The organism is Psychrobacter sp. A3 (assembly GCF_028823565.1).
Lineage (GTDB): Bacteria > Pseudomonadota > Gammaproteobacteria > Pseudomonadales > Moraxellaceae > Psychrobacter > Psychrobacter celer.
Genome location: NZ_JAPEHS010000007.1, coordinates 1 through 57,671, shown reverse-complemented (window position 1 = coordinate 57,671; position 57,671 = coordinate 1). Strand labels below are relative to the sequence as shown.

General features: G+C 47.3%; 52 protein-coding genes, 1 tRNA gene and 1 pseudogene (1 of these 54 running past the window's edge). 30 read left to right on the top strand and 24 right to left on the bottom strand.

What is annotated here, in order from left to right; all coding sequences use genetic code 11:
* From NK638_RS02470 to NK638_RS02450, 5 genes are all read left to right on the top strand, one after another.
* Positions 1 to 1,284, top strand: the 3' portion of a protein-coding gene (locus tag NK638_RS02470; RefSeq protein WP_274631801.1) for a TolC family protein. Its footprint begins 360 nt before the window's first position; only the last 1,284 of its 1,644 coding nucleotides appear in the window; its start codon lies off the left edge, out of view; the stop codon is at positions 1,282 to 1,284.
* A 109-nt stretch (positions 1,285 to 1,393) separates the two neighbouring features.
* A complete protein-coding gene (locus tag NK638_RS02465; protein WP_105246227.1) occupies positions 1,394 to 2,260 on the top strand; it encodes a YihY/virulence factor BrkB family protein in 867 nt (288 codons plus the stop codon).
* A 45-nt stretch (positions 2,261 to 2,305) separates the two neighbouring features.
* Entirely contained in the window at positions 2,306 to 3,499 is a 1,194-nt protein-coding gene (locus tag NK638_RS02460; RefSeq protein ID WP_274631800.1) for an HlyD family secretion protein, read from the top strand.
* A gap of 3 nt (positions 3,500 to 3,502) precedes the next feature.
* The gene (locus NK638_RS02455) at positions 3,503 to 4,879 is read left to right on the top strand and encodes an ABC transporter permease (RefSeq protein WP_274631799.1); all 1,377 of its coding nucleotides are present in this window, start codon (positions 3,503 to 3,505) and stop codon (positions 4,877 to 4,879) included.
* The gene (locus NK638_RS02450; protein WP_274631798.1) at positions 4,879 to 6,069 is read left to right on the top strand and encodes an ABC transporter permease; all 1,191 of its coding nucleotides are present in this window, start codon (positions 4,879 to 4,881) and stop codon (positions 6,067 to 6,069) included. Before NK638_RS02455 ends, NK638_RS02450 begins: the two co-directional genes overlap by 1 nt.
* A 142-nt stretch (positions 6,070 to 6,211) precedes the next feature.
* Here NK638_RS02450 and sthA read toward each other — a convergent pair whose 3' ends face one another.
* The 3 genes from sthA to ppsR form a co-directional block, all read right to left on the bottom strand.
* The gene (gene sthA, locus NK638_RS02445) at positions 6,212 to 7,861 is read right to left on the bottom strand and encodes a Si-specific NAD(P)(+) transhydrogenase (protein ID WP_274631797.1); all 1,650 of its coding nucleotides are present in this window, start codon (positions 7,859 to 7,861) and stop codon (positions 6,212 to 6,214) included.
* A gap of 89 nt (positions 7,862 to 7,950) precedes the next feature.
* Positions 7,951 to 8,355, bottom strand: coding sequence for a DUF4377 domain-containing protein (locus tag NK638_RS02440; protein ID WP_100749539.1), 405 nt, complete (start codon positions 8,353 to 8,355; stop codon positions 7,951 to 7,953).
* Between the two features lie 79 nt (positions 8,356 to 8,434).
* Entirely contained in the window at positions 8,435 to 9,331 is an 897-nt protein-coding gene (gene ppsR / locus NK638_RS02435; RefSeq protein WP_274631796.1) for a posphoenolpyruvate synthetase regulatory kinase/phosphorylase PpsR, read from the bottom strand.
* A 625-nt stretch (positions 9,332 to 9,956) separates the two neighbouring features.
* Here ppsR and ppsA point away from each other — a divergent pair.
* From ppsA to NK638_RS02405, 6 genes are all read left to right on the top strand, one after another.
* The gene (gene ppsA / locus NK638_RS02430) at positions 9,957 to 12,341 is read left to right on the top strand and encodes a phosphoenolpyruvate synthase (RefSeq protein ID WP_274631795.1); all 2,385 of its coding nucleotides are present in this window, start codon (positions 9,957 to 9,959) and stop codon (positions 12,339 to 12,341) included.
* A gap of 154 nt (positions 12,342 to 12,495) precedes the next feature.
* Positions 12,496 to 13,476 (top strand): RDD family protein, encoded by a 981-nt coding sequence (locus tag NK638_RS02425; RefSeq protein WP_274631794.1) that lies wholly within the window; start codon positions 12,496 to 12,498, stop codon positions 13,474 to 13,476.
* Positions 13,477 to 13,775: 299 nt separating this feature from the next.
* Complete coding sequence (rpsF, locus tag NK638_RS02420; RefSeq protein WP_075102154.1) at positions 13,776 to 14,174, top strand: 30S ribosomal protein S6; 399 nt, start codon at positions 13,776 to 13,778, stop codon at positions 14,172 to 14,174.
* Between the two features lie 16 nt (positions 14,175 to 14,190).
* Positions 14,191 to 14,418 carry a 30S ribosomal protein S18 gene (rpsR, locus tag NK638_RS02415; RefSeq protein WP_058368567.1) on the top strand — a complete coding sequence of 76 codons (228 nt, stop codon included), beginning with the start codon at positions 14,191 to 14,193 and terminating at the stop codon, positions 14,416 to 14,418.
* Between the two features lie 25 nt (positions 14,419 to 14,443).
* A complete protein-coding gene (gene rplI, locus NK638_RS02410; protein WP_075102155.1) occupies positions 14,444 to 14,953 on the top strand; it encodes a 50S ribosomal protein L9 in 510 nt (169 codons plus the stop codon).
* A 245-nt stretch (positions 14,954 to 15,198) separates the two neighbouring features.
* Positions 15,199 to 15,468 (top strand): hypothetical protein, encoded by a 270-nt coding sequence (locus NK638_RS02405; protein WP_274631793.1) that lies wholly within the window; start codon positions 15,199 to 15,201, stop codon positions 15,466 to 15,468.
* A gap of 251 nt (positions 15,469 to 15,719) precedes the next feature.
* On the opposite strand, the gene NK638_RS02400 is transcribed toward NK638_RS02405, so the two are convergent.
* A complete protein-coding gene (locus NK638_RS02400; protein WP_274631792.1) occupies positions 15,720 to 15,986 on the bottom strand; it encodes an adenosylcobinamide-GDP ribazoletransferase in 267 nt (88 codons plus the stop codon).
* Here NK638_RS02400 and NK638_RS02395 point away from each other — a divergent pair.
* Both NK638_RS02395 and NK638_RS02390 read left to right on the top strand, forming a co-directional pair.
* Positions 15,971 to 16,072, top strand: a pseudogene (locus tag NK638_RS02395) (zinc ribbon domain-containing protein); the annotation flags it as partial. The gene NK638_RS02400 and the pseudogene NK638_RS02395 overlap by 16 nt on opposite strands.
* A 123-nt stretch (positions 16,073 to 16,195) precedes the next feature.
* Positions 16,196 to 17,014: an enoyl-CoA hydratase gene (locus NK638_RS02390; RefSeq protein ID WP_274631791.1), complete on the top strand. Its 819-nt coding sequence runs from the start codon at positions 16,196 to 16,198 to the stop codon at positions 17,012 to 17,014.
* A 62-nt stretch (positions 17,015 to 17,076) separates the two neighbouring features.
* On the opposite strand, the gene arfB is transcribed toward NK638_RS02390, so the two are convergent.
* From arfB to NK638_RS02375, 3 genes are all read right to left on the bottom strand, one after another.
* On the bottom strand, positions 17,077 to 17,490 hold the full coding sequence (gene arfB / locus NK638_RS02385; RefSeq protein WP_274631790.1) for an alternative ribosome rescue aminoacyl-tRNA hydrolase ArfB: 414 nt from the start codon (positions 17,488 to 17,490) through the stop codon (positions 17,077 to 17,079).
* A gap of 218 nt (positions 17,491 to 17,708) precedes the next feature.
* Complete coding sequence (locus tag NK638_RS02380) at positions 17,709 to 18,047, bottom strand: RidA family protein (RefSeq protein WP_075101582.1); 339 nt, start codon at positions 18,045 to 18,047, stop codon at positions 17,709 to 17,711.
* Between the two features lie 64 nt (positions 18,048 to 18,111).
* Positions 18,112 to 19,359, bottom strand: coding sequence for an NAD(P)/FAD-dependent oxidoreductase (locus tag NK638_RS02375; protein ID WP_201585508.1), 1,248 nt, complete (start codon positions 19,357 to 19,359; stop codon positions 18,112 to 18,114).
* Positions 19,360 to 19,811: 452 nt separating this feature from the next.
* Between NK638_RS02375 and ychF the strand changes: the two genes are divergently transcribed.
* The 4 genes from ychF (at position 19,812) to NK638_RS02355 (ending at position 24,164) form a co-directional block, all read left to right on the top strand.
* A complete protein-coding gene (gene ychF, locus NK638_RS02370; RefSeq protein WP_105246264.1) occupies positions 19,812 to 20,903 on the top strand; it encodes a redox-regulated ATPase YchF in 1,092 nt (363 codons plus the stop codon).
* A 314-nt stretch (positions 20,904 to 21,217) separates the two neighbouring features.
* Positions 21,218 to 21,769, top strand: coding sequence for a hypothetical protein (locus NK638_RS02365; protein ID WP_274631789.1), 552 nt, complete (start codon positions 21,218 to 21,220; stop codon positions 21,767 to 21,769).
* Positions 21,770 to 21,889: 120 nt separating this feature from the next.
* Positions 21,890 to 23,338 (top strand): deoxyguanosinetriphosphate triphosphohydrolase, encoded by a 1,449-nt coding sequence (locus tag NK638_RS02360; RefSeq protein WP_274631788.1) that lies wholly within the window; start codon positions 21,890 to 21,892, stop codon positions 23,336 to 23,338.
* A gap of 145 nt (positions 23,339 to 23,483) precedes the next feature.
* Complete coding sequence (locus NK638_RS02355) at positions 23,484 to 24,164, top strand: TetR family transcriptional regulator (protein WP_198336324.1); 681 nt, start codon at positions 23,484 to 23,486, stop codon at positions 24,162 to 24,164.
* Between the two features lie 12 nt (positions 24,165 to 24,176).
* On the opposite strand, the gene gspK is transcribed toward NK638_RS02355, so the two are convergent.
* From gspK to NK638_RS02325, 6 genes are all read right to left on the bottom strand, one after another.
* Positions 24,177 to 25,205 (bottom strand): type II secretion system minor pseudopilin GspK, encoded by a 1,029-nt coding sequence (gene gspK, locus NK638_RS02350; protein ID WP_274631787.1) that lies wholly within the window; start codon positions 25,203 to 25,205, stop codon positions 24,177 to 24,179.
* Positions 25,206 to 25,243: 38 nt separating this feature from the next.
* Positions 25,244 to 26,065, bottom strand: coding sequence for a type II secretion system minor pseudopilin GspJ (gspJ, locus tag NK638_RS02345; RefSeq protein WP_274631786.1), 822 nt, complete (start codon positions 26,063 to 26,065; stop codon positions 25,244 to 25,246).
* Positions 26,062 to 26,535 (bottom strand): type II secretion system minor pseudopilin GspI, encoded by a 474-nt coding sequence (gene gspI / locus NK638_RS02340; protein WP_274631785.1) that lies wholly within the window; start codon positions 26,533 to 26,535, stop codon positions 26,062 to 26,064. The genes gspJ and gspI overlap by 4 nt, the downstream gene beginning before the upstream one ends.
* Before the next feature lie 3 nt (positions 26,536 to 26,538).
* A complete protein-coding gene (locus tag NK638_RS02335; RefSeq protein ID WP_274631784.1) occupies positions 26,539 to 27,198 on the bottom strand; it encodes a prepilin-type N-terminal cleavage/methylation domain-containing protein in 660 nt (219 codons plus the stop codon).
* A 361-nt stretch (positions 27,199 to 27,559) separates the two neighbouring features.
* Positions 27,560 to 28,243: a TetR/AcrR family transcriptional regulator gene (locus NK638_RS02330; RefSeq protein ID WP_075101590.1), complete on the bottom strand. Its 684-nt coding sequence runs from the start codon at positions 28,241 to 28,243 to the stop codon at positions 27,560 to 27,562.
* 233 nt (positions 28,244 to 28,476) lie between these two features.
* Positions 28,477 to 29,265 carry a TatD family hydrolase gene (locus NK638_RS02325; protein WP_274631783.1) on the bottom strand — a complete coding sequence of 263 codons (789 nt, stop codon included), beginning with the start codon at positions 29,263 to 29,265 and terminating at the stop codon, positions 28,477 to 28,479.
* A gap of 225 nt (positions 29,266 to 29,490) precedes the next feature.
* On the opposite strand from NK638_RS02325, the gene NK638_RS02320 reads away from it, so the two are divergent.
* The gene (locus tag NK638_RS02320; protein ID WP_274631782.1) at positions 29,491 to 30,156 is read left to right on the top strand and encodes an acyltransferase; all 666 of its coding nucleotides are present in this window, start codon (positions 29,491 to 29,493) and stop codon (positions 30,154 to 30,156) included.
* A 46-nt stretch (positions 30,157 to 30,202) separates the two neighbouring features.
* Here NK638_RS02320 and NK638_RS02315 read toward each other — a convergent pair whose 3' ends face one another.
* On the bottom strand, positions 30,203 to 31,990 hold the full coding sequence (locus NK638_RS02315) for a GspE/PulE family protein (RefSeq protein ID WP_274631781.1): 1,788 nt from the start codon (positions 31,988 to 31,990) through the stop codon (positions 30,203 to 30,205).
* 117 nt (positions 31,991 to 32,107) lie between these two features.
* Positions 32,108 to 32,983, bottom strand: coding sequence for an SAM-dependent methyltransferase (locus NK638_RS02310; protein ID WP_274631780.1), 876 nt, complete (start codon positions 32,981 to 32,983; stop codon positions 32,108 to 32,110).
* Positions 32,984 to 33,514: 531 nt separating this feature from the next.
* Here NK638_RS02310 and NK638_RS02305 point away from each other — a divergent pair.
* Both NK638_RS02305 and NK638_RS02300 read left to right on the top strand, forming a co-directional pair.
* Positions 33,515 to 34,288, top strand: a complete 774-nt coding sequence (locus NK638_RS02305) for a ferredoxin--NADP reductase (protein WP_274631779.1) — start codon at positions 33,515 to 33,517, stop codon at positions 34,286 to 34,288.
* A gap of 153 nt (positions 34,289 to 34,441) precedes the next feature.
* Positions 34,442 to 34,528, top strand: a tRNA-Leu gene (locus NK638_RS02300).
* A gap of 51 nt (positions 34,529 to 34,579) precedes the next feature.
* On the opposite strand, the gene NK638_RS02295 is transcribed toward NK638_RS02300, so the two are convergent.
* Positions 34,580 to 34,846 (bottom strand): hypothetical protein, encoded by a 267-nt coding sequence (locus NK638_RS02295; RefSeq protein ID WP_274631778.1) that lies wholly within the window; start codon positions 34,844 to 34,846, stop codon positions 34,580 to 34,582.
* Positions 34,847 to 35,247: 401 nt separating this feature from the next.
* Between NK638_RS02295 and dinB the strand changes: the two genes are divergently transcribed.
* From dinB to infA, 8 genes are all read left to right on the top strand, one after another.
* Positions 35,248 to 36,333: a DNA polymerase IV gene (dinB, locus tag NK638_RS02290; RefSeq protein WP_274631777.1), complete on the top strand. Its 1,086-nt coding sequence runs from the start codon at positions 35,248 to 35,250 to the stop codon at positions 36,331 to 36,333.
* 260 nt (positions 36,334 to 36,593) lie between these two features.
* Complete coding sequence (gene queA, locus NK638_RS02285) at positions 36,594 to 37,769, top strand: tRNA preQ1(34) S-adenosylmethionine ribosyltransferase-isomerase QueA (protein ID WP_446739798.1); 1,176 nt, start codon at positions 36,594 to 36,596, stop codon at positions 37,767 to 37,769.
* Between the two features lie 123 nt (positions 37,770 to 37,892).
* The gene (locus tag NK638_RS02280; protein ID WP_274631775.1) at positions 37,893 to 39,749 is read left to right on the top strand and encodes a type IV pilus assembly protein FimV; all 1,857 of its coding nucleotides are present in this window, start codon (positions 37,893 to 37,895) and stop codon (positions 39,747 to 39,749) included.
* A gap of 51 nt (positions 39,750 to 39,800) precedes the next feature.
* The gene (locus NK638_RS02275; RefSeq protein ID WP_274631774.1) at positions 39,801 to 41,462 is read left to right on the top strand and encodes a FimV/HubP family polar landmark protein; all 1,662 of its coding nucleotides are present in this window, start codon (positions 39,801 to 39,803) and stop codon (positions 41,460 to 41,462) included.
* Positions 41,463 to 41,661: 199 nt separating this feature from the next.
* Positions 41,662 to 41,973: a hypothetical protein gene (locus NK638_RS02270; RefSeq protein WP_274631773.1), complete on the top strand. Its 312-nt coding sequence runs from the start codon at positions 41,662 to 41,664 to the stop codon at positions 41,971 to 41,973.
* Complete coding sequence (locus tag NK638_RS02265; RefSeq protein ID WP_274631772.1) at positions 41,948 to 42,718, top strand: asparaginase domain-containing protein; 771 nt, start codon at positions 41,948 to 41,950, stop codon at positions 42,716 to 42,718. Before NK638_RS02270 ends, NK638_RS02265 begins: the two co-directional genes overlap by 26 nt.
* Before the next feature lie 64 nt (positions 42,719 to 42,782).
* Positions 42,783 to 43,622, top strand: coding sequence for a tRNA pseudouridine(38-40) synthase TruA (gene truA, locus NK638_RS02260; protein WP_274631771.1), 840 nt, complete (start codon positions 42,783 to 42,785; stop codon positions 43,620 to 43,622).
* 107 nt (positions 43,623 to 43,729) lie between these two features.
* Entirely contained in the window at positions 43,730 to 43,951 is a 222-nt protein-coding gene (gene infA / locus NK638_RS02255; RefSeq protein ID WP_021814850.1) for a translation initiation factor IF-1, read from the top strand.
* A gap of 482 nt (positions 43,952 to 44,433) precedes the next feature.
* Here the strand turns inward: infA and NK638_RS02250 are convergent, their stop codons facing one another.
* The 6 genes from NK638_RS02250 to leuC form a co-directional block, all read right to left on the bottom strand.
* A complete protein-coding gene (locus tag NK638_RS02250) occupies positions 44,434 to 45,363 on the bottom strand; it encodes a L,D-transpeptidase family protein (protein WP_274631770.1) in 930 nt (309 codons plus the stop codon).
* 20 nt (positions 45,364 to 45,383) lie between these two features.
* On the bottom strand, positions 45,384 to 45,548 hold the full coding sequence (locus NK638_RS02245) for a hypothetical protein (protein ID WP_274631769.1): 165 nt from the start codon (positions 45,546 to 45,548) through the stop codon (positions 45,384 to 45,386).
* A gap of 377 nt (positions 45,549 to 45,925) precedes the next feature.
* On the bottom strand, positions 45,926 to 47,029 hold the full coding sequence (gene leuB, locus NK638_RS02240; protein WP_105246303.1) for a 3-isopropylmalate dehydrogenase: 1,104 nt from the start codon (positions 47,027 to 47,029) through the stop codon (positions 45,926 to 45,928).
* A gap of 203 nt (positions 47,030 to 47,232) precedes the next feature.
* Positions 47,233 to 47,901, bottom strand: a complete 669-nt coding sequence (locus NK638_RS02235; RefSeq protein WP_274631768.1) for a hypothetical protein — start codon at positions 47,899 to 47,901, stop codon at positions 47,233 to 47,235.
* Between the two features lie 137 nt (positions 47,902 to 48,038).
* Entirely contained in the window at positions 48,039 to 48,689 is a 651-nt protein-coding gene (leuD, locus tag NK638_RS02230; protein WP_274631767.1) for a 3-isopropylmalate dehydratase small subunit, read from the bottom strand.
* A gap of 44 nt (positions 48,690 to 48,733) precedes the next feature.
* On the bottom strand, positions 48,734 to 50,152 hold the full coding sequence (gene leuC, locus NK638_RS02225; RefSeq protein WP_105246307.1) for a 3-isopropylmalate dehydratase large subunit: 1,419 nt from the start codon (positions 50,150 to 50,152) through the stop codon (positions 48,734 to 48,736).
* Between the two features lie 418 nt (positions 50,153 to 50,570).
* Between leuC and NK638_RS02220 the strand changes: the two genes are divergently transcribed.
* Together NK638_RS02220 and putP are read left to right on the top strand one after the other, a co-directional pair.
* Positions 50,571 to 51,443 carry a LysR family transcriptional regulator gene (locus NK638_RS02220; RefSeq protein ID WP_075101606.1) on the top strand — a complete coding sequence of 291 codons (873 nt, stop codon included), beginning with the start codon at positions 50,571 to 50,573 and terminating at the stop codon, positions 51,441 to 51,443.
* 575 nt (positions 51,444 to 52,018) lie between these two features.
* Positions 52,019 to 53,518: a sodium/proline symporter PutP gene (putP, locus tag NK638_RS02215; protein WP_274631766.1), complete on the top strand. Its 1,500-nt coding sequence runs from the start codon at positions 52,019 to 52,021 to the stop codon at positions 53,516 to 53,518.
* Positions 53,519 to 53,666: 148 nt separating this feature from the next.
* Here the strand turns inward: putP and NK638_RS02210 are convergent, their stop codons facing one another.
* A complete protein-coding gene (locus NK638_RS02210; protein WP_274631765.1) occupies positions 53,667 to 55,214 on the bottom strand; it encodes a surface lipoprotein assembly modifier in 1,548 nt (515 codons plus the stop codon).
* A 127-nt stretch (positions 55,215 to 55,341) separates the two neighbouring features.
* Positions 55,342 to 57,671: transferrin-binding protein-like solute binding protein (locus NK638_RS02205; RefSeq protein ID WP_274631764.1), on the bottom strand; the 2,330-nt coding region annotated here is incomplete at its 5' end.

The following is a 57,671-nucleotide window of genomic DNA, read 5'->3' as shown; positions in this document are numbered from 1 at the left end:
GCCAGTGAATACCAAACCGACGCTCTCAAAACCTTAGACAACCCACTGGTGTTTGCGCGTGTTTCAGCCAGTGCCTACCACGTCGATGAGGATATCGATTTGTCTTCACTCAGAAGCGGCATTGTCAATGAGATTAATAACAGCGTCGATGGCATTGTCCCGCCGCCTGTCCCAGATTTGCCAAACTTCGGTGAGCTCGTCGGCGAACGCCTGCCGGACTCTTATGATTTTAAGCGCTCAGGCGAGACGACCAGCGCTGGCCTAGGCGTGGCGTGGCCCATTTATACCGCCGGACGCACCGCAGCTCTAACGGGAGCCTCCCGCGCCCGTACCCAAGAAGCACTCGCAGACAGCATACTGGATAAAAACGCACTATATAACACATTAGTCGAGCGGTATTTTAAAGCGCAGCTTGCCATCATTGCCGCCTATTTGCGCGACGATGCTTATGATACGTTAAAACAGACCGACCATATGGCCGAGCGCTTGTATGAAGAAGGCTTTATCTCTCATGTCGATAGACTAGAGGCACAGTCGGCGCTGGCAGATGCCAAAAGCGAAGCTGTCAAAGCCAACAACGATGCTCGCCTTGCGATGATTGCACTACAAAGACTGCTACGCACTGACTACCGTATCAAGCCCACTACGCCATTGTTTGTCTCCAGCCGCCCGTTGCCTGATGTCAGCTACTTTCAGGACTTGGCGCTCAATAATCACCCAGGGCTACAAAAAGTTGCGGCCAAGCGCGCGCAGGCGCAGCAGCTACATGCCTTGTCCGATACAGGCTACAAGCCGACGGTCATGCTTTATGGCTACGGGCAAGTTGAAAAAGACCCAAGCTGGGTCGCTGGTATCTCTGCCAGCTGGAAACTGTGGGGCGGGCTCGACAAAACCGCATCACTGGCCTCTAGTAGCGCGCAGATTCGTCAAGCCGACTTGTCTGAGATCGAGGTCAGTGACAACTTACTCCTGCTGGTCGAAAAAAACTGGCATGATGTCAATAATGCCCAAGCACGCTATCAAGCCCTGCAGAGTAATGTAGATCTGGCCGCAGAGGTGCTGCGCTTACGCCGTTTGGGATTACAAGAAGGTGTCAATACCACGATAGATGTGGTACAAGCACAAACGCAAGCGCTCAAAGCTCGTACCGAGCAGGCACAAGCAGCACATGACTATGTACAAGCACTGGCCGCCTTGATGCAAAGCTGCGGCACACCGTTGGCATTCAATGCTTACCTCAATGCTGCTGACATTCAATTGCCGACTTTATATACTCAGCAATAAAAAAACACAGCGAAAAACAAATCACAACGACTTAAGTAAGCTACCGTCATTTACTTAACATGGCTGATATAGACACCTAACCTGAACCTTTAGTGTGAATGATTGTTTTATGAAAAATCTGACTGCTACCTCGACCCGCAATTGGCGACAGACGTTACTAGAGACGTGGCGTATTGCCAATACCTCAAACGTCTGGGCACACTGCGCAAGCGTCGGGTATTTTGGTTTTTTGTCGATTTTTCCAGTCATGGCTGTGTTTGTGCTGCTGTACGGCTTGGCGTTTTCGCCCGCCGAGATGCAAGAGCAGATATCACTGCTACGCCCCTTTATCCCTGATACGGTATATGACGTCTTAGATTCGCGCCTAAGCGATCTGGTCTCTAACACCGCCTCTACCCTCACTTTTGGCCTGACTGTCTCAGCCTTAGTTGCTTTATATGCAGGCTCCAAAGGGGTTAAGTCATTAATCGTTCTTATCAATCTGGCCTTTCATATCAGCCAAGAGCGCGGTTTTATTCAAGGCACTATACGCGCCCTTGGTTTGACCTTGGCGGCAGTGGTGGTTTTGATTATAGCCATATCCTCTATCGCGATTATTCCTGTTGCCGCCGCTTATCTGCCCTTCCCGCAAGTCGCCAAGACAGTGGCGCTTTGGAGCAGATGGCCGATACTGGCAGGCATTATATTTTTGTGCTTTTTGGGTTTATACCGATTAGCGCCCAATCGGGACGCAGTCGCGCTAAAAAAACTGGTACCAGGTGCGCTGGTAGCGACCGTCCTTTGGATTGTGCTGTCGATATTGTTTTCGCTGTATGTGCAAAACTTTAATAATTATAGCGCTGAATTTGGCGTGCTTTCGGCTGCTGTGGTCATTATGCTATGGCTGTATTATTCAGCGTTTATCGTCGCCTTTGGTGCTATTTTTAACGCTGAGACGATCGAAAACGCCAAGCCTTATGCGATTCGTGTGTATTAATATCCTCTTTGTTTTCAACTTTGTTGCTTTAGGACTCTCACTGTCATGACTGAATTTCCAAACGAATCAGACGACTCACGCAAACTCCCTGATTCTGATGAATCAGCGCGGCCTCATGATGCACAGACGCCAACGGAGTCTGTAAAAGAGACGCCTGATGACAGCCCAGCACCAGCCGCGGCCGATTATTATCGCGGTACGCCAAAGTCAGACAATGCCGCCATGCGAAAAAAAGCCGTATTGGCTGGCGTGGCACTCATCATCATTGCTGTCATTGCCTACGGCCTATACAAAAGCACCGCGCAAAGTGAGCCACCGCTTGTGACGCTGCAAGGACAGATGCAAATGCAGCAAACATCTATCGCCGCAAAGGTGCCAGGGCGCATCGCTCAAATCTTAGTTACCGAAGGTGATGAGGTCACACCCGGCCAGCAGCTGATTGAAATGGACTCGCCTGAGATCAATGCCAAGATCGCTCAAGCAAGGGCAGGCAAACAAATGGCCCAAAGCCAGTTGGATAAAGCCGAAAACGGCGCGCGCCCGCAAGAGATTGCGCAGGCAAAAGCGGCATGGCAGGCCAACAAAGCCGCCTCTGATTTGGCACAAAACACCTATCAGCGTGTCGACCGCCTTTATAAAGAAGGCTTGATGGCACGGCAAAAACGCGATGAAGCTTATGCGCAGTATCTGGCCACCCAAGACCAGACCGAAGCGGCGCGGCTGCAGTATGACTTGGCACTAGAAGGTGCGCGCAGTGAGGATAAATCAGCGGCCACCGCACAAGTGGCGCAGGTTGATGCCAAGCTTGACGAGGCTTTGGTCGCAAAAGAAGAAGCCAATCTTAAAAGTCCGATTGCTGGTATCGTTGATAATGTCATCGTAAGCGCAGGCGAAGTCGTCGGTCAAGGAGTGCCAATCTTGACGCTGGTCAACACCGACGATCAGTGGGTGGTGCTCAATGTCACCGAGTCGCATCTCAATCAATTTGCCATCGGTCAAGTGTTTACGGGCACCATCCCAGCGCTATCTTCTGCCGGCAAGCCCTACAACAAACAATTTACCGTTTATGCCACCTCGACCCTCTCCGACTTTGCCACGTGGCGACCGACCAATAACGGTGATGGTTTTGATGTGCGCACCTTTGAGGTCAAGGCTCGCCCGACTGTTCCCGATGCCCGTATCCGCTCCGGCATGAGTGTCATCGTACCTATCGACCCAACCACTATGAGCCAAGAGTAAGCCATGCGCCTAACTCAGCTAAGTGAGGCTTTTATACGTAGCGCCGCCTATGAGCGGCGGTTTTTGCACAAAAACCCATGGGACTTGACCATGGTGGTATGGATTCCCTTGCTCACCGTCTTGCTGATTTGGTGGATATTTTCACAGACTCAGATTACCAACCTGCCTATTGGGGTCATTGATCAAGACAATGGCCCAGTGGCCAATACCGCCGTGCGCTATCTTGATGCTAGCCCAACGCTGAGCGTCAAACAGATGTATTATTCAGCCGCAGAGGCAGAAGCGGCTATTTTGCAGCGTGATATCTACGCTGTTGTCATCATCCCTGAAGACTTCTCGCGCAATATCTTATCGAGCAAATCCGCACCGCTTATTTTACAAGTAAATGCTCAGTATGGCACGCACTCAGGTATTATTCAGACTGGTGTGCAGGCAGTCGCAGGTACTCTCTCGGCAGGCGTTGAGATTCAGCGCTTGATCAAACAAGGCATGGCACCATCACAAGCGGCAATCGCCTATTCGCCAATCAGCATACAACGCATCAGTCTGTTTAATGCCGCCACCGACTATCAGCAGTTTTTGGCCTCTACCGTGATACCGGCGCTATTACACATACTGGCCATGGTCATCGGTGCCACGACCATCGGCCGTGAGCTACGAGATAAGCAGCTTGGCCATTGGTATGGTTTTATCGCCTCTGCTCAGGCTTATGACAGTCTTAGTGGCAGCATTAGTGCCAATATTAGTGGCAATGTGAATAACAATGTAGCTGATAACACTGTGCAAAATATAACCGCGCTCAGTCAACCTGCAGCTAAACTGCCAAATAGTACCGCTAAGGACAACACCAATCAAAAACCTGTATCTACGCTGCCGAGCGTGCACATGGGTGTTTTGCTTTTTGGGTTGTTGGGTAAGTACTTTTGGCCGATGCTGGCTTATGGTCTCTGGTCTATCTTGGCGCTGTGGCTGGCCACGCCGCAAGAGTCCGTAGCGAGCAGCGCTGTTTTTGCCACTTATCTTGGCTTACTGCTTTTGATGATGCTATCGTTTTGGCTGGGCGCTATTTTTACTTTAGGCTCTTTTTCATTACGTATGGGTTTGTCTGCTACTGGTTTTATCTCCGCGCCTTCGTATGCCTTTGCTGGCGTGACCTTTCCTTATATTGCCATCACTGACAGTGCCAAGCATTGGTCAGACGCCTTGCCACTTACCCATTATCTTAAGCTACATATCGCGCAGATGCAGATGCAAGCGCCTGTCGCCATCTCCCTGCCGATACTCTACGGCCTTGCCATCGCCACTGTCGTCGCCATGATGCTGACTGCCCTACTCACCAGACGCGCACTGGCACATCCTGAACGCTGGGGAGCACGCTAATGCCGCCATTATCAACAGACCATAAAGCTAAAGGCACCCAGCCGCAGCCGCCAGTGCAAGGCTTTTTTGCAAGCTTTTTTCAGACCCTAAAAGACGTCTTTAAGGATAAAGGCATTGTATTGATGCTGATTATTGCCCCCATTATCTATGGCTTTTTTTATCCGTGGCCGTACTCATCGGAGGTCGTCAATCATGTGCCAGTCGGTATCGTTGATAAAGACAACAGCGATTTATCACGCACCATCGTTCGTTATGCTAGCGCCAGCCCGCAGCTCGACACCAGACGGTTTTTAGACGAACAAAGCGCTAAGGAAGCCATTTGGGCAGATGAGATTGCAGGCTATATGGTGATCCCAAGTGGGCTTGAGCAAAACGTGCTGTCTGGTAAAGCAGCTAGTGTCAGTGTTCTTGGTAATGGCGGTTATTTTTTGCTCAACAAAAACGTGCAGATGGGATTTTTAAAAGCGGTTAGCACGGTCTCCGCTGGAGTCAAAATTAAAAAGAGTGTCGCGCAAGGTGCCTATGCCCCGACAGCCGCACAAAACGCACAGGCCGTACCGCTACAGATTGTCCCGCTATACAACCAGACAGAAGGCTATGGCGCTTATGTGGTGCCCGCCGTTTCTATTATCATCTTGCAGCAAACACTACTTATGGCCACTGCCATGCTCATTGGTACTTGGTATGAGCAGCGGCGGCATCAGACCAGCATCAGCGGCTGGCTTGGGCGTATCACAGCGCTTAGTACACTGAGCTTTTTGATCGGCTGCTTTTATTATGGCTGGGCGTTTGAGCTACATCACTACCCACGCGGGCAAAATATGCTCGGCAGCCTGCTGTTTCTTTTACTGTTTTGTCCGGCGGTGGCGACACTTGGCTGCCTACTTGGGCTTTGGTTTCGCCAGCGTGAGCGCAGCATGCAGATTTTGATTTTTAGCTCATTGCCGATGTTTTTTGTCAGCGGCTACCCATGGCCTGCCGACCAGCTGCCTACTTTCTTACAAATAGTGCGCTGGTTTATTCCGACCACGCCCGCCATCAATACCTCAGTCCAGCTAAACCAAATGGGTGCAAGTATCTCTCAGGTCGCGACTGGGTTTTATGCACTAGCGGCCTTATGGGCGCTGTATTTTGCGCTACTTGTGTGGCTTCGCTGGTATAATTCGCCAAAGCGTAGGCAAGCCTCGTAGCGGCTTGGCTCGTTTAAAAGCTTTCTAGGGCGTGTCCTCAATTCAATCGATAGCCATCTAAATGGGCTAAAATGCCATAAAAAAAGCGCCTACTAATCATAAGCAGGCGCTTTTTTATTTGACTGAACGTCGCGCGTCATTGTTAAAAAACGCGGTTTAGTCCATTTAATGCAGCCACGCGATACGCTTCAGCCATCGTTGGATAGTTAAAGGTGGTATTTACAAAGTACTCAAGGGTGTTGTTGCTCTTGCACTTCATCACCGCTTGACCGATATGGATAATCTCTGAGGCGTGATTGCCGTAGCAATGAATACCCAAAATCTCCAGCGTGTCACGGTGGAATAATATCTTTAATACACCAGAGCGCTCGCCGATGATCTGTGCCCGCGCCAGATGTTTAAAGAATGCTTGACCTACTTCATAAGGGACTTTTTCGTCCGTCAGCTCTTGCTCTGTCTTACCGATACTAGAGATTTCAGGAATGGTATAGATACCAGTCGGTACACTTGATACAGGCTCTGCATCACTGTCACCGACCATAAAAGCCGCCGCACAGCGCCCTTGGTCATAAGCGGCCGACGCCAGAGACGGCCAGCCAATCACATCGCCGGCTGCATAGATATTGTCGATTTCGGTACAGTAAGTATCATCGACTTTTAGCTGGCCTCGGCTATTGGCTTCAAGACCGATGGCCTCTAGGTTTAGGCCTTCTGTGTTGCCTGAACGGCCATTGGACCACAAGATCACGTCTGACTTGATGCGTTTGCCACTCTTTAGGTGCAAGACCACATAATCGTCATGGGTTTCTAAATAATCAATCTCTTCATTACTACGGATCAGAACACCAAACTGCCTAAAGTCATGGGCAATCGCATCGCTAATTTCACTATCTAAATAGCTCAGTAGCTGGTTTTGGTTATTGATTAAGTCAACTTTATAGCCAAGGCCGGTAAAGATAGAAGCATACTCACAGCCGATAACCCCTGCGCCATAGATGATGATTTTTTTGACGACATAGTCCATCTGCAAGATTTTGTCAGAGTCAAATACCCGTGGATGGTTAAAGTCAAGAATATCTGGGCGATAAGGGCGGCTACCGACGGTGATGATGGCTTTGTTAAACGTGACAGTCTCAAAGATATTGTCATCAGTTTCGACGCGCAGAGTATGGGCATCGACGAAGCTTGCCCAGCCATTAATCACTTCGATACGATTTCGCTCATAAAAACGCGTGTGGGTGTTGACTTGCCGGCGAATCACTTGACGCGCTTTGGCCAGCACTTCATTGAGCGGGACTTGCTTGTATTCCATCGCTTTGGTAAACATGGGATCACGGCGAAAGTTGATCAAGTTAAACACCGATTGACGCAGCGCTTTACTCGGTATGGTGCCGACGTGCGTTGAATTACCACCGACCTGCTCACGCGGATCAATCACCGCCACCTTTTTGCCCGCTTTGGTCAGCTTCATGGCCGCCGCTTCACCAGCAGGACCCGCCCCTAAGACTACTACATCATACTCATACTGATGCTTATCGCCCTTTAGACGACGCGAGTCTTTGGTAAAGCCAGTTTTGATATCGATACGAGTATCATCGAGCGGATTGACCAAGTCAGGATGATGCATGATGTCTTCGGTGACTTGCTCGTGGGTTTGCTCGATTTTCTCTCTTCTACCTTTACCCTTGGTGTGCTCAGGGTTTGGTATAGGCGCGCTTTGTTTGTTAGATACTTCGGTATGGGTATCTTCACCAACATCGTTGGTCGCATCGCTTGGTTTTTTACTTCCCATTATGTCCTCTTTATATATCAATGTATGTATCGTATCGCCCATGAAACAGCGTCATAGATCTTCTCATTATCATAGCTTTAATCATAGCTCTAAGGGGTGCCTACCATACGTTGAGATAGGATATTTTGCAACGTCCAGTGACCTGTTAGACGTTGTTGCCCCTCGTCGATCTGTGGCCGTACACTAATGACGTATTCGGTGCCAAGGCTTGGCGCAAAGTCATCAATCCAGTCATAAGGTATCTGAAACACACTGCCATCTTTGCTAGATTTGGCCAGCAAGCATTGCATCGGTAGCGCTGAGGCGCAGGCGACACGATTGGGCATAATGGTGAGCGTTTGAGCGTCACCAAGCACAATACTCGGAATATAACGCGGCTCAGGCACAGGCTCACGAGCAAATGGCGACGTCTGGCAGGCACTCAATAGCGTCGCGGCGCTAATAACGCTTGCTAATAATAAAGGTGTTTTTTTGGCTTGATAAAGTGAACGCATAATCTTCTCTATATAAAATGACCGTTTGATAAAGATAGTGTGATAAATATGGAGGTATAAAATGTGAGCGCTCAGCATTCTAACCGATGCGGCGTTTTAGCCCCGTCATCTGCAAGATACGCGTGGCAATCTCTTCTACCGACATCTCAGAGACATCGAGGCTTGGGATGCCATGAGTGATATAAATACCTTGTATGGCGCGCTGCTCTTGCTGACACTGCTGATAGCTCGAATAACGGCTGCCCGCGCGGCGCTCTTGGCGAATCTTGACCAAGCGATCGGTATCAATCAGTAAACCAAACAGCTTGTCTTTGTGTTCGCGCAGGGGTTTTGGTAATTGATTGTCATACAGATCATCTTCGGTCAATGGATAATTGGCGGCGCGAATACCGAATTGTAACGCAAGATATAGTGACGTCGGTGTTTTGCCCGAACGTGATACCCCTACCAAGATAATATCGGCAGCATTATAATGGCGGGTGCGCGCCCCATCATCGTTATCTAAGGCAAAATGTACCGCGTCGATACGCTCTTTATACGTCTCGGAGTCGACATCATCATGAGCATGACCTGAATGGCCGTCTGGCTCTACCCCAGTCTCTTCTGCGACGCGGCCGATCAGCCCCTCATACATATCCAAGTTACAGCTTTGCGCTGAGTTGATTGTTTCGCGAATCTCGGGGCTCACGATGGTATCAAACACCAATGGCAGCAAACCATCACGCTGATAAGCCATATTGATTTGCTCAACCGCATCCTCAGCACGCTCTAGGCTATCGACATAAGGCAACACTCTGGTCTCAAAAGGAACCGAGGAAAACTGACTTAAGATCGCACGGCCCAGCGTCTCCGCCGTAATCGCCGTACCATCTGAGATAAAAAACGCGGTTCTGATGGCCTGAGAGCTGTCCAAGTTTAGCGCGTGGCGGTTTTGAATGGTGGGCTTGACTTGTTCAGCTGGATTGCTTGAGTACATGCGTGGATACCTCGGTTGAAAACTCATCGATTGAAAACTCAATAGGAGTCTTCATCTAGTTTTTGTCTATTATATGGCGTTATCTGATATGTTGTCTGATATATAGCATCTGGGTCTTTATTATACATATCGTGCACGGCTGAGCGCCCTGTTTTTCTGCTTTATATTATACGCATAATAGAAGTCTAATAGAAATCAATGTTACAGGCGTACACTTATCACCAACATCCATGCCGGCACAAAGGCTGTGCGCGGCAAAGGCGATCAAATAGCCGTACCATATCTCCTAAAAACCAGCCATGTTATGTGGTTTTTGAGGCGACGGGCTTTATAAAACATCCATCGATGGCTTTAGTGGTTATCACTGCTGGTAGTTTTGGTAAAATCAGTTGAAACGGTGGGCGCTTGGAGATATCAACAAACGGATTTTTTTCTTAACTTTTTTGGACACAGATAGCCCTTTATAATTGCTGTTTTTATAGCGTCATCATAAATTATGTAGCAAATCCGACAATTTGTATCTTTTTCACAAGTTTTTTGGGTCAACCCCTCGAAATTCTGCAAATATAGCGGTATAATTCACCGTTATAATCTTTACTAAATAACCTTATTTTCTGGAGTTATCATGGCAGCGCAATCTACAGCACTTGTAATCAATCTAGATCAGTTAGGAAAAGACGACATCGATATGGTCGGTGGTAAAAACGCCTCACTCGGCGAGATGATCAGCCACCTATCTGATTTAGGCGTTAGTGTTCCAGGCGGTTTTGCGACGACTTCCAATGCGTTCAATCGTTTTTTGACCGAAACAGGCTTGCTCGATAAGATCAACAACGAGCTAAAAGCCTTAGACGTCAACGATGTCAACAAACTTGCTGCCACTGGTAAAAAAATCCGTACTTGGATCATTGAGCAAGCGCTGCCAAGCGACCTTGAGCAAGAAGTACGTCAAGCGTTCGAAACCATGAGCGGCGGCGAAGACATCGCGGTTGCGGTACGCTCTTCTGCGACTGCCGAAGATTTGCCAGATGCGTCATTTGCTGGTCAACAAGAGACTTTCTTGAACATTCGCGGTATTGATAACGTCCTAATCGCTATTAAAGAAGTATTTGCCTCTTTGTATAACGACCGTGCTATCTCTTATCGCGTGCACAAAGGTTTTGAGCACGAAGGCGTGGCACTATCGGCTGCTGTACAGCGTATGGTACGCTCAGAAACAGGCGCCGCGGGCGTGATGTTTACCCTTGATACCGAAAGTGGCTTTGATCAAGTGGTCTTTATCACCTCAAGTTATGGCCTAGGTGAAATGGTCGTACAGGGCGCGGTGAACCCAGACGAATTCTATATCTCTAAAAAATTACTTGCCAATGGCAAGCCTGCCGTTATTCGCCGTAACCTCGGTAGCAAGCATAAGAAAATGGTGTATGGCGATGAAGGCAGCACGTCAAAATCAGTGAAAACCGTTGATGTTGAAAAACAAGATCGCATGCAGTTCTCACTTACCACAGAAGAGCTAACCTCACTTGCCAAGCAAGCGGTCACCATTGAGCAGCATTATGGCCAAGCGATGGATATCGAGTGGGCAAAAGACGGTGACAGCGGTGAAATCTTCATCGTACAGGCTCGCCCTGAGACCGTTAAAAGCCGCCAAGACAGCAATGTCATGGAGCGTTATGTCATCGATACCACTGATGCCAAAGTATTGTGCGAAGGTCGTTCAATCGGTCAGCGTATCGGCTCAGGTAAAGTACGTATCGTCACCAACCTAAACGAGATGGACAAAGTAGAAGAAGGCGACATATTAGTCTCTGATATGACGGATCCAGATTGGGAACCGGTCATGAAACGCGCCTCTGCGATCATCACCAACCGCGGTGGCCGTACCTGTCACGCGGCTATCATTGCTCGTGAGCTAGGTGTACCAGCGATTGTTGGTTGCGGTAACGCCACTGAGCTATTGGTCGACGGTCAAGACGTCACCGCCTCTTGTGCCGAAGGCGACACAGGCTTTATCTACGAAGGTCAGATCGACTTTGAAGTACAAACCAACTCTGTCGAGACCATGCCAGAGCTAGCATTTAAAGTAATGATGAACGTCGGCAACCCAGACCGCGCCTTCTCATTTACCCAAATGCCAAATGAAGGTATCGGCCTTGCCCGTCTTGAGTTTATCATCAACCGTATGATTGGTGTGCATCCAAAAGCGCTACTAAACATGAATAGCTTGCCACGCGAAATCTCACAAGCCATTCATGAGCGTATCGCAGGCTATGCTTCACCTGTCGATTTTTATGTTGATAAATTGGTCGAAGGCATCTCAACCCTAGCGGTTGCCTTTATGGACCAGCCTGTCATCGTTCGTATGTCTGACTTTAAATCAAACGAATATGCCAACCTATTGGGTGGTAAGCTATACGAGCCATCAGAAGAAAACCCAATGCTAGGCTTCCGCGGTGCCAGCCGTTATGTGTCTGACAACTTCCGCGACTGCTTTGAGCTTGAGTGTAAAGCACTAAAACGTGTCCGCGACGAGATGGGCTTGACCAACGTTGAGATCATGATTCCATTCGTTCGTACCACTGACGAAGCACGTCAAGTCATCGAACTGCTTGAGAAAAATGGCCTAAAACGCGGCGAGAATGGTCTACGCGTCATCATGATGTGTGAGCTACCGACCAACGCTCTATTGGCAGAAGAATTCCTTGAGCATTTCGATGGTTTCTCAATCGGCTCTAATGACTTGACTCAGCTAACGCTCGGTCTTGACCGTGACTCAGGTATCGTCTCTCATTTATTTGATGAGCGCGACTCTGCGGTTAAGAAATTGTTGACCATGGCTATCGAAGCTTGCCGTAAGCAAAACAAGTACGTCGGCATCTGTGGTCAAGGTCCATCTGACCATCCAGATCTAGCATTCTGGCTCATGGAACAAGGCATCAGCTCTGTGTCATTGAACCCTGACTCAGTGCTAGACACTTGGTTCTTCTTAGCTGGTGAAGACAAAAAATAAGCCGTTACATTAAGTCACGACGGTGATTGACACAGTCATTACAAGTACTACTTTTAGGGTCTATTTGATTTTTTCAAATAGACCCTAATATAATGTGAGATAAGTAGTGGCTTAAAAACAGTGACTTAATATTTGACTAACTATGCAGGCAATTATGCAAATTTTTCTTGCTCGAAATAACGTACAAGCTGGTCCATACAATTTGGAGCAGCTCAATATCATGTTGGCATCTGGCGAAGTGGTGCTAGATGACCTGATGTGGCATGAAGGCTTGGAACAATGGCAACGTGTCGGCACCTTAACCAATAACCAAACGGTCTATACACCCGCTCCGGTTAATGGCGCTGAGGTCAATGACTCTATCATTAACAACGTCACTATCTTTCCAGAAGACAATGCCTCAGGTAAGCAAACCGACAAGCCTGTGTCTTTAGATAGACTGTACGGCAAGCCTGAGCGTAAAGATACGGCGAATAATACCAAGGTCGACATGACGACCAATCGTCACTACACCCCGCATCATAACGTCTCATTAAACAAAACCCAGCTGAATAAAGCTGCCACCAACCAAGATAAAGTCGTTGGCGACGTCGTACTAGCGCCAATTATGTCACGGGTCTTAGCGACTGCCATCAATGGACTGCTATATCTGCTGGCGATATTTCCGCTGGTGATGGCACTGACCAAAATGGATGTCGACTATAGTAAGTTTCAAAACATCCAAGATATGGACGCCGCGTACCAGTACTCTATGACATTGATGGAGAGCCTACCTAGTAGCACATTGATGATGTCGCAAATCATGGTGTTTGGCCTATTTGCGCTGCAACTGGTATTTATCGCATTACGCGGGCAGTCACTGGGTAAGCTAATCACTGGTATTCGTGTGGTCGATCAAACCACTCATCGCCTGCCCTCATTTACCAAGCTCATCGGTATGCGTACATTACTGCTGTTTATTATTTATAATTTGCTATTTTCGTTTACCAGCTTTTTAGGATTTGTCGTTGTCGCTGTTCATTATTATATGGCCTCCAAAAGCCCTGAAAACATCGGTTGGCATGACAAACTGGCTAAGACGTTGGTGGTCAAAGCCGACAGCAGTCAGCTGACAAAAGAGCCAACTCTGAAATAATCAACAGATAAATAACAAGCTCGATCTCTAAATTTATCCTTAAATACCTCTTTAAATACTGAAAAGCAGCGTATGATCGTGGCTTTTTTAGTATTACCGGCAATGCGTGAGTGATTAACCTTTGTATTAGCCACTCACTACTGTTATAATACGGCGCTTTATAAACTAAGCTTATCTCCAAGATTTTATAAGAACTATTTTTATAAATAGGATTTTATAAAACTGGGCGTTGGGTTTACCTTATAAATCTCCTTGCTATTGACATAGGGTCAATAGCTACTAATCCGTAAGGAGTCATAATGCGACATTACGAACTGGTGTTACTTGTACACCCAGACCAAAGCGACCAAGTGGTCGGCATGGTTGAACGCTATATCAAGTTGGTTCAAGACAACGGTGGTGCTATCCATCGCCTTGAAGATTGGGGCCGCCGTCAATTGGCTTATCCAATCAACAAGATTCACAAAGCTCACTACGTTCTTTTCAACATCGAAACTGACGGTGATACTTTAGCTGAACTTGAAGAATTATTCCGCTATAACGACGCGATCATTCGTAGTCTAGTTATGCGCCGTGACGAAGCTGTCACTGAAGAGTCGCAGTTAGCCAAGAATGCCGATGAAAAACGCGCACGCAAAGCAACTACTCGTCGTCCAGACAATCGTGAAAACGACGACAACGACAACAGTGAAGACTAATTAAAGGAGAATACTCATGGCACGTTTCTATCGCCGTCGCAAATTCTGCCGTTTCACTGCTGAAGGCATCACTCACATCGACTATAAAGATGTTGAATTGCTAAAACAGTACATCAGTGATAATGGTAAAATCGTACCAAGCCGTATTACCGGTACGTCTACTAAGTATCAGCGTCAACTAGCCACTGCTATCAAGCAAGCTCGTTACCTTTCACTACTTCCGTATACTGACAACCATCAGTAATTTAACCGTTAACTAGGAATGACTCATGCAAATTATTTTGTTACAGCGTATCGTCAACCTTGGTAAACTCGGTGAAACTGTCGATGTAAAACCAGGTTACGGTCGTAACTTTCTTATCCCTCAGGGCAAAGCGCTACCTGCGACCAAAGCTAACATTGAAAAGTTCGAAGCACGTCGTGCTGAGCTTGAAGCTGAAGAAGCAAAAGAAATCGCTACTGCTCAAGAGCGTGCTGACGCATTAACTGACGTTAATGTCATCATGCGTGCTAAATCAGGTGACGAAGGCAAGCTATTTGGCTCTATCGGTACTCGCGATATCGCTGAAGCATTGACTAACTCAGGTCTAGAAGTAGACCGTGCTGAAATCAAGCTACCTGAAGGCACTCTACGTCAAGTGGGCGAATACAATGTTGATATTCAGCTACACCATGACGTGACTGCTAGCATCTTGGTTACTATCTTATCTGAAGATGGCGACAATGAAGACGCAGCTGACGATGTAGAAGACGACAACGAAGATTACTCAGAAGAGTAAGCCTTTGTAGCAGTATAAAAAAGCCAGTGACATCATGTCGCTGGCTTTTTTTATTCGTGATCGCTGCTAATCTCGCTTAACTTATTTGTTGCGACCAGATGATATACTCTAGCAACTATCTGCAATAAACCCTTAAATATCTTATACTTAATGATAAGATAACCTCTATAAAACCCTCTATATATTTAATTATCTGACTGTTATGCTATAACACTCTCATTTGTTAATAGGGTATGACGAATAGTATGCCAAATAACGATATGTTGAACGATAAAACATTAGACAGTCGCGTGATAAATACCAATGATAAATTGTTATGTATCCAAGGTAATAAGTTTTATGCAGAAGGTGAGATTTATACTGTCGGTAGAATTGTAAATAATAAGTATTTTCAACTGCTAACTGGCAGTAATGACGATCACTGGTATGCCACACTAGATGAAAAAGGTATTTATGTCAGCTTCGATTCTATGACGCCTGATAATAACAAAGCATGGTTTGATAAGATTGCTTAAATGATGCAAAAGCCCTTGTCCATCGCTGCAGAAGATAAAATAAACTGGTCATTACACATGGCCAGTTTTTTGCTATGAGCCTTTTTATTAGAGCATGTCATTAGGGTATATTTTCAATTGTATTATCATGGAAGCTGGCATTGAAAACACATTCAAAAAAGAATCTGCGTAGGCACAGCAAGCAAGGAAAATTTATACCAGTAGCGCGTCATAATACTTGTACTCTTTTCATTTAGGACTGACTATATACTTCAGACAAAAGGTATAGAAGCAGCCAGCCCCGCATATATGGCGATTTCACTTACCTGCTGAGTCGCCCCTAGCCCATCGCCCGTATAGCCATCTAAATGCCTACGTAATAAGCGGCGCATATAGTCTGTCGCCAGCAGCGCCAATATCAGCGCTACTATCCATTGGCTCAGACCAATCTGCTGCACAGTGCTCGGAAACAAGTAAACAACGAGCGCGCCTGCCACCAATAGCCAACCACTACTAAACAGCGCTTGGTATAAGAGCATGGTTTTGTCGTTCTTGTAAAACGACCCATAATAGAGATGTTAATGGAACAAAAAACATTCTCGCGGTCGGGCTTGGCCGTCTTTAGTAGCAACCCCCTCCATTTAGGGAGGAGAGGAAATCAAAATGGATATTCAACACAGGTCAGCTGTTATATCACTGATGAGCCATGCTATCATTTGGGTTTATGTCCCATTATCAAGGAAGATAAATGTACAACACCCATAAGCCTACGCCTGAGACCAATGAGCCGTTCGTTATCAGAGAAAACCATAAAGAGGCAAACGGCGTCGTCACGCTTACTCTCAATCGCCCCAAACAATTCAATGCGCTATCAAGCGATATGCTCACCGCCATGCAGACAGAGCTGGACAATATCGCCCAAGACAGCAATATCCGTGTGGTCGTCATCGCGGCGGCTGGCAAGGCATTTTGTGCAGGTCACAATCTAAAAGAGATGCGCGCCCACTCGGATGAAGCATTTCACAGCGCTTTATTTAAACAATGCAGCCAAATGATGCTGACCATCAACCAGATGCCGCAAGTCGTGATTGCCAAGGTACAGGGCATCGCCACTGCCGCAGGCTGTCAGCTGGTCGCCGCTTGCGATCTCGCCGTGGCGGCTGATGAAGCCAAGTTTGCCACCTCTGGCATCAACGTCGGGCTGTTTTGCTCGACGCCGGCTGTCGCTGTCAGTCGCAACCTCTCTCGCAAGCAAGCGTTTGAGATGCTCATCACCGGTGAATTTATCGATACCCGTACCGCCTTGCAGCAAGGGCTTATTAACCGTGTCGCGCCAGCAGATCAGTTGGCGGCCAGCCTACACTCTTTAATCGATAGCATCACTGCCAAATCCTCTGTCGCGCTCAAAACTGGCAAGGATATGTTTTATCAGCAGTTAGAGATGGACTTGGCAGACGCCTATGACTATGCAGGCAAAGTGATGAGCTGCAATATGATGGCAGATGACGTGCGTGAGGGCATTGATGCGTTTATCGAAAAGCGCGATGCTGTATGGACGGGACGATAAGACTCACGCGCCAGTGTGACTGGTCACCATAGTGTGATTAAAAATCATGACTAAACATGTGATTAAAAATCAACCTTGCCGCGTAACGCTTTTATTTTGCCGCGCTGCGTCTTTTGATCGATCCTTTTACGCTTAGCACTTTTACTGGGTTTGGTCGGTTTACGTGCCGGCAGCGTTTTCGTGGATTGCAAAATAAAGGCTTTGAGGCGCTCAAGCGCATCTATCTTATTACGCTCCTGCGTACGGTACTGCTGCGCTTTTAATACAAAGATACCATCTTTGGTGACACGACTGTCTTTACTATTTAATAAACGCTGTTTGTGCTCCTCGCTTAAGCTTGAGGCATTGATATCAAAGCGTAGGTGAATGGCCGAGGCGACTTTATTGACGTTTTGTCCGCCTGCCCCTTGCGCACGAATGGCATGCATCTCCACGTCGCTATCGCTCAGACGCATGGTATGGCTGATAAAAATCATAAGACTCTTTTTTGTTGTATATGGTTTTTATGATATGGGGCTTAAATTGGCATTTATAAACCGCAGTAGAGTAATGACAAAAAAGCTAACAGCAAGAAGCCAAAGGACAATACTAATAAAAAATACCAATGAAAAAGGACACGATATCGCTATCATGTCCTTTTTGTTTGGCTCTGAATGCATACTCATAGCAGCGCTGCGCTCGTAGTAACGCTAAGTTACTCTGCGGCAGTGGCAATCATCTCGACGAGTAGCTCAGGACGCGCCAGTGCAGACTCGCCGCAAGCACGCGCTGGTGGCTGTATGCCTTCAAACCACTTATCCCATACTTCATTCATCGCAGCAAAGTCTGCCATGTCTTTAATCCAAACGGTCACTGAGAGTAGCTTTGATTTATCGCTACCAACCTCTTCGAGCAATGCTTGGATTTTTTCTAGGCAAGTGAGGGTTTGGGCTTTGATGTCGTCTTCTGCGTTACCCACCTGACCGCACAGATAAACGGTCTGGTTGTGTACCACGATTTTACTCATACGCTGATTGCTGTGTAGCTTTTTCATCGTATTTTATCCTTAATATCTAACGAAAGTTAAGTTGCGTTTGTCCGGTAAGCAGCTCTAACGCCTAGCTAGAAAAACGCTGAGCGCTAAATGGGGTGATATCGACCAATAGCGGCTTATCATGAATCATCTCTTCTACGATGCGTCCTGTCATCGGCCCCAAAGTAAAGCCTTGATGGCTGTGACCAAAGGCAAACCAGAGCTTGTCATGCTTAGGTGCAGGACCAATGACCGGCTTCATATCTGGCATACAAGGGCGCGAGCCTGCCCACGCTTCGCTCTCGACAGCGTCATCTAGCGGTAGAATTTTGCGCGCGAATTTTAAGACGGTCTGTAATTGACCAAAGTTTTTTGGCGCGTTCATGGTGGTCATCTCAGCACCGGTGGTGATGCGAATACCTTGCTGCATCGGTCCCATGACAAAGCCTTTGTCCATATCAAACATACTGTGATGGATGGTGTTTTTGTCCGTCACTTTAAAGTGCTGATGGTAGCCGCGCATCGGGAACAACGGCAGGTTATAACCCAGTGGTTTGATCAAGTCGTTTGACCAAGGGCCGGCAGCGATGACCAGCTTATCACTATAGTAGGTCTCTTTATCCGTGATGATTTTCCAGCCTTCACCTTCTTTGACGATTTCTTTTACGTCACTTTCTTTGATCGTCCCTTGCATCTCTTCGAAGTTTTTGGCGTAAGCTTTGACCAAGGCGCTTGGGTTTGAAACTTGCCACGAGTTGAGCCAATGAATCGCGCCCACAAACCCATCAAAATTGGCACTCGGCTCCATCGCTTTCAACTCTGCAAGACTCAGTACGTTGTGCTCGACGCCCTGCTCACGAGCTGCAATAGCTGATTCAATCGCCTCTTTAAAGGTGTCTTCAGAGCGATGCAGCTGCAACCATCCATCACGCGTGATCAGTTCATCGGCACCAGATGCCGAAATCATGGTTTGATGCTCACTGGTACAATGCGCAATCAGCGTCTGCCACTCAGCTTCGATTTTTTTAACCGTGGCTGGCGCCGAGTACTTCCAGTATTGCAGCAAGGCTTGATGATAACGCAAGAGAGCCGGTATCCGATAACGGATATCGGTACCTTGGTTGGGCAGTACGCGAATCATCTCTGTCAGCTGACGCGGGAAAGGGTGAGTGTGGATTGCTTCACGCTGGATCAAGCCAGCATTTCCATAAGAGGTCTCTGACCCTGGGAGTTTTTTATCTAGTAACAGTACTTGCGAATTATTTTTTTGTAGATGCCACGCAATTGAGGTGCCAACCATGCCAGCACCGATAACAATAACCTCATAGCGCATAGAGTATCCTTTCCTAACAGGTAGTAGAGTCTTGCATATTAGGGGGTGATAATAACGCGAACCTGATAATTAATAAACCCATATTTAACGGATTTTTTCGTCGAAAAATACTTTTGGTTATACGTTTTTAATAAAGGTATTTTCTTCAGGAATAACAAGCCATTTTATTAAAAATAAAGCCCGCAAGTACCCCACTCGCCTGATATTGCGGCGCACCCACGCGAAAATCACACGTGGCGATAGCTCATAAGGGCGCCCATAACGAGGCCATCGTCATATGTGTATTTTGATGTGAGTACTGAGACCAGTTTTGCGACAGATATTTGAGTCCAAATACACCGCAACAACCTCACCCTTATCCTCGGAAAATTTGCTACAATATGCCCAATTTTGGCTGGCGCTTTCATCGAGCATCGGCCGACCTTATTTTATAATACTATCGAGAGAGCATTATGGGTTTTAATTGCGGCATCGTCGGCCTACCAAACGTGGGCAAATCCACCTTATTTAATGCGTTGACCAAAGCGGGCATCGCGGCTGAAAACTTTCCGTTTTGTACCAAAGACCCCAATACTGGCATCGTCCCTGTGCCAGATCCTCGTCTCAAAAAACTGGCCGATATCGTCAATCCTGAGCGCGTGCTACCCACGACCATGGAGTTTGTCGATATCGCAGGTTTGGTCGCAGGAGCCTCAAAAGGCGAAGGCATGGGCAACCAGTTTTTGGCCAATATCCGTGAGACCGACGCGATTGCACATGTGGTACGCTGTTTTGACGATGACAACGTCGTCCACGTCGACGGCCGCGTCAGCCCTATTGATGACATCGAAACCATCAATACAGAGCTGGCGCTCGCAGACTTAGAAGCAGTCGAGCGCGCTATTCAAAACCAAAGCAAAAAAGCCAAAGGCGGTGATAAAGACGCGCAGGCCATGCTTGAGGTGTTTAAGAAAATCGAACCTTTATTGGCTGAAGGCAAAGCAGCACGCGCAGCAGGTCTGGATAAAGATGAGCAAAAACTGATCCGCAGCTATGGTCTGATCACTTTGAAACCGACCATGTATATCGCCAACGTAAGCGAGGATGGTTTTGAAAACAACCCTTATCTTGATGCGGTGCGCAACTATGCCACAGGCGAAGACTCTATCGTTATCGCTTTGTGCAACCAAATCGAATCTGAAATCGCGCAGCTCGACGAAGACGACAAAAAAGACTTTTTAGAAGACATGGGCATGGAAGAAGCCGGTCTTGATCAAGTGATTCGTGCAGGTTACGACTTACTTGATATGCAGACCTACTTTACTGCTGGGGTCAAAGAAGTGCGCGCATGGACGGTCGCTGTCGGCGCTACTGCACCGCAAGCAGCTGGCGTTATTCATACCGATTTTGAGCGCGGCTTTATTCGTGCTGAGGTCATCGCTTATGACGACTTTATCGAGTATAACGGCGAAAAAGGCGCTGCAGCCGCTGGTAAATCTCGCCTAGAAGGCAAGACTTATATTGTCCAAGACGGCGATGTGATGCACTTTAGATTTAACGTGTAACTTTCAATAGTACATAGTTAGCTGAATGTAAAACTGTTATGGACTTGAACGCGCTACTGGTATAAATTTTACTTGCGTGCTGCGTTCCCAGAGGCTGCGCAAAATTCATCCCAGTAGCACTATGACATTTTTAAAGTGTATCGACTATAGCTTGTTTAAAATTAATTGGCCGATGTTGGATATTCTCCATCATCGGCTTTATTTTATCGCTATATTGTTATATTATAACATATCTTTATTTCGCTTATTTGAGGCCTCATACTGTGAATAATTATTGTTCTAGACTTGCAGGTATTACTATATTAGGAAGTGTGATGGCAGGCTCTTTATTGGGCTGTCAGCCAAACAACGATACCGATACAGCGGTATCTAAAGAAGCACCAGTAGATAATCACGCCGATCATGAACAAGGTCATGAAATTCATGACAATAAAGAGCATGAAAAGCACGGCTACGAAGAGCATAGTGATATGGAACATGGTCATGAAGGGCCTAATAACCATGAAGATCACAGTCATGAAGGTCATAGTCACGAGGAACATGCGCACGCAGGTCACGATCATGCAGCTCATACCAGCAACAGCACTACTTTCTCTTGTGAGCCTACTGCTACTATTGGCGTTTCTTATCATAGCGACAGTACACCGCAGACAGCGCATTTACTCATCGATGGTATCGAATACGACTTGGCCGCCAGCGCTGAGAGCAATGACCAACAAACCTATATGAGCGATATCGGTCTTGATGACCGCCACGGCATCATCTGGCAAGTCAGTGATGATGAGGCGATACTACTGAGCAAAACCTTAGATGATGAGGTCGCCATCAGCGATGAGCAGATACTTTTTAACTGCCATACAGCCTAATGATCATCACGCTGAGCGGTGGTACGAAAGCGGTACTAAGTAGCAGCTGTACCAAGGATGCTATTTTGCTATGCTAGAGGCTCCCTTGGTTTCGGATATTTTTATATGCTAGGCACCTCTATGTCTTTGTCGTCTGCCACCACCCAATGGTCTCATCTTCTAAACGCTCAGCGCCTCGGCGCTCATAAAAAACACAATGCCAATACCAGCACTCGCTCTCAGTTTCATAAAGACTATGACAGGCTGGTATTTTCGCACTCTTTTCGTCAGCTCAATCAAAAGACTCAAGTACATCCCTTGACCAATCAGCTGGGTATTCATACCCGTCTGACTCACTCTCTTGAAGTCTCTTGTATCGGGCGCTCTTTGGGTATGATGGCAGCAGAAAAGCTCCATGATAAGCTGTCTCACGGTCTGCCCGCTGGGGTCTCGCCTGCTGATGTCGGCGTCATCGTGCAAGCGGCATGTTTGGCCCACGATATCGGCAACCCGCCATTTGGGCACGCAGGTGAGTACGCCATTCGCGACTGGTTTGCCCATCCTGAGCGGCAGGCGGTTTTGCAGCATTTATCCTCCTCTGAGCAGTTGGATTTATTGGCCTACGAAGGTAACGCGCAAGGGTTTCGTTTGCTCGCACGTAATGAGCATCATCCTGATAAAGGCGGCATGCGTTTGACTTGCGCAACCTTGGGCGCTTTTATGAAATATCCTTGGCTGGCCACCCACAGCAATGACAGCTCGCAACTTACCTATCCGCAGCGCCCTGCTGCCACCTTACAAGCCTGTCCATCACAAGCCAAAAAAGTACAAAAATTTGGCTGCTTTTATAGTGAAGCGGCGCAGCTAGAAACCTTAGCATCGTGTTTAAACCTGCCGCGCTCCAAGCAGCATGACGGTTTTGCCCGTCATCCACTGGCGTATCTATTAGAGGCGGCGGATGATATTTGTTACGCATTGATTGATTTAGAAGACGGCATCAATCTAAATATGCTGACCTATCAAGATGTGGCGGTGATCTTTTATGAGCTGATCGGTGAGCGACCTTGTACCATCGAGTTACCTGCTCATATGTCTGTCAGGCAAAGTCTGGCATCACTGCGCGCGCGGGCGATGATGCGTTTGGTCAATACTGTGACGGATGCTTTTATTGCCAATGATGACGCGTTACTGGCCGGAACCCTTAGCGGTAGCCTGTTTGCCCACTGTGATACCAGCGTACAAAACGGCATCCATCAAGCCAAACAGCTGGCGCGTGAGCAGATATTTAACCATCCAAGTAAAGTACGTATGGAGCTGATGGCCAATCAATGCCTGCATCGTCTTTTAGATGCCTTTATGCCGCTGGCGTGGACGGGGAGTACGATCATAAGCGCCGCGCAGCCTATGTCTTTTGAGCAGGAGCGTTTGCTAAAGCTGCTACAGCCGCACTTAGATGAGCAGCGCCGTACGTTATCAGACAATGTCTATCATAATATTTTAAGCATTCTAGATTTTATTACGGGTATGAATGATCATGAAGCCTATCGACTGGCGCAAGAGTTGCAGGGGCATTGGGGGACGGTGGTATAAGACGCGTCCATTTGAAAAACCGCGATAAACAAAATGAGTGGGTGCGATATGGCGACTATTGAGTTAACAGTCGTTGCGTATTTTGGTCGTATTTGTGCGCTAAAATGCGTATGATAACCCTTTATTGGATAACTTTTGAAATACTATGAGTAGTCGCGAACAAAAAAAACTTCAAACTCGGCACGCTTTTTTTAATGCGGTGCTCGATTTATGTATGACTGGGCAAGCCTTTAGCTCTATTAGCCTTCGGCAGGTCACCCGCGAGGTGGGCGTGGTGCCGACGGCATTTTATCGGCATTTTGACGATATGGAATCGCTTGGTCGAGCCTTAGTGATTGAGGAGCTAGGCAGTACACTCGCTATACTGAGTGATAGCCTGCAGATTGGCCGTAAGCGCAGTTTTGATCGGCAAATCGCCAAAAGTATCCAGCTGTTTTTGTATATGGTCAGCGATCAGCCGTACTATTGGCAGTTTTTGGTCAGTGAGCGCTATGGCGGCTCTGATGCGGTGCGCAAAGCCATCAGTGATCTGGTCAAAAACCACACGCAAAACTTAGCCGATGACTTAGCGTTGCAGCCAGCCTTTACTCACATCAATGCTTATGATCGACGGCTACTGGCTGAAGCTGGCATCAATATGTTTTTTTCTTGGATCATCGATTGGTTGGAGCTGACTTACACCGAAGATCATGATGACGAGATCGATCTAAACGAAGTCGAAAAAAACAAACAACTGATGCTACATAACTGTACTCGGCAAGCACAGATGCTGTTTTATGGTGCGTACAACTGGAAATCAAGCGAAGAGACTCGTTTAAAAGATTAGCGGCTCTACAGCTTAAAAGCTGGGTCTGAAGGCCCACAAGCGCTGTGCCACCACCTGAATATGCTTAGCGATTTTATCGGTATCACTCGCAACGCTCTCGTTGTTGCCGCCGCTACTGTTTGCGGCATTGGCAGGCGTTTTGCTGATCAGTATGGTGGCAAAGCGTTGTTTTGCGGCACCAGTATCAGCGGCCGTGATCAGCGCCACAAATGCTTGGCTTTCAGTAGCAAGCAGCGGAGTCAACGCTTGGCGCTCGTCAGCGCTCACCGTAGCAAGCGCTGGTAGTTGCCACAGCGCATCAATCGCCGCTAATGCTTGCTGGCCGCGCATATCGACCAGCGCCTGCATCTGCTGACGATCAGCCGTCTCTGTCAGGGCAGCGAGCAAAACTGGACTGGCAGTATTGATATTGATAGGCAAATAATAAGGCACTGCAGTGATATAAGGACGTAGTGCTGCTAAATCCTCAGCACTGACCTTTTCGATATCTTGTAGCTGCTCCACACTGACAAATGGCTGATTGGGCAGTGTGCTGGCCGCGCCCCTCGATTGCTGTTCATAGACCACACCTTCATCACCGCCATCTTGATAAACCGTGCTGTCACTATCTTGGTAGTCAAGCACAGCTATAGCAATCTCTGGTGCCAAATTTAACTGTACCAGCAACCTCTGAAATACTGCCAATGCGGTACCATCCACTGCGCCGTCATGATATAAGTTATTGATATTAAATCGACTGGCTTCATCACGCACCTCGATGCTAATACTGTGCCCATCCAAGTTATACGGCGGGATCGGCTGCGCCCAAATATCTTGCTCACTATCCGTCTCATTTAGCGTATTATCAGCGCGAATCAGCGTCACGGCCAGCTGTTGACCCGCATGGATGTCTTGTAAAAGCTGGTTTTGCTCAAACAATAACCCACTGCGTCTAATGGCAATCTTTTGACTGGCCAGCATGGCACCTGCCACGACAGTGATGCTAACCACCAGTAGCAATATCGTCAATAAGGCAACCCCGCGCTGTGAGTTCGCTGTCATCGACATAACTGCCCTCTAGTATCGAATAAAGGATGCATTTAGACACCGCCCCCTGCGTCATCGTTTTGGGCACCGCCATTATCATCATTGTTACTGTTGTTGCTGTTGTTATTGCTGTTACCATCATTAACTGTATTTGCTGTTTTAAAGCTATCAACAGCTAGCGACTTAGGAGCGAGCGCCCATTGCCACGTGATTGGCATGTCTTGATAAGTAAAGCTCACCGCCACACCTTTTGGCAAAAGAGTGATTTTGGCCTGAGTATTGGCTGTATTGGCTACGCGGCTCGTTTGATTTGCCGATGTGCCCAAGCGCCCACCCTCTGTATTAGGGAACTGATCGCTTGGCTCTGGCATTAATGCCTGCCAGCGTCCTGCACTCACGCCTTTTAATAGCACACTATCTAAGCTTGTACTCTCGCCATTCATACTATGGATACTATGATATTGACGGCGAATTAGCTGATCGTTAGCAAACACATAGGCGATTCGCTGCACACTAGCGCTGCTCTGATAGCGTGGATCAGGATCGGCAAATCGTACAAAACTGACAGACTCGCCATCCAAGCTCATAAACGGCTGAGGCGGCGGAAGTGTTGCTTGCGGATCTGTGCTGCTGTTATTGGTTAAGTCGTCAGTCGTTGACGCTTCATTGGCCTGATAAGCAATGACTTGCCCCATATCTTGTTGCAACTGCAAATACGCGTATTGTAATACTGCCAAATCATCTGCATGACGCTGGGCGCGCTCACGCGACTTGCTGACACTGTCAAACACTTGCCACCCTGCGACTGCGAGCATGGCAAATATCGCCATTGCTAGCAGTAGCTCTAGTAAAGTAAAGCCCCGCTGCTGCCTCATGGCGCACCGCCAGATGCGGCCAAACCTGCTAAATCTAGGCTGCCAATGTCTTGCTCACTATTGCTTAGCATCACACTGATATCGGTCACAGCCGTACGTGCTTGGCCATCTACTATCGGCGCAACTGAGATATTTACTTCTTTTAGCGCAGGCGTAATGGCCTCATTGACCGTCATTACCACCTGCCAATCTCGACCTTGGGCATTGATCGTTTGGGTGCGATTGGCCGTCAGCCACGTCTCTTGAATACATAAATCCGCCGCCGCGTTTTGTGCCACAAAATGCGCCAGTGTACGGGTACGCAGTATGTCGACTGAGCTTAAATAAGCACTACTGGCGCGGCTGGCTGCAACAGCAACCACGGCCAAAATTGCTAGCGCCACCATCACCTCTATCAACGTAAAGCCGCGCTGGCTCTGCTCTAAATGTGATGAGGCAGCTTTATCATAAGCGTTGGTGTGTTGGCTCATCACTTACTGTCCTTGTCCAATCATCATACTACCGTCGGGCATAATCGTGATCACATCACCTACCAGCCGCGCCTCATGCAGCACCTCGATGGTCACCGGTGTGGCCTGCCCTGTACCAAACCAAACCACCTGCGGCACCATCTGACCGACAAACCAAGGCTGCAATGTCTGAGCTTGCTGAGCGCTTGACACCTCTACAGCCGCCAAGCTCTGCACCCTGATATGAACACCAGATGGCAGCTCAGGCAGCGTCACCTCTGTCTCAGTCTCCCAGCTTGGCGTTGGCAAGGCTTCATCAGAACCACCGCTCATGGTAGACAACTCTGCTGACAGCTCCATGGCATTTTTGGGCATGCTATCATTGCTATCTGCTGAGACGCTCGCTGCCTGATACGCGGCATAGGGATTGGACAAGGTCACGATCACAGGCGTCACCTGACCACGCTTATCGGCCTGCAGACTAAGACCCATCGGCTGCATACGCTCAGCGGACAATAACCGTACATAGCTGAGTGAGTCGGTCAAATGCTCATAAAACGCGCGGTTTTTACGCGCTTCACTACTGCCCACAGATAGGCTCATCATACCAGCGAATATTGACAAGATGACCACCACTACCACGATTTCGACCAATGTAAAGCCTGTTTGAGATTTAGAAGACATGAAGTGCGAGTGTGTCAAAGCAGCAATATGAACACCAGAAGTACGGGTGTTTTTTATGAAAGAAAGTGTATGGGCATCAGCATCAGGCATAAGCGTCTTATCATACAGCCTATACTGACTAAATTCTGATTGAATCAACCTTAGAGAGCTGGTCGCTGAGCGAGTCTGAGTCTTGACAGTGACCGGCATATTGCACCTATAAGCTCATGATTGTATTAAGGTAAGTACAAAAATTGCTGTGCTGCCTGCCAAAAGGCCACAGCACAGAGCAATGTGACTGCCTACATTGGGCACTGTTTTTATCTGTTGGAATATGTGCTCTTAACTCATGTAAGTCATCATTTTTAACACGAGAAACGCGCTAATAATTGGTGTTACGGTGTTCTTCTGATTCTGTATCGATTTGCTCTACCAACTCTTGCATATCCTCATCCATCACGTCGTCGTCAGCAGCTGGGTAGTGACTTGGCAACTCCAGCATTTGCTGCACAAAAGCATAACGCAAGGTGTCGCGGCGACCCAAATAACGCTGATAAAAACTTGAGTTTAATAACCCCGCCCCGCCTTGACCCATCGCCCAAATCGATGACAAATAGTCACGAGTGCTCAAACTACTGTGCTCGTCTTTTAGATACGCGCTAATGATGTCGATCAAACGCTTCATACGCTGACGGCGAATGTCGTACAGCTCGCCAAACAAGCGGTTAAGACCTGTCACCGAGGCCGCCAGACGCTCTTCTATCTGGTTGAGCAACATGGCTTTTTGGGGATTAAACAGTTGCTGCAAAATCATACGAGCCACCCCCGCTGATGGGCAGTCATCAATACGGTTGATCTCAAACAACTGCTCTTCATAACGAATAATAATACGCAGATACAGCTCATCTTTACTGGAGAAATGCTTATATAACGTGCCTTTGGCCAAATCCAGCTGATCTGCCAAACTGTCCAAAGTGATATCACCATCGCCGGACTCAAGTAACAGTTGCTCTGCCATCGCTAAGATATTCTCTTCTCGTGCTTTGAACTGATGCTGACGACTCATAATCTCTCCTAAAACTTGACAAGATTAAGCATATAACCATCGTTTATACGGATGTATCGGCAACAAGCGGATGCAACTATATGAAGACTGCTCGACAACTGCCAAAGGGAATATGCTCGTGTTTGCTAAATAGTCATGGATAACTGCCTGATTACGCTCGATATTGGAAATACAAAAGAGACAAAACCCTCACATTACCCGATAAATGACTGAGTGGTCATAGCATAACCATTTTAGCAGTACTGTGCCAGCAAATTTTCAAAGTTTTTTGCTGTCAGCGCTCCAACCTCCTCACTGTCACACTCATACATCTGAGCCAGATAACGGGCGACATACGGCACATAGGCAGGCTCATTGGGTTTGCCGCGCTTGGGGACAGGAGCCAGATAAGGACTGTCGGTTTCGATGAGAATTCTATCTTTGGGCATCTTGCGCGCCGCATCTTGAATCATCTGTGCGCTCTTAAAACTGACGATGCCTGAAAACGAAATATAAAGCCCTAGATCCAGCGCTCGTTTGGCCGTCTCCCAATCTTCAGTAAAACAATGAATGATGCCATGCTCGGCGCCTTCTGCTTTTAGGATATCAAGGGTATCTTCTTTGGCATCGCGCATGTGCACCACCAAAGGTTTTTTGAGCTGCTGGCTGGCATAGATATGACGAGCAAGACTGGCTTGCTGCTCTTTTTTATTTTCTGTTGACCAGTAGTAATCCAGTCCCGTCTCCCCGATGGCCCAGACATGCTCAGCATCAGCGGTTTGTATCAGCCGATCGGTTGTCGCGGATTGCAGCACTGTGATATCTTCACAAGGATGAATGCCGACACTCATGCCCAGCGCTAACACCTCATCGCTATGAGTGCTGACAATATGAGCGATGTCATCATATTCAGCAAAATCACACATAATCGCCATCGCGCGCGTGACATTGGCCGCTTTCATCGCGTCAATTGCGCCGGACAGTTGACCATCATATTTGGTTAAATCCAGGCGGTTTAGATGGCAATGCGTATCAGTAAACATAAACACTCTCGTTAATTAAATACATAAGTGGTAAATTTTAAAATAAGACATGACACTTGAGAAATGACAGTTAAAAAATGACCTTAACAGTATAAAATGCCTCGTCTTTGTGCTATTTATTGCTCTGACTTGCACTGTTTTCAAGGCATAATCCATAAAGACCCATAGCGCGCTGCGACCAGCGGCCTATCACGCCTAACATTCATCCACATAAGCCCTGCTATTATGACGCCAAAAAAGACAGTGACCCTGCCCCCTATCCTCAAAACGCTGCTACCCAAACAACTCTACAGACAGCGGTTTTTATTGACAGATAACGGACAGGACAATCATATCGATATCGCCCATGATGCGCGTATCATCGGCGGCTCAGCCATTACCATACGTAAAGGTCATGACAATCAAATCAGTATCGGCAAGCACGGGAAGTTTAACAAGCTCAATATCGATATCAATGGCAGTCATAATCATATTACCATCGGTAAGCACGTCAAATTTTCAGGCCATCTGCTGATTGTGGGCGATCATTTGCACATTGATATCGGCGATCGGACCACAGCGATTGACTGCTATGTGTTGGCACGTGACAAAAGCGTGCGCATCGGCAAAGCATGCATGATATCGCGCGGGATAGAAATCCGTGCAACCGATGTCCACAAAGTCTACGATACCGAGTCCAACGAGCGCCTAAACCAGGCCCGCGCTGATGTGGTATTGGAAGATCATATCTGGATCGCAGCCAACGTCACTATCTCCAAAAATGTCACCATCGCTAGCGGCTGTATCATTGCCGCAGGGTCTTTTGTCAACAAACCCATTACCACCCCAAACTGCATGGTCGCAGGCACGCCCGCGAAAATCATGCGCCAAAACGTACGCTGGGAGCGCTAAGACGGTATGCAAACATGAAGGACAGCGGTCTATTTGCCGCATACGCTTAATGCAGCGGTACCACGCGCATCACCTCTTCTATGGTCGTCACCCCTTCACTGATACGCTTGGCACCCGATAATCGCAGCGGCTGCACCCCTTCGCGGTAGGCTTGTTTTTTTAGTGCCTCTACATTGGCATCGGTTGCGACCAACTTTTTTAACTCATTGGATAGCGGCATGATTTCATACAGGCCCACACGGCCTTGATAACCCGTTTGGCGGCAATGCTCACAGCCTGTTGCGCGGTAGATTTGCGCAGGCAAGGGCGCGCGCCAAGGCTGCACCAACTCCTGCCATTGAATGGCAACCTCACTCTCGGGGCGCACCTCTAACGCTTGCTTGCAGTGTGGACATAAGGTACGCAATAAACGCTGTGCCATGACTCCGAGTATGGTCGCTGAGGTCAAAAACGGCTGCACCCCCAAATCATGCAGACGTGTCAGTGAGCTTGGTGCATCATTGGTATGCAGTGTTGAGAGTACCAAGTGACCAGTCAGCGACGCTTGTACCGCCATATTGGCCGTCTCAGTATCGCGAATCTCCCCAACCATGATGATATCTGGATCCTGACGCATCAATGAGCGGATACCATCAGCGAAATGCAAATCCACTCCCGCATTGACCTGCATCTGATTAAAGCTCGGCTCAATCATCTCGATAGGGTCTTCGATGGTACACACGTTGACCTGCTCGGTCGCCAACTGTTTGAGCGTGCTATATAGGGTGGTGGTCTTACCAGATCCTGTCGGGCCGGTGACCAAAATAATACCGTTTGGATGGGCGGTCAGCTCATGCCATGTCTCGAGCTGCTTACCCGACAAACCAAGCTGAGCAAACGAGCGTACCAGCACTTCAGGATCAAAGACGCGCATCACCAGCTTTTCGCCAAAGGCGGTCGGCATGGTAGAGAGTCGCAGCTCGGTTTCTAGCCCCTTTGGCGTACGAGTCTTTAGACGGCCATCTTGCGGCTTGCGCTTTTCGGCGACATTTAGCCGCCCCAAGATTTTGATACGCGCAGTCACTGCAACGATGATGGCCAGCGGCATCTCATATACTGTGTGCAGCACCCCATCGATACGAAAGCGCACCCTTCCCATCTCACGCCGCGGCTCTAAATGAATATCGCTGGCACGCTGCTCAAAGGCATACTGCAGCAGCCAGTCGACAACTTTGACAATATGTTGATCATTGGCATCGGGGTTGGTGTTGTCCCCAAGCTGCAATAACGCCTCAACATTGGTCACATCAGCGGCAGCACGCTTATGTAAAGAGTTGGCACCCGCAATCGCTTGTGTCACTTGATAAAACTCTTGACGATAACGCTTGAGCTGATCGGGACTGATATAGACGGTGCGATAGGTTTTGGATTTGATCAGCTTTTCGATATTGGCGTGCCAATCGGTAAAAAACGGCTGGTCTGTACCAATGACGACCTCATCTAATGTGGCCTCAATCGGCAAAATATGCTGCGAGCGAGCATATTCAAAAGACATCAGCTGCGTGACTGCTGGCACATCAACCTTTAGCGGATCAATACGCACCATCGCCATACCCGCTTTGGCTGCCAGCCATTGGTTGAGCCATGACAGCGTTAGTTTGGCTTCAGAGGTGCTGTCTAGCGCATGAGCATTGGGCAAACCAAACTCGCTAATGGTCAGTAGTGGGTGCTGCTCCTTGGCTCGGCGGCTGGTGATGACCAAATTATAGCTGCGTTGATCAATGACTCTATCCGCCAGTAACCCATCTAGGCACCACCGTAAATCTATGACTATCGAATACTTCTGCTCAGACATATTTTTCTTCTTTTTTGGTCAGTACATGTGAGGCCATCGTCTAGATTGGCCAAGCTCAGCTGCAGCATTATATAAGGTCTTTAGCGTGATACTATGTTAGCGTTATACTATACAACATTATGCTATGCTGGTAATCGCTGTGATCTGTAGCGCCCCTGATGCAAGCCGCCAAAACGCTACATCGACAGACTTGTAGCGCATCGTAAAGGTTTTGTGCACTTCCTTGCGGCGATAGGCAGGTCGCGGATCTTGAGCGATGAGTGCTTGAATGATGGCCATATCCGTATCGACAAGTTGCCAGCGCGCCTGATCAATTAACACTTGCCTGCCAGCACCTTGCGCAGTTTCTCTAGTAAGCACATCAGACATTAGCTGCAAAAACTGCTGATAAGCGGCGTCAGTGACTGTGACCTCTAGCAGCTCAGGTGCCGTAGGAGCAAAGCCACTACGAGCATCGATCAGCGCATCGCTATACGCCACATAGGGCTTGATATCGATGATGGGCGTACCATCTATCATATCAGCGCCACTGATGATAAGAAACGCGCGACCTTGTACTACCTCGACGCGCTCAAGCTTGACCACAGACAGCCCCAGCGCTGATGGGCGATACATACTACGACTGGCAAACACGCCTATTTTTTGATTGCCGCCCAATCTTGGTGGCCGCACTTGCGGACGAAAATGCCCTTTTGCTGTCGTGCGCGCCGCTGTCGCATCCTCTTCGCCGGCAGGTGCGGCTACACTCACTCTGCCAGCTTTGGCCGTATCATTATGATGAAACTGCCAGCTCAGCCAGATATGACTAAACGCCTCTAAACCAACAAAAGCGGCGGGCGTATCATAAGGCGCAACCATCTCAACTACACTCATCAGCGCCACCAAGTTTGGTTGCCTTGGCGCCCCAAACTTTTGCGAGAGCGGCGCCCGATGATAGCCAATAATAGGCGCCCGATGACAATCGGCGAGCACATCGTCACCTGATACAGGCATAAATTCTCCAAAAACACGCTTATTGCATGATACAAAATTATTTACTAACGATATTCTATTTTATCATGCCACATAGTCGCTGCCAGACGGATTTTTATTTTAAAGTTTGGTATTATGAGCGAGAATTTGATGACTGCCCCTATTTTTATAAAAACAGTTTTATAGAAACAGTTTGATAAAAGCAATTTGATACAGGCAGATCAATAGAGGCGACTTGATAGGCTAGGCGCGCTGACGAAACCGCTTTTGATGAAAATAATGATACCTTGTCGTGTTTTGCCTTATCTTAGCGGACAGATTTGGCTGAACGAACTGATTTTCACGGCTTGACGCCACAGACATTCGCTGTCATTTACAACATTATATAAAATGATAAAATATATAAGTTAAAGTATATAAAAGGCTAAGATAGCGCTTCATATCGTCTATAAAAACCAGTACCTTGTTAGCGCCAAAACGGTCATTGAAAAATTTTATCTTATACCTATTTAACCCATACGATACCGATAATCACTTATTAACGAGGACTTTATGTCAAAACTTCGCACCGAAACGGTTACAGAGGTTCATCATTGGAATGACTCTCTATTTAGCATCAAAACCACTCGTGACGATGGCTTACGCTTCCGTAATGGCGAGTTTGCGATGATTGGAATCGTGGTCGATGGCAGACCGCTGCTGCGCGCTTACTCTATTGCCAGTCCCAACTACGAAGAGCATTTAGAGTTCTTTTCGATCAAAGTACAAGACGGCCCACTGACTTCACGCTTGCAACACATCAAAGTTGGCGATGAGTTATTGGTCAGTAAAAAACCCACAGGCACGTTAGTGTTGGATGACCTGTTACCAGGTAAGCACCTTTACATGCTATCGACTGGTACTGGACTTGCGCCCTTCTTGGCATTGTCACGTGACCCTGAGGTTTATGAGCGTTTTGACAAAATCATTTTGGTACATGGCGTGCGTCATGTCGAAGACTTGGCCTATCGCGATATGTTTGAAAACCAGTTGCCTAACGATGAAATCTTTGGCGAATGGTACCGTGAGAAGTTCATTTACTACCCCACCGTGACCCGTGAAGAATTTAAAAACCAAGGCCGAGTCACCGATTTGATGAGATCAGGTAAGCTGTTTGACGATATCGGCTTGCCACCGATGAACAAAGACGATGATCGTGTCATGCTATGCGGTAGCATGCCATTTAACGCGGAAGTATCAGAGATACTAGACGGCTTTGGCCTCACTGTCTCCCCACGTATGGGCGTACAAGCCGACTATGCCGTTGAACGAGCCTTTGTCGGTTAGGTCTGCATTTTTTGCTATATCGTCAAATAACTGCAAATTATTTAAAATAATTCTTGACGACAAAAAATAGGCTGCTATAATACGCAGCCTATACGGCGAACACCGTAGCCCAATTCGATAACTGTTATTTTTATAAACGTTATCTACTTACATGCCAGTGTGATGGAATTGGTAGACATGACGGATTCAAAATCCGTTGCCTTTAAAAGCGTGTCGGTTCGAGTCCGACCACTGGTACCATATTTAACAAAAAAGCCTCCTATATGGGAGGTTTTTTTGTGTTTATAAGATTTATTGTATCATTGGGCTATCAATGTATTCTTGGTCTTCTTGCGTGATGGCTGCTATCTTTATAGGCACTGCACAGGCCCAAGATGTGCCGCTACGGCAGTAAAAATATCCATCACGATAAGCAACAATATAGACGGTGAAGTCATTACCATACAGATCCATCATCGCCCGCTCATCACTCTCATCACAAACTGCACACCAGATATCCTTATCTCCTCGTGCTAGCATTGCGCGTGTCAATTCGCTCCCTGTTAGTTTATTCATCATCAGCTCCTTAGTCCCTCATGCACCCCTAAGTATGTTCCTTTAGGCGGCGGGTTTACCAATACTCTATAGGCGAGTGTGGTGCGAGCCATAAACAACCTTTTTATTCGCTATAGACTAGGGCGTATACAGAAGTTGTTTATTCTTTTAACAATCGTCTACTTCGATACTTACTTTAGTGTAGAACGTCTGAAGCAAAAGCGTAACATCTAAATTCATTAATCATGATGGACGGCAAATACTTTAGGTTAAACGGTAAACAAAAGGTACGAGCTTAAGGATATTGGCGGGTTTAACCCACTAATATCCTTTAAATTGTTTTAATAGCCTATTTATATATAAAATCGAGCCATATTTATGGTTGCCGCTAAAATAGTTTTACTAATTGGGGTAAAATAGCGGCCATGACTGCTTCTACTCCTCTTTTACCCCGCAAAATCATTCATATTGATATGGATGCTTTTTATGCCAGTGTCGAACAACGTGACTTCCCAGAGTTACGAGGTTTGCCTTTGGTAGTCGGCGGTGACCCAAGCGGGCGCGGGGTTGTCGCAGCAGCCAGTTATGAGGTGCGCAAGTTTGGTGTGCGCTCAGCGATGTCATGCTATGAAGCGCGTAAACGCTGTCCTGAGGCGATATTTGTTCGGCCACGCTTTGAGGTTTATCGGGCGGTCAGTCGTGATATACGCCAACTCATGCATCGATTGACGCCTCATGTCGAACCGCTGTCATTGGATGAAGCCTATCTGGATGTCACCGGCTTATCTATACATAAGGGCTCAGCGACGTTGATGGCCAATTGGCTACGAGCGCAGATTTTGGCGCACACAGGGCTGACCGCTTCTGCTGGCGTCTCATTTAATAAGATGCTGGCCAAGATTGCCTCTGATATCAACAAACCCAATGGTATCGCAGTTATCCCACCAGCCGATGCCGATGCGTTTATTAGCACCCTTCCCATCGAGCGCTTTCATGGTATTGGCAAAGCCACTGCCAAGCGCCTTCACGCCATGGGCGTGCGCACGGGTGCTGATTTGCGGCGCTTGCCAGCGGCGGCATTGGTACAGGAGTTTGGAAAACGTGGTCAGTTCTATCATGATATCGCTCATGGCCGCGATGAGCGTACGGTCAAGTCGCAGCGCACGCACAAATCCGTAGGCTCTGAGACCACCTTTCGGGACAATCTTGACGACGATGCTGAGCTAAAAGTACAAATTTATGCACAAAATGAAGACGCGTTTGATCAAATGCAAAAAAAACAACTGGTCGCGCATACCATTACTTTAAAAGTTAAATACGCGGATTTTACTCAAGTCACGCGCTCACACACGTTATCGACGGCCTTTGATAGCGCCGAATCCGCCTATTATTGGCTAGACAAGCTGTTTTTGGACATCCCGCGTCATCTGCCCATACGTCTGGTCGGTGTGACCTTCTCTTCATTGATGCCCGCCGCCCTGCTCTTGCCTCAATTAAAACTATTTGAATAGATGAGCCTGATTGATGTCTGATTGATAGTTACCTCAAGCCACCAGTATGGCTGTCAGGTTTTTGTGGCAGCACTCGCGGTCATGACGACATGGCCGTAATAACGTGGTCGTTATGACACATTATGCCTGTGAGTCACTCAATGAGACATGCGTTTATCCTGTCATTTCTGCTACAATTACGCTCATATCATCCTTCACCACTCTTCATTGAAAGACCCATTATGACCCACTCCCACGCTGTAGATTTAGATCGCCATACCATGACTGACACCCATAAAAACAATAATGACTTAGACTATCTGAGTGTTAATGATTATGACTATGAGCTGCCAGATGACTTAATCGCCCGCTACCCGCTAGCGCAGCGCTCGGCCTCAAGATTATTGTATTTACCCGCCAGCAATCCTGCCATTGTGGCAGATAGCCGTGCCGAAGACCGCATGTTTTCTGAGTTGCCAGATTTACTAAATACTGGTGATCTGATCGTGTTTAACGACACCAAGGTGATGAAAGCGCGCCTGTTTGGACAAAAAGACACGGGTGGTAAGATCGAGGTGCTGATCGAGCGTTTGGTCGATATTGCCGACTTGGCGCCCGCCGCCCTGCATTTGACGACCGCGGATGATCAAACGGTCTGCACTGACCATATCGCACTTGGTCACATAAAAGCCAGCAAAGCGCCCAAGCTTGGACAGCGCTTGCAGCTCGCGGATGGTCATATACATGCGGTTATGATTGGCCGTCAGGATAATTTATTTATCCTAGCCTTTGATGCTCCTATCTTGCCGCAGCTAGAGCAATACGGCGAGCTACCTATCCCGCCATATTTTGAGCGTCATGCAGACGACACGGACAATACCCGCTATCAAACTGTTTTTCATGATCCAGCCAAACTCGCTAGCGTGGCGGCACCGACTGCCAGCTTACATTTCGATGAAATGGTTTTGGATAAACTGGCGGCCAAAGGGATTCATACCGCCTTTGTGACGTTGCACGTGGGTGCAGGCACCTTTGCCCCTGTCAAAACCGACAACTTGCTCAATCACACCATGCACAGTGAATATGCGCATCTACCGCAGGCAACCGCGGATCTGATCAATCAAACCCATGCAAACGGCAAGCAAGTGATCGCGATTGGCACGACGGTCACGCGCGTGCTCGAAACTGCCTACCAAAAGACTGCGAGCACGGGCAAGCCACTTGCTGGCTGGTCAGGCGACACAGATATTTTTATTTATCCAGGCTTTAAATTCGCCGTCATCGATAAGCTACTGACTAACTTTCATTTGCCCAAGTCCACCCTATTGATGCTGGTATCGGCGTTTTCGGGCAAACAAGCAATTGAACAAGCGTACAAACATGCCGTCGAGCAGCAATACCGCTTCTTTAGTTATGGAGATGCCATGCTACTTGAGAAGAAGATGACGACTGAATAAACGGGTGTTTTATACAGTAAATTAACATTTGATACATTGGGCACAACAGTTGTGAAATAAACTGGTAAACTAAACCAGATTTTGTTATAAAAGCACAGATAACCTATATTCTAAGGGCTGCATATGTCTTGTCGTTTATCTCATCGTTTGACTCGCGTACACCGTGCGGTATCGATGGCATTACTGTGTTCGGTAAGCTGTGCCGCCTTTGTCTCTAATGCCCAAGCGGCCACGATTGGCAAGACCGTTGTGACCTCAGCACAGCATGAGCCTCTAAGAGCCAGCATCAGTGTCTCGGACATTCGGGCGGCTGATTTTTCAGCCAGCTTGGCCAACCCTGCTATCTATCAGCAAATGGGGTTGACGCCAACTGACTCAATGAGGGTACGCTTTCAGCCGACCTCAGAAACCAGCGGCCAAGTCTATATCAGTACATCAAAACCTGTTTCTAAACCCTTTGCCGATATTGTGTTGACTATCAATGATCAGGGTCAGCGTAATGTCGTGCCCAAAACATTATTGATGCCGCTCGATGCCAGTTTACCCATCGATACCACCAAAAACATCGTAACAGGCGCAAAAAAGCCCAATCTACCTGCCGTATCCGCCAATAATGCCAAACCTTTGACCCTTAGAAAAGGTGCTCCGCCACCACTGATATCGGCATCAGCTGCAAGCTCATCGACAAGCGCTCCTACGGCCGTCAAACGGTCCGCGCCCAACGTGCAACTACCGAATACGCAAGGGGCCAATACACAAAGTGCAAGTATTCAAACGCAAGTTACCTCAGCTGGAATGCCTGCCAAGACATCTGTATCAGCAACTGACCACCTAGTCTATACGCCTAGCCGTTTAGACAATGGGCGTTTGGCAAATGACTTTGAGCTCACGGCCGCCAGTCCAGCGAAGAGCAATGCTAGCCGACCTAACCCTGCCAGCCGCTTGGACAATGGCCGTTTGGCTCAAGAGCAAACGGCCTCAAGTGTTAGCACCGCGAGCGAAGCATCACCTGCTACGCAAAACACGCTCGGCACAGCGCAAGCAGACAACGCATTAGATACGCTAAATATTCAAGTCACGCGTCAGATACAGCCGAGTCAGCAAAAAACCACGGGTGTGAGTGCCAGTATCGTAGCTGCCGCCCCAAAAAACGACGCAGCTCAAGACAACCAAACCGCCGAGCAAGCGGCTTTGAGCACAGCGCATACGGCAGCGGCAACGGTAGTCGGTAGCAACATACCGGCTGATACTGCCGCGCCCTCTCAGCCAAGCACCAACAATCAGACTGCACCTACAAACCACGTGGCAGCAGACTCTATAGCAGACGCCAAAACGCAAAGCACGGCAAACTTTCAATATCAAGTACAGCGCAATGACAGCTTATGGATCATTGCTCAGCAGATTGCCCAAGAAAACAATGTCGATATTCAGACCGTGATGAAACAGATTCAATCACAAAACCCCAATGCTTTTATCAATAAAGACGCAGACCAGCTCAAAGCCGACGCCAAGCTAAATCTGCCGAATTATGATGTATTGCCATCACAGCAAGCGCTAGAGGCCGCTATCAGCGCCCAAAAACAAAAATATCGTCGGCGGATAAATACCCCTGTCGCACAGCCAGCGCCTAAAGCAAAGCCCCATACAGCTAAAGCGCAAAACAACTCAGCGCCTGCAGCCAAGCCACAAAAAAAACCAACCATTACCAAGACCCTGCCAAGAGCGCAGTTTTCTGTATTGGCTCCAGGACATGATGGCAATGCCGACGGCACCCAAACCAAATCAGCGGCGGCCACAGGCAATGGAATTAGCACAGACATACTAGCTACTTTAAAAGCATCACGGCAAGCGGCTGCCTCTCAGGCCCAAAGCTTATCCAAGACCAGTAGCGCACTTGACAGTTATACGCGAAAAATTCAATTACAGAATCAAAAATTGGCAGAGCTGCAAGCTCGTCTCAAAAAACTACGCAACCAATAATTGCCTGATATAGCAGCGTATTATGCTGTGATCATAGGCGTGGGAGTAACAATGGACAATATGCTATACATCATCGCCGGCTTGGTACTGATTGTATTAATAGCGGTTTTAGTGATACGTAAAAACAAAGCGCAAAAACCTTCGGCGCAGCCTTATGTCAAGTCAGATAGAGATGCCGCGGCACAGACACCAGCGCCAAAAGCAAGTGCGCCCGTACAAACTGACGTCAGCAGCGAAAACAAGTTTGACCCCATCACCATTGCCCAGCGCTTTATAGATCAGCAGCGTTATGACAAAGCGATTGAAACACTCAATCGCGGCTTGCGCGAAAAGCCTAATGACAGTCAGCTTTCTTTAAAGCTGCTAAGCATCTATGCGACGATCAATCAATCAGAGAATTTCAACAAAGTCTATGACACCATCAGCGCGCAAAATGACCCAAAAAGCCTTGCCTTAGCAGATGAGCTAAAGACGCTGTTTTTTGAAGAGCAAAATCAAGTCGCCGCGCAAACCGCGCCCGTTGAGCAAGCTGCCGACTTTGAAAGTATAGATTTTGATCTGCCAACGACACATGCCAGTCCCAACCATGATGTGGCAACTGATGATATCAGCGAGAGCGATGCTTCCTTAGCTTCTTCTGTCGAGACCCCAGCCCTATCAGAGCAAGTGCTGGCAGATGATAATACCGACACAGATTTTGCTTTGACGCTCAGTGATTTGGAAGCGGATTTAGATGAGCCGGCACCGGCAGCAGAGCCTACCACGGCAGCTGACGAGAGCACTGCGGCCACAGAAGTGGCTGAAGAGACAGATTTTAGCGAATTCGACTTTGGTCTTGAGGACATTGAAACAGCGCAGCCAGAGTCATCTGATGTCTCAACCCAAGCGGACAGTGTCGAAGCGGATACCACTGAAGCGCTAACGCTAGATGAAGAGGATTTCGTCTTAGATTTTGATGATTTAGTGACAGATATGGATTCAGAAGATGCTGCTGATAAAACAAGCACGACTGACCATATGACTGATGCGACCGCCCAAAGCCGCGACGACGACTTTGCCTTGTCCTTAGACGATTTGGATGACGCAGATGACTTAGACAGTGACCTAAACAGTGACCTAAACAGCGACCTAGGCAATGACTTAAACGCTGCATCAGAGACGGCACTCGCAATTGAGACAGAGTCTGACTTAGCTGACTTAGATGTTGAACCAAACACTGATGAGCCTGTGCTTGATCTAAGCGATGAGGTAAGTGGCGAATTAAGTGATGACAGTATCGATATTGATGACTTAACATTAGACAGTGACTTTGCAGACAGCAGTGATGACGCTACCCCTACTTTGACAGCAGCCTCTGAGCTGACTTCGAGTAGTCCCACATCGTTTGATGATAATACATTGATCGATGATGACTTTGATCTTGATACATTATCAGATGAGTCGCATACGGCAGCGAGCCCAGTTGCCCCAGTAGCAGCTCAACCTGCCGAGAGTATTGAAAAAGATAACGCTGAGGACTTCTCAGCACGGTTTGCCGCGGATTTTGACTTTGTCCAATCATTAGACAGCAATCAGGTAGCACTAGACTTGGCAGGTCAGTACCTGCAGCTAGGCGAGTACGATAGTGCCAAACGCTTGCTCAATGAAGTCATTTCTCAAGGCACTAGTGCACAGCAGCAGCAAGCGCAGTCGCTACTCGAGCGCACAGCGTAATTAAAAAGCAGGCTTTTTTATCAGCAAGTATTCTTGTGCCTTGAGAATACTTGCTTTTTTTTGCATTGAGCCTTTATAGTAGGGTCTGATTTAGCTGACTATTGATGCAGTTGCGCAACTCATTGAGCAGTTCATTTGAGCGATTGAGCTGGGGCTCCCTAGTTCTTATTTTTATTTACTTTTTATGACGGCGCCGACTATGCCCTCTTCTGTTATGACCAAAACGCTTACTGATCCCATCCAGCTGATTTATGCAGGCGGCACTTTTGGCAGTTATGGCCGGCCATTAGCACCGCTACCAGCAGAGGTGTTTTTACCAACGTTACAAACACTGCTAGCAGAGCCAGACCATGCCCACCATCTGCCGCCAATCTCTTGGCTAGACAACACTTTAATTAAAGACAGTAGCCAATTAACGCCTGTCGATTTTGTGCATTTTTACCAGCTGATACTAGCCGCCTATGCGCAGGGGCACAGACGTCTATTTGGCAGAGGCCTTTGCAGGGAGTGATATCTGTGTGGCGGTCACTGGCAGTATGCGCCCGCTATTAGACAGCGAGATGCTACATACCTATAGCGTTGATACGCATAGCGATGCGTGGGGCAACCTAAACGATGCGTTAAAACTGGCAGCAGCGGGTGAGTCAGGAGTGAAAATTGCCTTTGGCGGCGAGTCTTGGCCTGCACAAACGGTACAAAAAATCCATAGTCATGATCTCATGGCGTTTACTGGTCACTCTCGGGCAGCCTATCCTGCCAATAGTTATATAAAGCACTTGCCAGACGCCCGCCGCCAACACTGGCTCGAGGACCAACAAGAAATCAACAAAAGCATCGATGCTCGTGCCAAGCAAGCACGTATTCATGCTCTGTATTGCCTCCCCAACGCTACTGAGGTTATGAGCAATCAGCTACAAGCCCTACTTTCTCAGCCGCCATGTGGCATTATCTTATTAGGGTTTGGTGCAGGTAACGTGCCCTATTCAGCTGATTTGGCACAGGCATTGACCCTTGCGCATCAACATGGGCATATGGTGGTTTGCGCCAGTCAATCGCCTTTTGGCGGCGTGAGTGACAACTATGCGGCTGGCAGTTGGCAATATGAGTATCATGTCATTGCTGGCGGCCGGTTGACCATTCCAGCCATCTATGCGCGATTATTGTGGCTGCTGCTACGGTACGACAGTCCTACCAGACGCCGTCAACGCTGGACAAACAATGTCAGCCAAGCCAGCATCACCATCAAAAAGCGCTGATTTGATCGGTCTTATTACGACCATAAGAAATCCTTACCATTTACTTTATAAGCCACACATTATCATGCCTGAGATACTCCCTATCGAAACCGCCAGCCAACCCACTTACACCCTAGCAATCGCTATTGAGTTTTTGGGTACGCAGTATCACGGCTGGCAGCGGCAACAAGAAGTGCTGGGTGTCCAAGAAGCCCTCGAAACCGCTATCGGCAAAGTCGCCAATGAGACCGTAGAAGTCGTCGCCGCAGGGCGTACCGATGCCAGCGTCCATGCCAGTAATATGATTGCCCACTTTACCACCCATGCCTATCGCCCGACTCATAATTGGCTTCGCGGTGTAAACAGCCTGCTCCCCGACGATATTGCACTGCGCTGGATACAGCCTATGCCGAACGACTTTCATGCACGGTTTGGCGCTATCGCCCGTCGTTATCGTTATATCACCCTCAATCAACCCCAGCGCCCTGCTATCTTAAACCATCAAGTCACTCATATTTATGAACCACTTGACTTGGCCGCCATGCAGCAGGCAGCAGCGGATATCATCGGTACGCACGACTTTAGTAGCTTTCGCGCTGCCGCTTGTCAGTCCAATCAGCCAGTGCGCTCAGTCAGTCATGCCAGATTGTTTGCCCATGGCCAGTTTATCGTGTTTGACATTCAAGCAGATGGCTTCTTGCATCATATGGTACGCAACCTAATGGGCACCTTGTACGCTATTGGCAAGCACGAGCTAGAGCCGGCTGATTTTTTGACTATTTTGGCCAAAAAAGACCGTACGATTGCACCACCGACTGCCTCTGGTGACGGCCTATACTTTATCAATGCTTACTATCCCGAGCATTGGCAAAAACTATTGCCCACCGCGCCTCTTACGCCCCTTTGGCTAAACCTGCCTGACTGATATACATATCGATTACAAGCTGTCAAGCCAAAACCAGGTTCTGTATTGCTTTAATACGCTAGCTTGCGTATAATATGGGCTTATTTTTAACTGATTGATACAAAATTATGGCAAAAGACGATATTATCGAATTTGAAGGCGAAGTCATCGACACCCTTCCAAACACGTTGTTTAAAGTTCGTTTAGAAAACGGACACGAAATCATCGCGCATATCTCTGGTAAAATGCGTAAACACTATATCCGTATTTTGACTGGCGATAAAGTCAAAGTCGAGATGACCCCCTATGACTTATCAAAGGGTCGTATCACCTATCGTGGTAAAAACTAATTGCGATAAAAATCGACTTTAATAAAAACGATTTTATTAAACAGTGGTGACGATTACGCGGTTATGACAAATCTCATCATTACCAAATGACGCAGTACTTGCTAAGACGTTTTTAAGAGCATTTTTGTGAATGCTTGGGTGGTTTAACAGATAATAATAATGAAAATGCAAACCTACTCATTATTGGCTATCAATGTTTTGTCTTACAAGTTAGTCAGGTCAATATAAAAAAGATATGGCGAGACTCGAATAAGTTTTTTGCGGCATCGAGCGGCGCTGGCACAGCATGCAAGAAGCATTTGTACCAATCTCGCGAATTTATGCTGTGTATCTTTTTTATTTAGTAATGACTATATCCGCCATACCCGCATAAAAATACCGCTAACTGATGGTTAGCGGTATTTTTTTGGCGCGTTCATAAAAACCCGCCTTTATAAGCAAAAAACTTTGATGGTTTCATGCTCTTTGTCTTTTGCCTGAAGCTATTTGAACTCTACCGTAGCCCCATCTTGTATGACACCCAATAGCGCCAAGGCATCCCAGTTGGTCAGACGCACGCAGCCTGCAGATGCTTGACGGCTGATACGGGCAGGGTCCGGTGAGCCATGAATACCATAAGAGGGTTTACTCAGGCCAATCCATACAGAGCCGACTGGGTTGTTAGGGCCTGGCGGCAAGATAGCTTTGCTCCCATCATTGGCAGTATAAGTATAGTTGGGCTCATGAACCTTGACCTCTACTGTATGCGTGCCTGATGGTGACGGGGTGGCCGTACTCCCTACTGTCGTCGGATAACTGGCAATCAGAGTCCCTTTATCATCGTACGCATATAGCGTCTGGGTGGTTTTGTCGGCGACCACACGGCTGACGGGCGCGGTGTTAGGGTTTCCTGGATTATAGACCGTTATGGTCTCACCCGCTGAAAAACTGGCATTAGGGTTTAGGGTTTTGAGATATTTTTCACTCATGTGAAACTTCTCTGCCAATGCCTCTATCACATTTTCATAGTACAGACCTTCTAGCTCCGCTTTTGCGGTAGCACCCGCTGGGATAGTAGTGGTTTTGATATCGACGTCCGCGTCTGTCAATTGGTAGCTGACCAACACAGGCTGCGTCATAAGCGCCTTATCACTCGTGAGAGCTTGCCAAGTCTCGGTATTTAGAGCTTCTGTGACACTTAGGCCATTGGCTTTTTGAAAGGCTTGCATGGCTTTTTTGGTGTTTTTGCCCCAGTATCCATCGACCGCACCCACGCCACTGTGGTGCCAGTTTAATAATGCTTGTAATTTGGTGCCAATCGTCCGATCGATATTAGTACCAGGCGTCCAGCTGGCGTCGTTTACTTTTTTTGCCATCGCTGGCAGACCATCGGTGCTGTACTTAATGGTAGGAAGCAGTTTATTAAGCGACATCGACGTTTTGTTATCGCCAGTCAGCTTTTGACTGACGCCGTTGGTAACTGGGCTGACGTCTTTAGTGGCGGCGGAGCATCGCCCACGGCATTGTCTGTATCGGCGATAACGCTTTGCCCTATCAATACGGCAGCTGACAATCCAACCGCGGCGAGCGCTGCGCTGACTTTATTTAAATAATACATGTGTGCTCCTAGCATTTTTATCAAGTTTTATTGTTATATCAATTATTTTTATCAGATTGTTTTTTATAAGTTGTATACGTGAAATATGGTGCCATATCGGTCTGTGAGCATATAACACCTTTATGTTAATAAGACTGGCCTTCTGCACAAGCTGTGTTAATAAAAGTACTTTTTTGCGGATAACAGGTTGATTATGTTACTACCCAGCGCAGCCAACTATTAAACAAGTATAAAAAAACCCATAAACTGCAGAGCAATTTATGGGTGCTAAATTTATAAAATATGACGATTTATCAGTCAAAAAACGAGCAGTCAGACTTTAAATGAGTCGTCAGACTTTGTATATGGCTTTTTGTAGAACGCGATATCACAGAGCCTTATACCAATTTTGCCAAAACGGCTTGTCCCATTTGCTGACAGCCAACTTGGGTCAATCCGGCTTCACTAGGATCTAAAATATCGAGCGTACGAAGTCCATCATCTAGCACGTCGCTGACTGCTTGTTCAATGGCTTGGGCGGCCGTTTCTTGTTTAAAGGTATAGCGCAGCATCATAGCAACAGATAATATCGTCGCTAGTGGGTTGGCCTTATCTTGCCCTGCGATATCCGGTGCCGAGCCATGACAAGGCTCGTACATGCCTTTTCCTGACGCATCAAGACTGGCTGATGGCAACATACCAATGGACCCTGTCAGCATCGCAGCTTCGTCAGATAAGATGTCACCAAACATATTGCCCGTCACCATAACGTCAAACTGTTTTGGGTCTTTGATCAGCTGCATACACGCATTATCAGCATACATATGTGATAACGCCACATCACCATACTCAGCCTGCTGCATCTCAATCATCGTCTGCTTCCACAGCTCAGTGACCTCTAAGACATTGGCCTTATCCACTGAGCAGACTTTGGCAGCACTACCTGTCGCGGCTGCCCGCGTTTTTGCCAACTCAAATGCCACCTTGCCGATACGCTGAATCTCGCTTGTGCTATATACCATGGTGTTATAGCCTTGCTGCTCACCATTATCTAGCGTACGAATACCGCGCGGCTCCCCAAAATAGATCCCGCCTGTCAGCTCACGCACAATTAGTAGATCGAGACCTGAGATGATTTCAGGCTTAATGCTCGAGGCATTGGCCAACTGGGGATACAGCTTTGCCACACGTAGGTTGGCAAACAAGCCAAGCTCACCGCGAATCTTTAGAAGACCACGCTCAGGACGCTTGCTGCGCTCGATACCATCCCATTTTGGACCACCGACCGCGCCTAGTAATACTGCATCGGCGGCACGGGCACGAGCCAAGGTCTCATCTGGTAAAGGCTCGCCTGTCGCATCGATGGCGACGCCGCCGATCAGTCCAGATTCGAGGGTCAAATTTAACGCAAACTTATCATTGACGGCATTTAATACATCAATGGCTTGGGTCATAATCTCAGGGCCGATGCCATCGCCCGCTAGTGTCAAAATCGTTGCCATACTGATCCTTTTTCATAGGTTTTTATTGAATAATATTGCTATGGGTTTTTGCTGAAACGTACCAAAAGATACGCCCTCGCTACAGCGTATTTCGCGACTTTTAAGGCGTGCCTTTATCCCAAAACTGCGTTAAACATGAAACAAACGACAGTCAAGCAGGCTATCTGGCATAGATAGATGACCTCAACGTATTAACCAGATTTTTATATACGGGTTTCTACAAACTCACCTCGATGCTTGCTATCTAACTGCTTACAAAACCGGCGCTGTACGGTACTACCCTGTAGCAGATCAATGCATAAAGGCTCGGGCGACGCGGTCTCTAGCAAGCTGCCTGACTTGTTACTGGTTTTTTTTTGATAAGCACGTAACTGATAAGTCCCTGCCTGAGTAAAATCATGAATCATGGCAAAACGCTCAACATAGCCCACGTTGTTTTCTGGATAGAAGTTGACGTGAATTTCGCGCTTGGCTGGCATGACTCTGGCATAGTAATTGGTCAATCCTGGCATTGCAGAGGCGGATAGCGGCACTATCTTGATCGACTTTTTATTGGCAAGCGGCGTCATCTCTGCACTGGTTGGGGCTTTTTTTGTGCCCTCTGCAAGCGTCATCACCATGGCTGGATTTACCGGCTCGTGACTGTCAGGAGCGATGACGAGTGTTTTATCTATCTGCACGATTTCGCAGTGATAGGTTCCAACACACGCGATACTTACCTCGCCTGCGACTGGCTGAATATGGCCTGCCCATACTTTGGCATTTTCGGCTTCATCGATTTTTTGATAACCGGTTAATAGCTGGCAGCCTGACATTAAAAAACTGGCAGCAATCACTGTACTGGTCCACAAAGCATAACGTGTTTTATTCATAATGGCGGCTACTATTAATAATAAGGAAGATAAAAACAACACAACGACCCCCTTATTTTAGCCAGTTCACCGCCATAACTCAACGCTGCATTACTATTGTTCAGCACTTTACTCACCGTGGTTTAAAGGCGCTTTGTTTATGCTTGTACGTCATTAAACACCCAAGGTGTTTTTTGTTTCATCTTGTCCTCATACGCTCTGATGGCGTCGCCTTGCTGCAAAGTCAGTCCGATGTCATCAAGACCATTTAACAAGCAATGCTTACGAAACTCATCGACCTCAAAAGCGTACTCTTCACCGCTTGGAGTGATGACCACTTGACGCTCAAGATCGGCGGTGAGCTCATAGTCTTCATTGGCCATGGTCGCTTTCATCAATTCATCGACAATCTCTTCGTCTAAGACGATGGGCAACATACCGTTTTTAAAACAGTTATTATAAAAAATATCGGCAAAGCTTGGCGCAATAATCGTACGAAAGCCATATTCTGACAGTGCCCAAGGCGCATGCTCACGGCTTGAGCCACAGCCAAAGTTTCTGCGTGCCAGCAAAATGGTAGCACCTTGATAGCGGGGCTGATTTAAGACAAAATCAGGGTTGATCGGGCGTTTACTATTATCTTGCCCCGGAAACCCTTCGTCCAAATAACGCCAGTCGTCAAATAGATTGACGCCAAAACCGGTGCGCTTAATGGACTTTAAAAACTGCTTGGCGATAATCTGGTCGGTATCGACGTTTGCGCGATCAAGTGGGCAAACGATACCCGTTTGGGTGTTATAAGCTTGCATAGTTTTTCCTATCAATTCAATGAGGGAGTTATGGATGGACGGTCTTAAAACGTACGCACATCGACAAAGTGACCCGCCAATGCTGCTGCTGCTGCCATCGCAGGACTAACCAGATGCGTACGACCGCCGTTACCTTGACGGCCTTCAAAGTTACGGTTAGAGGTTGAGGCACAATGCTCTCCAGGCTCTAGCTTATCGGCATTCATCGCAAGGCACATCGAACAGCCAGGCTCACGCCACTCAAAACCCGCCTCCGTAAAGACGGTATCCAATCCTTCTGACTCTGCCTGTTGCTTGACCTGCCCTGAGCCCGCCACCACGATCGCCTCTTTAATATTGTCAGCGACTTTGCGGCCTTTGATGACCGCAGCAGCATCACGCAAGTCTTCGATACGCGAGTTGGTGCATGAGCCAATAAAAATACGATCAAGCTGGATATCGGTAATCTTTTGCCCTGCACTTAGGCCCATATAGGTGTATGCGCGTAGCCAGCCTTCTTGTTGCGCCTCATCGATAGCTTCGTCAGGTGTCGGAACAGACTGAGTAACATCGACGACCATTTCAGGTGACGTGCCCCAAGACACCTGCGGCGCAATCTCACTACCATCAATCTCAATTACGCTATCAAATACGGCATCATCATCTGAGTATAACGTACGCCAATAAGCTTCGGCTTGCTCCCACTGCTCCTCGGTCGGCGCATAAGGACGACCTTTGACATAGTCAATCGTTGTATCATCGACCGCCACCATACCAACGCGTGCGCCCGCCTCAATCGCCATATTACAGACGGTCATGCGCCCCTCCATGCTCATGTCTTCGAACACTTGCCCTGCAAATTCAATGGCGTATCCTGTGCCGCCTGCCGTACCGATTTTGGCAATAATCGCTAGCACCACATCTTTTGGTGTCACGCCAGCGCCAAGCGTACCATTGACTCGGATTTGCATATTTTTTGATTTCTTTTGAATCAAACACTGAGTGGCTAGTACGTGCTCAACCTCAGAGGTACCGATACCATGCGCTAAACAACCTAGCGCGCCATGAGTGGCGGTATGTGAATCACCGCAGACCACTGTCATACCGGGCAACACCAAGCCCTGCTCAGGACCGACCACGTGCAAAATACCTTGACGCGCATCATTGATGGTAAACTCAGCAATATCGAACTTGCTACAGTTTTCATCCAACGTCAGTACCTGCAGGCGCGATACGTTGTCTTTGATACCCGACACGCCCTCTAAGCGCTCTTTGGTCACTGTTGGGACGTTATGATCTGGGCTTGCGATATTCGCAGACAGACGCCACGGTGTGCGATTGGCCAGCTCTAAGCCTTCAAAGGCTTGCGGACTTGTCACTTCGTGCAGCAAATGGCGATCGATATAAATCAGGCTCGAGCCATCATCACGCTTGGTGACTTCGTGAGCGTTCCAAAGTTTGTCATATAACGTTTGACCGGCCATATTGCTATCCTTTATTGATTGCTAATTGCTAATTGCTCAGTTTTTCACTTACTTACTATTTTAACTGACTTACTACTTTCACTTACTTACTATTTTTACCTGCTTGCTATCGGTAAGCAAAAATGAGGTCTAGTCCAGTTGGTATGTCCTATCTCTACGCCAACGCTTTGTCAGGTCGGCATACTTATCTAGTATTTATTGCTAAAAACTGCGCTTAAAACAAGCGTTATACGAAAAAACACCGCCGTTTATGCAATAAATATGTGACAATACGTCTCGATGTCTTGTGATTATAGCAGGCTAATCCTATAATAATAATTGATGATTTTTACATAGACACAAACTTTTATTTCTAATACATTGTGATTGGGTCAGCCAACTTTTATTTATAGCTTACAAAGTAGCTAAGGACATCCGTTTGAACACCACAAATTTGACGACATTCGTTACCGTTATGCACACTGGCAGCATCTCAGGCGCAGCCGAAAAGCTGTTTATCACTCAGCCTGCAGTCAGTAAACGTATCAAAAATTTGGAAGATGAGTTTAACATCACTTTGTTCGATACTGTCGGACGCGGTATTGTACCCACGCAAGCGGCGACCGAAATGCTGCCGCATGCCAAACGCTGGCTTGAGGATTATGAAAACTTCAAGATAAACCTGCAGCACTCCCAGCATATTGTCTCAGGTAAGCTGATCATCGGTACCAGCCATCATATTGGCCTACACCATTTAGCGCCTGTCCTCAAACACTTTATCCAAGCGTATCCTGCCGTCCAGCTAGAAGTGCATTTTGTCGATTCAGAGGCGGCACACAAAGCAGTATTAGATGGTGACTTGTCACTGGCGTTTGTCACTTTGCCACCTGTCTACGACAAGCGGCTAACCTACCATACGCTTTGGTCTGACCCTTTATACTTTATGACAGGCACTTTGTCACCATTGGCGACCAAATCCAATGTGACGCTCGAGCAGTTGGCTCGCTATCCTGCGATTTTACCGTCGGCCAATACCTTTACCAGTCAGATTACGCTGGCTGAGTTTGCCAAGCATAACCTCAAGCCTTATGCGACCATGAGCACCAACCCATTAGAGTCTATTCGTATGCTGGTCTCTGTCGGTCTTGGCTGGTCGGTACTGCCGCAGACCATGATCAGTCAAGACTTAGAGCGTATCGATATGGCGGACAATATCGAGTTACAGCGTTATTTGGGCGTGGTCATCAATCCAAAGCTGACTCAATCTAGCAGTGTGACGGCGCTATTGGATTTATTATCCCCTATCGATTAATAAAGTGATTCATACTATATAGCATCAGTCAAGCCGCATAATTCTTGTGCCTTACCACTAGCATACACGCCATTCGCATTTGTAGTAGTCATACGTTATAATACGCTTGACGTTGTTTTTATAACAAAAATTTACCATATGAACACTGATAGTCATATATTGAACACTTCGAGTAATATATGATAGGTGTCAGTAGGTTTAATGGTTTTAAATGATTGGTTATATTGGCGACCAATATAGTTATATAACTATAGGTATATAACTGGCAAATGCGATAAAGCGAAGCATCGACTTTTTGATTTGCTCCTTATTGAATGACAATCTTTATTGACTACGCCATGTGCTATTTATGAGCGGATGATTTGGTCAATAATCGCAGTGTCATGATCTATATACCTTCGCCCTAGAGCAACGCCAATCATATAAAACTAACAGCAGATATTGAATCAAAGCCATTATGTCCTACTTAATGGCTTTTTTTGTCTTTAGATATTGTTTTGGACAACGTCTTGTAACACTTACTCTTTATAGTTAAAAATAATTACCGCCAACAACGTTGGTTAAGGACAATTTATATGAACGGAGTTTCTAGTGGCGTGCTGATATCGCTTGCCGCCTATTTCTTAGTGATGATTGGGATTGGCATTTATGCTTACTTTAAGCAGGCCAATGACACAGAAGGCTATATGCTCGGTGGCCGTAATCTCAGCCCAGCAGTAACGGCACTCTCAGCGGGTGCCTCAGATATGTCAGGCTGGCTATTGCTTGGATTACCAGGCGCTATGTATGCCGATGGCGTGGTTAGTGCTTGGATTGCCATCGGTCTGACATTGGGTGCTTTTTTAAACTATATCATCGTGGCACCGCGTCTTCGGGTGTATACCGAAGTAGCTGACAACGCTATTACCCTACCCGATTACTTCGCCAACCGCTTTGAAGACAAGTCGCACATGCTACGTGTCATCTCAGCCGTTGTCATCATTCTATTCTTTACCGTCTATACCGCTGCAAGTCTTGTAGGGGGTGGTAAACTGTTTGAAAGCTCATTAAATCTATCTTATAGCACAGGCCTATGGGTCACCGCTGGTGTGGTCGTCATTTATACCTTGTTTGGTGGTTTCCTTGCCGTGTCGATGACGGACTTTGTACAGGGTGTCATCATGCTGTTTGCCATGGTGATCGTCCCTATCGTTGCCTTGACAGATCTGGGCGGCGTATCAGCCACGACTGATGCCATCAGAACCATCGATCCTAGTATGCTCGATATCACAAGCGGCATGACAGCACTTGGTATCATCTCGCTACTCGCTTGGGGATTAGGCTATTTTGGTCAACCGCATATCATCGTGCGCTTTATGGCGATTCGCTCAGTGCGAGATGTTCCAACAGCGCGTAACATCGGTATGAGCTGGATGATTATCAGCTTGATCGGTGCTTGTGTGACGGGTATCGCCGGTCGCGCTTACGTACAAAAAACCGCGATGACCCTAGATGATCCTGAGACCATCTTTTTGGTATTCACGCAGTTTTTATTCCATCCATTGGTTTCAGGCTTCTTGTTAGCGGCCATCTTGGCAGCGATCATGAGTACCATCTCATCTCAGCTATTGGTGGTATCAAGCTCATTGACTAAAGATGTGTATAAGCTGTTTTTTGATAAAGAAGCACCAGAGGCGCGCCAAGTACTGGTCGGCCGTATTTCTGTGATTGTCGTCGCTGTCATCGCTATCTTATTAGCGTCGAACCCAGACAGCTCAGTACTGAACCTCGTTTCTAACGCTTGGGCAGGATTTGGCGCGGCATTTGGCCCGCTCGTTATCTTTAGTCTGACATGGCGCGGTATGAACCGTAACGGCGCTGTCGCCGGTATGGTCGTCGGTGCCTTGACAGTCATCCTATGGGTCTATGGTCCATTTGAGATGAATGGCATACCACTAAATAGTTGGTTATACGCCATCGTTCCAGGCTTTATTTTAAGTACCATTGCTATCTTTGCAGTGAGTATCATGACTGGCGGTCCAAGACCTTCGGTATCTGCCAAATATAAAGAGATGGAGCTGAATTTAAACAAATAAGTTCATAAACTATCGAACACTAAAAAACCCTCCCAAGAGATGGAGCTGAATTTAAACAAATAAGTTCATAAACTATCGAACACTAAAAAACCCTCGCTATCCGAGATAGCGAGGGTTTTATTTGGCTAATACAAAACTGATAAGATACTTAGAAAGTCTTGGTTAATAATACCGTCGCTGATTTTTCATCACGATCATCATAATAACCAAAGTTACTAGAGGTCGTTTCATAGTCAAACACCAGTCTTGGAGTCAGACCAAGCACCGTGATATCACGCTTCCAGACTTGTAGACCTAGTGAGGTGGTTTTATCCTCGCGTTTTGTACCCGGCTTACCGCCCACTGCATTATAGTAGCCCAACCATGCACCACTACCAGCTGGATAGGCATCTGCAGGATCTTCGTACTCTTTGATACCATAGCCTGCTGTCGCAAGGGTAGATATACCGTGCTTCCATTCACGCCCCCAACCGACATTGACAGAATTGCGATCGTAGCTGATGATGCTTGATTTGGGGACATCGTTTTGGTAATTACCCAATCCACCATAGAAGTACTCTTTGGCATCTTTGATATAAAATGCGTTTAGGCCAAGGAACTGACCATCGGTTTCTCGGTTTTTATTGTCGTCATCCTCAAACGTTTCATTGGACAAAATACCGGTGGCCGTCAATTTCAACTTTGGTTTTACCCAGCGTGAGCCGCTGACCGTAACCCCTTTACGTAGGCTATAATCTTCTTCATCGTAATACCGCTTGGTCACAAACGGCGTGAGTGAGACATCATTTTTGGCATCATCATAACCAATACCAGCAGAAGCGGTCAGCAGATAATCGTTATAATCCGTCTCATCCCAGTAGCCTTTTAGTGAGGCATTTCCGCCTACGGTTGCATAAAAATTCTCAGGTAAATTAAAGCGCTTATTGGCACTGCCAGACACCTGAATACCGTTGGCCGTTTTTTGTTCGATTGAACGCCCCAGACTAGATTGAATAGACTTAGACGGCGCGTCATTGATATTGCTATCTCTGACATAGCTGGCTGAGGCGTTAAACTTCCATTTTTCTGAACTATTTATTTGAGCCAACGATTTTTGAACTCTCGCCATCACAGGCGCTGGTAAATCAACCGACTGTAGCTTTAAAAACTGCTCTTTTGCGGCGGCATACTGCTTATCTGCTTGCATGGCAATCGCCATATTTAGGCGTACAGGGTGAAAATCTGGATCTGCTGCGAGCATCTCACGGTAGATTGCAATGGCTTGCTTGTTTTTGGCTTCACTGCGATATATTAAGGCGTCAGCGAATTTGATGAGCATGGGATCATTGGTTTTAAGTGCTTTATAATGCGGCAATACTTCTTTTACCGTGACCATATCTTGCGCGGCTAATGCATCATTTAAAAACTTACTAAACGCCGCTGGGTTGGCTTTTAACGCCGCCAAATTGTATGTCGTGGCGGCAGCAAGTTGCTGACGACTTTTGATGGCACGCTGCGCCTCTGTATCAGAAACCGCGGTAGATGGCGCTGTGGGATCTGATACTGCTGTTTGATTTTCACGTTTGAGCAGCTCAGTTGCTTGATCAATCTCAGGCTCTATGTCTGGTGGCGCATCTTCTGCCATGACGGGGACAGAATAAGCCATCATTAGTGAAACACAGAGCGTAAGAGGTTTGAGCATATGTTGATTATTCATGGGTATCCTTACCTAAGTATGATCATTAATCTTCCAAACTTAATCATCCTAAGGGATTTTAAGCGCTTAAGCGAGCAAAAAAGCGTCCTAAGACGCTTTTTCGTTTGGGTTGTACAGTCATATTCCTTTATTGCTTTTCGGCGCCAAAGGTTCCTTGAAAGGTCGTGCCTGTTCCTGGCGTGGTACCTGTTCCTGCTACATTACCAGGTTGAGCTTCTTGATAAATGCCTCCTAGGAACTTTGCACCATCACCATAAAAACCACCTGATGTCGCAATATTGTCCTTACTACCAGCGAAAGTATTTCCGGTAATATTAGCACTGATGCCAATGTTTTTATTAATACCAGCAAATGTCAGCTCACCTGTCATAGAATCATTGACGAAATCTACATTAAATGTCGATGTGCCATTGACCACTGGGTCTTTGATAGCGCCTGAGCCTAAATGCAGATTGTCCATGTAGGTGGCCACGCCAGCATATTGAACATTACCATCAGTTGGCATATTCTCAGTTGCTTGGCCCATAACGTAGACATTGGTATAGCGTGATTTCACCCCACTACCGATACCACTTTCTTTAACAAGATCGCCGTAGACATGGCCTATTTGCATCTGTGTGTCAAAGTTTCTATACACAGAGTCGTAATTATATTTTAAATCAATGTCACCAATGATAGATCCTACGTTTTTAAAAGTAGCAACGTTCTTATCCTTAGATTTCATGAAACCACTATCAGCATCAAAGGCGACATCATTATTTCTAACCGTTGTAATCATAGCAGGTTGCTTGAATTTGTTAGGTTTAACAATATCAAGACGGGCTGCAAACTTATCATAGCTTGGCAGATTATCTACAGCACTATCTTCAACTATGGTCGGTGTCGTCTCTTCACCTTCACCCGTTGTAGTGGTAAAGGTTTGATTATCTGTCACAAACTGACGATAACCAATCGCGTCATCGGTGCCTAAGCCTGATACGCTACTAATGGTATTGCTCATAACACCTGTTACTGCTTTAGGTTCTGGTACTGGCTCTGCGCTTGGGTCCACCTTAGTGGCACCATAAGTACCTTTACCATCAGCAACTTGATATACACCGCCTAAAAGCTTGGCATCTTCTCCAAAGAAGCCGCCCTTTGTATCAACGCCGTTCCAACTGCCAGCAAAACTATTACCATCAATCTCAGCTTTGATAACCTTCTCGCTAACGCTAGAGCCATCAAAGGATAACGTCCCATCGACTTGGCTATCAACAAAATCAACTTTGAATTCTGAAGTACCAATGATTGGATCTTTTCCAATGATCTCATTTTCACTATTGCCGATATAACTGGCTACACCGTTATAGTCAACTTTACCATCGTTAATTTCGTTAACGATATTGTACTGTGACAACTCCTTCATATACTGCATATCGGTATTATCTGTACTGTTACCTTGCACATAAGTATTAGACAAGGTATCTAATCGAATACCATTATTAGAAGTCTTGAGATCGCCGTACAAATGACCAACCTGCATCTGATCATCGTAATTTTTATAAACTGAAGTATATTTAAAACGTCTGTTCAAATACCCTGCTCCCAACGAATACAGAGAGCTCTTTTTAAATCCTTCTCCGTAGTCTTCATCAGTTGCGTCTCGTAACTGGAAGCCAGTAGTGGTATTTGAATCGTAACGTTTAGAACCAGTTGCTATTAAATCAACGTTGAGCTCATCGTAGTTGGAAGAAGTATTGGTATTAATAGCACTATTGTCACTGCCCGAAATGGTATTTTGGAAACCAGAGACAGTAGCATTCGCAGCTACAACTGGATTGTTTGGCGCTGGTGGCAATTGTTGTGCGGCGGCCAAAGCATCTTCAGCAGCTTTGGCTCTAGCCTCAGCCTCTAATCTTGCCGTTTCAGCCACATCAGCGCGTGCATTCGCTTCTAGCTGTGCTTGTTCAGCATCGGCTGCTTGTTGCTTGGCTTCGGCTACTTTCTGTGCGGCCTCTGCTTTGGCATCACCGATGGCAGCTTGAGCTGCAGCTTCAGCTTGGATCACAGCCTCTTCTGCTGCAGCTCTGGCATTCTCAGCGGCTAGTCTTGCGGCTTCTGCTGTCGCTGCGGCTTCTAGAGCAGCGGCTTCGGCCGCTTCGGCGGCGGCGGCGCGTTCTAAGGCGGCGGCGAGTTGATCTTCACCATTACCGGCGTTTGCTAAGTTTTCTTCTGCTTTTGCTAGGGCTTCTTGTGCTTTCACAGCGTCTGCTTGCGCTTTTTCTGCAGCCGCTTGGGCAGCAGCAGCTTGCGCTTGAACACCAGCGATGGCTGCATTGGCTGCATCCGCATCTGCTTGTGCTTTTATCGCTGCTTTTTCTGCTGCGGTCTGCTTGTCACTCTTGGCACCATAGGTACCTTGAGCGCCATTACCTTCATAAACACCGCCTAGATACTGAGCATCTCCACCAAAGAATC

Bases quoted from the DNA above. Each gene is read 5' to 3' on its own strand.
- NK638_RS02465 (WP_105246227.1), top strand. From the start codon at position 1,394: ATGAAAAATCTGACTGCTACCTCGACCCGCAATTGGCGACAGACGTTA.
- NK638_RS02460 (WP_274631800.1), top strand. From the start codon at position 2,306: ATGACTGAATTTCCAAACGAATCAGACGACTCACGCAAACTCCCTGAT.
- NK638_RS02455 (WP_274631799.1), top strand. From the start codon at position 3,503: ATGCGCCTAACTCAGCTAAGTGAGGCTTTTATACGTAGCGCCGCCTAT.
- NK638_RS02450 (WP_274631798.1), top strand. From the start codon at position 4,879: ATGCCGCCATTATCAACAGACCATAAAGCTAAAGGCACCCAGCCGCAG.
- sthA (WP_274631797.1), bottom strand. From the start codon at position 7,861: ATGGGAAGTAAAAAACCAAGCGATGCGACCAACGATGTTGGTGAAGAT.
- NK638_RS02440 (WP_100749539.1), bottom strand. From the start codon at position 8,355: ATGCGTTCACTTTATCAAGCCAAAAAAACACCTTTATTATTAGCAAGC.
- ppsR (WP_274631796.1), bottom strand. From the start codon at position 9,331: ATGTACTCAAGCAATCCAGCTGAACAAGTCAAGCCCACCATTCAAAAC.
- ppsA (WP_274631795.1), top strand. From the start codon at position 9,957: ATGGCAGCGCAATCTACAGCACTTGTAATCAATCTAGATCAGTTAGGA.
- NK638_RS02425 (WP_274631794.1), top strand. From the start codon at position 12,496: ATGCAAATTTTTCTTGCTCGAAATAACGTACAAGCTGGTCCATACAAT.
- rpsF (WP_075102154.1), top strand. From the start codon at position 13,776: ATGCGACATTACGAACTGGTGTTACTTGTACACCCAGACCAAAGCGAC.
- rpsR (WP_058368567.1), top strand. From the start codon at position 14,191: ATGGCACGTTTCTATCGCCGTCGCAAATTCTGCCGTTTCACTGCTGAA.
- rplI (WP_075102155.1), top strand. From the start codon at position 14,444: ATGCAAATTATTTTGTTACAGCGTATCGTCAACCTTGGTAAACTCGGT.
- NK638_RS02405 (WP_274631793.1), top strand. From the start codon at position 15,199: ATGCCAAATAACGATATGTTGAACGATAAAACATTAGACAGTCGCGTG.
- NK638_RS02400 (WP_274631792.1), bottom strand. From the start codon at position 15,986: ATGCTCTTATACCAAGCGCTGTTTAGTAGTGGTTGGCTATTGGTGGCA.
- NK638_RS02390 (WP_274631791.1), top strand. From the start codon at position 16,196: ATGTACAACACCCATAAGCCTACGCCTGAGACCAATGAGCCGTTCGTT.
- arfB (WP_274631790.1), bottom strand. From the start codon at position 17,490: ATGATTTTTATCAGCCATACCATGCGTCTGAGCGATAGCGACGTGGAG.
- NK638_RS02380 (WP_075101582.1), bottom strand. From the start codon at position 18,047: ATGAAAAAGCTACACAGCAATCAGCGTATGAGTAAAATCGTGGTACAC.
- NK638_RS02375 (WP_201585508.1), bottom strand. From the start codon at position 19,359: ATGCGCTATGAGGTTATTGTTATCGGTGCTGGCATGGTTGGCACCTCA.
- ychF (WP_105246264.1), top strand. From the start codon at position 19,812: ATGGGTTTTAATTGCGGCATCGTCGGCCTACCAAACGTGGGCAAATCC.
- NK638_RS02365 (WP_274631789.1), top strand. From the start codon at position 21,218: ATGGCAGGCTCTTTATTGGGCTGTCAGCCAAACAACGATACCGATACA.
- NK638_RS02360 (WP_274631788.1), top strand. From the start codon at position 21,890: ATGTCTTTGTCGTCTGCCACCACCCAATGGTCTCATCTTCTAAACGCT.
- NK638_RS02355 (WP_198336324.1), top strand. From the start codon at position 23,484: ATGAGTAGTCGCGAACAAAAAAAACTTCAAACTCGGCACGCTTTTTTT.
- gspK (WP_274631787.1), bottom strand. From the start codon at position 25,205: ATGACAGCGAACTCACAGCGCGGGGTTGCCTTATTGACGATATTGCTA.
- gspJ (WP_274631786.1), bottom strand. From the start codon at position 26,065: ATGAGGCAGCAGCGGGGCTTTACTTTACTAGAGCTACTGCTAGCAATG.
- gspI (WP_274631785.1), bottom strand. From the start codon at position 26,535: ATGAGCCAACACACCAACGCTTATGATAAAGCTGCCTCATCACATTTA.
- NK638_RS02335 (WP_274631784.1), bottom strand. From the start codon at position 27,198: ATGTCTTCTAAATCTCAAACAGGCTTTACATTGGTCGAAATCGTGGTA.
- NK638_RS02330 (WP_075101590.1), bottom strand. From the start codon at position 28,243: ATGAGTCGTCAGCATCAGTTCAAAGCACGAGAAGAGAATATCTTAGCG.
- NK638_RS02325 (WP_274631783.1), bottom strand. From the start codon at position 29,265: ATGTTTACTGATACGCATTGCCATCTAAACCGCCTGGATTTAACCAAA.
- NK638_RS02320 (WP_274631782.1), top strand. From the start codon at position 29,491: ATGACGCCAAAAAAGACAGTGACCCTGCCCCCTATCCTCAAAACGCTG.
- NK638_RS02315 (WP_274631781.1), bottom strand. From the start codon at position 31,990: ATGTCTGAGCAGAAGTATTCGATAGTCATAGATTTACGGTGGTGCCTA.
- NK638_RS02310 (WP_274631780.1), bottom strand. From the start codon at position 32,983: ATGCCTGTATCAGGTGACGATGTGCTCGCCGATTGTCATCGGGCGCCT.
- NK638_RS02305 (WP_274631779.1), top strand. From the start codon at position 33,515: ATGTCAAAACTTCGCACCGAAACGGTTACAGAGGTTCATCATTGGAAT.
- NK638_RS02295 (WP_274631778.1), bottom strand. From the start codon at position 34,846: ATGATGAATAAACTAACAGGGAGCGAATTGACACGCGCAATGCTAGCA.
- dinB (WP_274631777.1), top strand. From the start codon at position 35,248: ATGACTGCTTCTACTCCTCTTTTACCCCGCAAAATCATTCATATTGAT.
- queA (WP_446739798.1), top strand. From the start codon at position 36,594: ATGACTGACACCCATAAAAACAATAATGACTTAGACTATCTGAGTGTT.
- NK638_RS02280 (WP_274631775.1), top strand. From the start codon at position 37,893: ATGTCTTGTCGTTTATCTCATCGTTTGACTCGCGTACACCGTGCGGTA.
- NK638_RS02275 (WP_274631774.1), top strand. From the start codon at position 39,801: ATGGACAATATGCTATACATCATCGCCGGCTTGGTACTGATTGTATTA.
- NK638_RS02270 (WP_274631773.1), top strand. From the start codon at position 41,662: ATGCCCTCTTCTGTTATGACCAAAACGCTTACTGATCCCATCCAGCTG.
- truA (WP_274631771.1), top strand. From the start codon at position 42,783: ATGCCTGAGATACTCCCTATCGAAACCGCCAGCCAACCCACTTACACC.
- infA (WP_021814850.1), top strand. From the start codon at position 43,730: ATGGCAAAAGACGATATTATCGAATTTGAAGGCGAAGTCATCGACACC.
- NK638_RS02250 (WP_274631770.1), bottom strand. From the start codon at position 45,363: ATGTCGCTTAATAAACTGCTTCCTACCATTAAGTACAGCACCGATGGT.
- NK638_RS02245 (WP_274631769.1), bottom strand. From the start codon at position 45,548: ATGTATTATTTAAATAAAGTCAGCGCAGCGCTCGCCGCGGTTGGATTG.
- leuB (WP_105246303.1), bottom strand. From the start codon at position 47,029: ATGGCAACGATTTTGACACTAGCGGGCGATGGCATCGGCCCTGAGATT.
- NK638_RS02235 (WP_274631768.1), bottom strand. From the start codon at position 47,901: ATGAATAAAACACGTTATGCTTTGTGGACCAGTACAGTGATTGCTGCC.
- leuD (WP_274631767.1), bottom strand. From the start codon at position 48,689: ATGCAAGCTTATAACACCCAAACGGGTATCGTTTGCCCACTTGATCGC.
- leuC (WP_105246307.1), bottom strand. From the start codon at position 50,152: ATGGCCGGTCAAACGTTATATGACAAACTTTGGAACGCTCACGAAGTC.
- putP (WP_274631766.1), top strand. From the start codon at position 52,019: ATGAACGGAGTTTCTAGTGGCGTGCTGATATCGCTTGCCGCCTATTTC.
- NK638_RS02210 (WP_274631765.1), bottom strand. From the start codon at position 55,214: ATGAATAATCAACATATGCTCAAACCTCTTACGCTCTGTGTTTCACTA.